This window comes from Psychrobacter sp. SCQQ22, from assembly GCF_015864605.1.
GTDB classification, from domain to species: domain Bacteria; phylum Pseudomonadota; class Gammaproteobacteria; order Pseudomonadales; family Moraxellaceae; genus Psychrobacter; species Psychrobacter fozii.
Genome location: NZ_JADYWZ010000001.1, coordinates 524,764 through 582,434, shown reverse-complemented (window position 1 = coordinate 582,434; position 57,671 = coordinate 524,764). Strand labels below are relative to the sequence as shown.

General features: G+C 43.8%; 46 protein-coding genes (1 of these 46 running past the window's edge). 13 read left to right on the top strand and 33 right to left on the bottom strand.

Annotated features, from left to right (window positions below):
* On the top strand, positions 1 to 166 hold the end of the coding sequence (gene smpB / locus I6E84_RS02420) for an SsrA-binding protein SmpB (protein WP_197099834.1). The gene continues 311 nt to the left of window position 1, outside the view; only the last 166 of its 477 coding nucleotides appear in the window; its start codon lies beyond the left edge, outside the window; the stop codon is at positions 164 to 166.
* Between the two features lie 228 nt (positions 167 to 394).
* Here smpB and I6E84_RS02415 read toward each other — a convergent pair whose 3' ends face one another.
* The gene (locus I6E84_RS02415) at positions 395 to 1,417 is read right to left on the bottom strand and encodes an EamA family transporter (RefSeq protein ID WP_197215873.1); all 1,023 of its coding nucleotides are present in this window, start codon (positions 1,415 to 1,417) and stop codon (positions 395 to 397) included.
* Between the two features lie 259 nt (positions 1,418 to 1,676).
* Between I6E84_RS02415 and I6E84_RS02410 the strand changes: the two genes are divergently transcribed.
* Positions 1,677 to 2,144 carry an Lrp/AsnC family transcriptional regulator gene (locus I6E84_RS02410; RefSeq protein WP_110921756.1) on the top strand — a complete coding sequence of 156 codons (468 nt, stop codon included), beginning with the start codon at positions 1,677 to 1,679 and terminating at the stop codon, positions 2,142 to 2,144.
* Between the two features lie 92 nt (positions 2,145 to 2,236).
* Here I6E84_RS02410 and I6E84_RS02405 read toward each other — a convergent pair whose 3' ends face one another.
* Both I6E84_RS02405 and I6E84_RS02400 read right to left on the bottom strand, forming a co-directional pair.
* Positions 2,237 to 2,860: a hypothetical protein gene (locus tag I6E84_RS02405; RefSeq protein WP_197215872.1), complete on the bottom strand. Its 624-nt coding sequence runs from the start codon at positions 2,858 to 2,860 to the stop codon at positions 2,237 to 2,239.
* A 10-nt stretch (positions 2,861 to 2,870) separates the two neighbouring features.
* The gene (locus tag I6E84_RS02400) at positions 2,871 to 4,178 is read right to left on the bottom strand and encodes an ammonium transporter (RefSeq protein ID WP_197215993.1); all 1,308 of its coding nucleotides are present in this window, start codon (positions 4,176 to 4,178) and stop codon (positions 2,871 to 2,873) included.
* Positions 4,179 to 4,794: 616 nt separating this feature from the next.
* Between I6E84_RS02400 and I6E84_RS02395 the strand changes: the two genes are divergently transcribed.
* The 6 genes from I6E84_RS02395 (at position 4,795) to dcm (ending at position 12,164) form a co-directional block, all read left to right on the top strand.
* Positions 4,795 to 5,469, top strand: coding sequence for a hypothetical protein (locus I6E84_RS02395; RefSeq protein WP_197215991.1), 675 nt, complete (start codon positions 4,795 to 4,797; stop codon positions 5,467 to 5,469).
* Positions 5,470 to 5,722: 253 nt separating this feature from the next.
* Complete coding sequence (locus tag I6E84_RS02390) at positions 5,723 to 8,206, top strand: YgiQ family radical SAM protein (protein WP_197215871.1); 2,484 nt, start codon at positions 5,723 to 5,725, stop codon at positions 8,204 to 8,206.
* Between the two features lie 314 nt (positions 8,207 to 8,520).
* On the top strand, positions 8,521 to 8,949 hold the full coding sequence (locus I6E84_RS02385; RefSeq protein WP_197215869.1) for a hypothetical protein: 429 nt from the start codon (positions 8,521 to 8,523) through the stop codon (positions 8,947 to 8,949).
* A 229-nt stretch (positions 8,950 to 9,178) separates the two neighbouring features.
* The gene (locus tag I6E84_RS02380; RefSeq protein ID WP_197215867.1) at positions 9,179 to 9,715 is read left to right on the top strand and encodes a hypothetical protein; all 537 of its coding nucleotides are present in this window, start codon (positions 9,179 to 9,181) and stop codon (positions 9,713 to 9,715) included.
* Between the two features lie 167 nt (positions 9,716 to 9,882).
* A complete protein-coding gene (locus tag I6E84_RS02375; protein WP_197215865.1) occupies positions 9,883 to 10,899 on the top strand; it encodes a hypothetical protein in 1,017 nt (338 codons plus the stop codon).
* Positions 10,899 to 12,164, top strand: coding sequence for a DNA (cytosine-5-)-methyltransferase (gene dcm / locus I6E84_RS02370; RefSeq protein ID WP_197215863.1), 1,266 nt, complete (start codon positions 10,899 to 10,901; stop codon positions 12,162 to 12,164). Before I6E84_RS02375 ends, dcm begins: the two co-directional genes overlap by 1 nt.
* Positions 12,165 to 12,223: 59 nt before the next feature.
* On the opposite strand, the gene ligA is transcribed toward dcm, so the two are convergent.
* The 6 genes from ligA to I6E84_RS02340 all read right to left on the bottom strand — a co-directional run bounded on the left by ligA (position 12,224) and on the right by I6E84_RS02340 (position 23,039).
* Positions 12,224 to 14,290 carry an NAD-dependent DNA ligase LigA gene (gene ligA / locus I6E84_RS02365; protein ID WP_197215861.1) on the bottom strand — a complete coding sequence of 689 codons (2,067 nt, stop codon included), beginning with the start codon at positions 14,288 to 14,290 and terminating at the stop codon, positions 12,224 to 12,226.
* Between the two features lie 306 nt (positions 14,291 to 14,596).
* Positions 14,597 to 15,628 carry a cell division protein ZipA C-terminal FtsZ-binding domain-containing protein gene (locus tag I6E84_RS02360; protein WP_197215859.1) on the bottom strand — a complete coding sequence of 344 codons (1,032 nt, stop codon included), beginning with the start codon at positions 15,626 to 15,628 and terminating at the stop codon, positions 14,597 to 14,599.
* Between the two features lie 296 nt (positions 15,629 to 15,924).
* Positions 15,925 to 19,914, bottom strand: coding sequence for an AAA family ATPase (locus I6E84_RS02355; RefSeq protein WP_197215857.1), 3,990 nt, complete (start codon positions 19,912 to 19,914; stop codon positions 15,925 to 15,927).
* 66 nt (positions 19,915 to 19,980) lie between these two features.
* The gene (locus I6E84_RS02350) at positions 19,981 to 20,922 is read right to left on the bottom strand and encodes a hypothetical protein (protein WP_197215855.1); all 942 of its coding nucleotides are present in this window, start codon (positions 20,920 to 20,922) and stop codon (positions 19,981 to 19,983) included.
* A 246-nt stretch (positions 20,923 to 21,168) separates the two neighbouring features.
* Entirely contained in the window at positions 21,169 to 22,137 is a 969-nt protein-coding gene (locus tag I6E84_RS02345) for a WG repeat-containing protein (RefSeq protein WP_197215854.1), read from the bottom strand.
* A 98-nt stretch (positions 22,138 to 22,235) separates the two neighbouring features.
* Complete coding sequence (locus I6E84_RS02340) at positions 22,236 to 23,039, bottom strand: sulfite exporter TauE/SafE family protein (RefSeq protein WP_197215990.1); 804 nt, start codon at positions 23,037 to 23,039, stop codon at positions 22,236 to 22,238.
* Positions 23,040 to 23,234: 195 nt separating this feature from the next.
* Here I6E84_RS02340 and I6E84_RS02335 point away from each other — a divergent pair, with 195 nt between their 5' ends.
* Positions 23,235 to 24,230, top strand: a complete 996-nt coding sequence (locus tag I6E84_RS02335; protein WP_197215853.1) for a biotin--[acetyl-CoA-carboxylase] ligase — start codon at positions 23,235 to 23,237, stop codon at positions 24,228 to 24,230.
* Between the two features lie 83 nt (positions 24,231 to 24,313).
* Positions 24,314 to 25,036: a pantothenate kinase gene (locus I6E84_RS02330; RefSeq protein WP_197215852.1), complete on the top strand. Its 723-nt coding sequence runs from the start codon at positions 24,314 to 24,316 to the stop codon at positions 25,034 to 25,036.
* Positions 25,037 to 25,138: 102 nt separating this feature from the next.
* Here the strand turns inward: I6E84_RS02330 and I6E84_RS02325 are convergent, their stop codons facing one another.
* The 14 genes from I6E84_RS02325 to I6E84_RS02260 form a co-directional block, all read right to left on the bottom strand.
* Complete coding sequence (locus tag I6E84_RS02325) at positions 25,139 to 25,654, bottom strand: energy transducer TonB (protein WP_197215851.1); 516 nt, start codon at positions 25,652 to 25,654, stop codon at positions 25,139 to 25,141.
* Between the two features lie 138 nt (positions 25,655 to 25,792).
* Positions 25,793 to 26,980, bottom strand: a complete 1,188-nt coding sequence (locus I6E84_RS02320) for an isovaleryl-CoA dehydrogenase (protein ID WP_197215849.1) — start codon at positions 26,978 to 26,980, stop codon at positions 25,793 to 25,795.
* Between the two features lie 43 nt (positions 26,981 to 27,023).
* Positions 27,024 to 27,959, bottom strand: a complete 936-nt coding sequence (locus tag I6E84_RS02315) for a hydroxymethylglutaryl-CoA lyase (protein WP_197215848.1) — start codon at positions 27,957 to 27,959, stop codon at positions 27,024 to 27,026.
* 59 nt (positions 27,960 to 28,018) lie between these two features.
* Entirely contained in the window at positions 28,019 to 30,148 is a 2,130-nt protein-coding gene (locus I6E84_RS02310; protein WP_197215846.1) for an acetyl/propionyl/methylcrotonyl-CoA carboxylase subunit alpha, read from the bottom strand.
* Between the two features lie 69 nt (positions 30,149 to 30,217).
* Entirely contained in the window at positions 30,218 to 31,027 is an 810-nt protein-coding gene (locus tag I6E84_RS02305) for an enoyl-CoA hydratase/isomerase family protein (protein ID WP_197215844.1), read from the bottom strand.
* A gap of 152 nt (positions 31,028 to 31,179) precedes the next feature.
* Positions 31,180 to 32,790: a carboxyl transferase domain-containing protein gene (locus I6E84_RS02300; RefSeq protein ID WP_197215842.1), complete on the bottom strand. Its 1,611-nt coding sequence runs from the start codon at positions 32,788 to 32,790 to the stop codon at positions 31,180 to 31,182.
* A gap of 275 nt (positions 32,791 to 33,065) precedes the next feature.
* Positions 33,066 to 34,841, bottom strand: a complete 1,776-nt coding sequence (locus I6E84_RS02295; protein ID WP_197215840.1) for an AMP-binding protein — start codon at positions 34,839 to 34,841, stop codon at positions 33,066 to 33,068.
* 402 nt (positions 34,842 to 35,243) lie between these two features.
* Positions 35,244 to 36,467 carry an FAD-dependent oxidoreductase gene (locus I6E84_RS02290; protein ID WP_197215838.1) on the bottom strand — a complete coding sequence of 408 codons (1,224 nt, stop codon included), beginning with the start codon at positions 36,465 to 36,467 and terminating at the stop codon, positions 35,244 to 35,246.
* A 103-nt stretch (positions 36,468 to 36,570) separates the two neighbouring features.
* Positions 36,571 to 37,170 carry a DJ-1/PfpI family protein gene (locus I6E84_RS02285; protein WP_197215836.1) on the bottom strand — a complete coding sequence of 200 codons (600 nt, stop codon included), beginning with the start codon at positions 37,168 to 37,170 and terminating at the stop codon, positions 36,571 to 36,573.
* Between the two features lie 78 nt (positions 37,171 to 37,248).
* Positions 37,249 to 37,875: an FMN-binding negative transcriptional regulator gene (locus I6E84_RS02280; protein ID WP_197215834.1), complete on the bottom strand. Its 627-nt coding sequence runs from the start codon at positions 37,873 to 37,875 to the stop codon at positions 37,249 to 37,251.
* A gap of 188 nt (positions 37,876 to 38,063) precedes the next feature.
* A complete protein-coding gene (locus I6E84_RS02275; RefSeq protein ID WP_197215988.1) occupies positions 38,064 to 38,795 on the bottom strand; it encodes an amino acid ABC transporter ATP-binding protein in 732 nt (243 codons plus the stop codon).
* A gap of 344 nt (positions 38,796 to 39,139) precedes the next feature.
* Positions 39,140 to 39,811 carry an ABC transporter permease subunit gene (locus I6E84_RS02270; protein ID WP_197129135.1) on the bottom strand — a complete coding sequence of 224 codons (672 nt, stop codon included), beginning with the start codon at positions 39,809 to 39,811 and terminating at the stop codon, positions 39,140 to 39,142.
* Positions 39,808 to 40,554 (bottom strand): amino acid ABC transporter permease, encoded by a 747-nt coding sequence (locus tag I6E84_RS02265; protein WP_189582821.1) that lies wholly within the window; start codon positions 40,552 to 40,554, stop codon positions 39,808 to 39,810. Before I6E84_RS02265 ends, I6E84_RS02270 begins: the two co-directional genes overlap by 4 nt.
* Positions 40,555 to 40,649: 95 nt before the next feature.
* Positions 40,650 to 41,621 carry a glutamate/aspartate ABC transporter substrate-binding protein gene (locus tag I6E84_RS02260; RefSeq protein ID WP_197215833.1) on the bottom strand — a complete coding sequence of 324 codons (972 nt, stop codon included), beginning with the start codon at positions 41,619 to 41,621 and terminating at the stop codon, positions 40,650 to 40,652.
* Between the two features lie 461 nt (positions 41,622 to 42,082).
* On the opposite strand from I6E84_RS02260, the gene I6E84_RS02255 reads away from it, so the two are divergent.
* Positions 42,083 to 43,063 (top strand): Hsp33 family molecular chaperone HslO, encoded by a 981-nt coding sequence (locus I6E84_RS02255; RefSeq protein WP_197215832.1) that lies wholly within the window; start codon positions 42,083 to 42,085, stop codon positions 43,061 to 43,063.
* Positions 43,064 to 43,166: 103 nt separating this feature from the next.
* Complete coding sequence (locus tag I6E84_RS02250; RefSeq protein WP_197215831.1) at positions 43,167 to 43,811, top strand: hypothetical protein; 645 nt, start codon at positions 43,167 to 43,169, stop codon at positions 43,809 to 43,811.
* A gap of 106 nt (positions 43,812 to 43,917) precedes the next feature.
* On the opposite strand, the gene I6E84_RS02245 is transcribed toward I6E84_RS02250, so the two are convergent.
* The 10 genes from I6E84_RS02245 to I6E84_RS02200 all read right to left on the bottom strand — a co-directional run bounded on the left by I6E84_RS02245 (position 43,918) and on the right by I6E84_RS02200 (position 55,801).
* Positions 43,918 to 45,438: a GPI inositol-deacylase gene (locus tag I6E84_RS02245; RefSeq protein WP_227681267.1), complete on the bottom strand. Its 1,521-nt coding sequence runs from the start codon at positions 45,436 to 45,438 to the stop codon at positions 43,918 to 43,920.
* Positions 45,439 to 45,817: 379 nt separating this feature from the next.
* Entirely contained in the window at positions 45,818 to 48,052 is a 2,235-nt protein-coding gene (locus I6E84_RS02240) for a PhoX family protein (RefSeq protein ID WP_197215830.1), read from the bottom strand.
* Positions 48,053 to 48,291: 239 nt separating this feature from the next.
* Positions 48,292 to 49,008, bottom strand: a complete 717-nt coding sequence (locus tag I6E84_RS02235) for a fumarylacetoacetate hydrolase family protein (RefSeq protein ID WP_197215829.1) — start codon at positions 49,006 to 49,008, stop codon at positions 48,292 to 48,294.
* A 123-nt stretch (positions 49,009 to 49,131) separates the two neighbouring features.
* Positions 49,132 to 49,857: an ABC transporter permease gene (locus tag I6E84_RS02230; RefSeq protein WP_110921786.1), complete on the bottom strand. Its 726-nt coding sequence runs from the start codon at positions 49,855 to 49,857 to the stop codon at positions 49,132 to 49,134.
* 13 nt (positions 49,858 to 49,870) lie between these two features.
* Positions 49,871 to 50,605 (bottom strand): ABC transporter permease, encoded by a 735-nt coding sequence (locus I6E84_RS02225; RefSeq protein WP_194195957.1) that lies wholly within the window; start codon positions 50,603 to 50,605, stop codon positions 49,871 to 49,873.
* A gap of 524 nt (positions 50,606 to 51,129) precedes the next feature.
* Positions 51,130 to 51,954: an ABC transporter substrate-binding protein gene (locus tag I6E84_RS02220; protein WP_413786930.1), complete on the bottom strand. Its 825-nt coding sequence runs from the start codon at positions 51,952 to 51,954 to the stop codon at positions 51,130 to 51,132.
* 235 nt (positions 51,955 to 52,189) lie between these two features.
* Entirely contained in the window at positions 52,190 to 53,086 is an 897-nt protein-coding gene (locus I6E84_RS02215) for a transporter substrate-binding domain-containing protein (protein ID WP_197215826.1), read from the bottom strand.
* Between the two features lie 74 nt (positions 53,087 to 53,160).
* Entirely contained in the window at positions 53,161 to 53,961 is an 801-nt protein-coding gene (locus tag I6E84_RS02210; protein WP_181416207.1) for a transporter substrate-binding domain-containing protein, read from the bottom strand.
* Positions 53,962 to 54,311: 350 nt separating this feature from the next.
* The gene (locus I6E84_RS02205; RefSeq protein ID WP_110921791.1) at positions 54,312 to 55,109 is read right to left on the bottom strand and encodes an ABC transporter ATP-binding protein; all 798 of its coding nucleotides are present in this window, start codon (positions 55,107 to 55,109) and stop codon (positions 54,312 to 54,314) included.
* Between the two features lie 374 nt (positions 55,110 to 55,483).
* Complete coding sequence (locus tag I6E84_RS02200) at positions 55,484 to 55,801, bottom strand: hypothetical protein (RefSeq protein ID WP_197215824.1); 318 nt, start codon at positions 55,799 to 55,801, stop codon at positions 55,484 to 55,486.
* 431 nt (positions 55,802 to 56,232) lie between these two features.
* Between I6E84_RS02200 and I6E84_RS02195 the strand changes: the two genes are divergently transcribed.
* Complete coding sequence (locus I6E84_RS02195) at positions 56,233 to 57,534, top strand: glutamate-5-semialdehyde dehydrogenase (protein ID WP_197215822.1); 1,302 nt, start codon at positions 56,233 to 56,235, stop codon at positions 57,532 to 57,534.
* Positions 57,535 to 57,671 lie beyond the last annotated feature (137 nt).

The window sequence follows — 57,671 nt, the reverse complement described above, 5'->3', positions numbered from 1 at the left end:
AAAAGGCTATGCGTGCGTGCCGTTGTCTTGCTACTGGAAAAACTCACTGGTGAAATGCCAGATTGGTCTTGCCATCGGTAAGAAGCAACATGACAAACGTAAAACGTTAAAAGATCGCGATTGGGAACGTGATAAGCAACGTGGCTTTAAACAACATTTAGATTAATACAGTCAAATCCACTATAGAGGTGTTACAGCGTTAACTTCGTTTGAAGTATTTAATATACATCTGTGCTCAGTTGCCTTGTACCACCTCTACATTGAATTGACAATAGCCTCTTAAACGAAGCCAGTTTAATCTAATACAAAAATGGACGATTCACACTATGCTGAATCGTCCATTTTTATTTATCTTTTATTTGTCCTTAATTTAGTTAGCAAGTGACTCGCTTGCTTACGTGATCATCTCTTTTGCCAAAGATTGCATATTTCTACGAGCTTGGCGTAATTGACGAATGCCATGAGCAATTAAGCAGGCAATACCGACCCAAATCAAACCATAGCTATAAATCATCGCTGATTCAAATGGGTTGCCCAGTACTGTCACCGCTAAGACAAACAACAGTGCAGGCTCCAGATAACTCATCATGCCATAAACATTGACAGGTAGCATTTGACTGGCGTCAACGTTGGTTTTCATGGCCCATACACTCAGTACACCTAGTCCAGCAATCATCATGATAAAGAAGGCAGAACCACTCACCAACCCCAAACTACTCGGTGCAAAAAGCAATAAGTAAGCCAACGCAAATGGCGCACAAATGCTTAAATCTACCAACAATCCAGTCACCGCACCGATACCTTGCAGACGACGTAAAATATAATAGACCGGATACGTGCCACAGACCCAAAGCGTCGCCCACGATATGCTTTGTGTACGTACAATCTCGCTACCGACTCCCAATGCAGCAAAGCCTACTGCTAACCACTGCAAACGACTTAACTTTTCGCCAAACAATAGGCAACCAAACAGCACCATGGTAAGCGGAAATAAGAAGTACCCCATGGCCGTTTGTACGCCTTGACCATTGACTGGTGCCCACATAAATAGCCAAAATTGACTGAGAAATATAGGCGTCGGTAATAACAGCCATGCCCACTGCTTTGCCGTACGTAATGCTCTTAACTTATCAATGTGCAACCCTAAACGACCACTGATAACTAAGTAACCAACCAGTGCTGCCCACATCGCGAGCATCCGCCAGATGAAAACTTGCGTCCCTGACAATGGCGCTAAAAAGCTACTATAGGCGTAAAGAATACCGAATAACACATTGGATAATACGGCCAACACCACACCCAATATTAACGTACGTTGCTGAGTGCTACCCGCTGTCCAAATCGCAGGTAAAGGTATGCGCGACACCTTGGTTGCCAATGTATTAGCGAACGCATTAGATAATATAGAAATAGACATGGGCAGCACCGTAAAATAGTAGTCGTTAAACAAATCAATGGTCAGCACAGTGATGTTCCGTGGCTAACTACTGGTTGATAAGTTCTATTTTACTTATACCTCACGAGATATTATTTCTATAAATATCTCTATATGAGTAAAATTATCTAAAAACCTATTAATAATTTAATTATTTATCGGTTTTTGAATTATAGTGATAATAGGTTTAATAACAGTTTTTTTAGCAACGTTCTTAGCAGCATTTTTGGAGGTAAATACCGTGAGCCACGTTTTGGATGATATTGATAAAGCCATTTTAAATTTGCTACAAGAGGATGCCACGCTACCTTTAAAAACAGTCTCAGAGCGTGTCCATGTGTCTATTGCTACGGCACAGCGCCGTATTCAAGCATTGACAAACAATGGCGTGATTACCAAGCAGGTCGCTATTGTCGATCCTAACAAGGTTGGCTACGGACTGACAGCAGTAGTAATGATAGAAATGGCGCGCTCAAACACGTCGATGCAGCATCGGTTTGAGCGCTTAATGCATTCGCAGCCACAGGTCATGAGCTGCTATGAAGTGTCAGGTGATGCGGATTTTATGTTGATGGTCAATGCCAAAAATATGAGCGAATATCATCGTTTCACTACAGGCTTGCTGACTTATGAAAATAACGTACGCCACTTTAAAAGTCAGTTTGTGATGAATTTCACCAAGAGTGGCACAAAGATTACGTTAGATTAATCTCAAGGCATGTCATGACTGATAAATAGATGTCATTATTGTAGATCACATCAAGTGACTAAAGACACGCCCCAGTCTCATATTGAAAAACATTAAAAAAGCTTTTCGACCACTGCCCTCGTATGACTCTGCTTGGCAGTCTCTGCGACCCGAAAAAATATCTCATCTGCTTCTACAGGGCCAGCAATATCGCACAAGCAAATATAAGCAAGCTGAATCAAATTATTCAAGAGATGCTCATTGTCAGGTACGATTGGCCGCGCACCTTCCAAGAACTGATTAATGTCGATAGAATGCCCTTTAAAGGTGCGTTCTTTCGCGACAGTTTGGTGCATGATATGAAAAAAACTGCGTTTGTCTGATTCTGTTAGCTGACTACCAATGGCTTCCATCACCGTATAAAAAGCTTGAAGCATTTCAGAAATAGATTTTTGTTCATCAATTTCTACACTACTACCGCTCTCTTCGACCACCTGCTGATGGTCTGTCTGCATCGTATTCCAAAAACCTTTACGAATATCAGACTTGTGTTCTTGTAGCTCAGGATAGCGTCGCGTCGCATCTAAAACGCACTGCTGCATCATTTTTACAGATACCGTCGAGTGCCGCTGCCAATGCGTGGTGAGCAGTCGCACCTCTTCAGGATTTAAGTATTTTGCCAGTACAACTGCCATCGCGGACACGGTTTGATTTACTGATTGAGTGTCGATATTCATCAGTTTTCTCCTATAAATGTCGCTCTGTTAAGTTTTTGGCATCGAACATTTGCTTTTGAAACTCTGGATAGCCAATCTCTGCATGCTCGGTATAATCTAGGCCGCGCTGCTCATGCAAGCGACTGGCTTTTAATCCAAAGCTGACATCAATCAACTTATACATGATGAGTCCCAAGCCTAATCCCCAGACTAACGCCACACCCACACCCAGCGCTTGTACACCCACACGTGATAAATTGAATAAGTCGTCTGAATAAAACAATCCAGCCGCAAGCGTGCCCCATGCACCGCCAAAACCGTGAACTGCAACGGCTGAGACCACATCATCGATTTTTAGTTTCAATAACGCTTGTGTCGATAAGATATAGATTACGGAAGCAGCTGCACCGATGATAACGGCGAAGATAGGCGTCGTTGTCGCACAGCCTGCGGTAATGGATACCAAACCAATCAAACTGGCGTTGACACTATCACTGAGCAAAATGGCTTTGTTCAATGCTTTTGAGATGAGCATATAACTCACTACCGCACTAATCGCTGCTACGAATGTATTGACGGCAATTAGGCCGATATTGCCAGTGATAGATAGTGTGGAACCAGCATTGAACCCAAACCAGCCAAACCACAAGATAAAACCACCAAGTGCAACCAATGTCATATTGTGACCTGCTATCAATCGCGGCGTACCATCAGGTGCGAAACGACCCAACCGTGGGCCAATGACCAATATGCCTGCCAATGCCAACCAGCCACCGATAGAATGAACAACCGTAGAGCCAGCAAAATCAATGAACCCAAGCTCAGCTAGCCAGCCCGTACCACCGAAATAACCACCCCAGACCCAGCTGGCGAATACAGGATAAATGAACAAGCAAATGAGACATGCCGCTACCGCGTAACCTACAAAGGATACACGCTCCGCCATTGCCCCACTCGCTACCGTAACGGCTGTGGCAGCAAACATCATTTGGAAAAACATCAATGCCCAGTCCATATTGGACAAATTCACTGGCATAAAGTGATCCGTACCGAAGAACCCTGAGTCATTGGTGCCCATCATCAACCCAAAACCAACCAAATAAAAGGCCAAACCACCGATACACATATCAGTATAGTTTTTCATCATGACATTGACTGTGTTCTTCGCACGTACCGATCCGCTCTCTAGCAATGCAAATCCTGCCTGCATAAAGAACACTAGCACTCCGCCCCAAATAATCCATGCAATATTCTGATACTCAAGTAGCTGTGCCACTGTTAGAGTCGCTTCTTCAGAAGCCGTTGCGCTAGACATAATCCCAAGCAGTACCGCGCTCATCAACAGTACTTTAGAGCAGAAGGAGGTACATAAAACAGATACCTTGCCCAAGCTAAAATAGGATACTTTCACTTTACTTCTCCAAACAATTATCGATTTTATGGTATTTATATATGTATTGTTTTTATGAGCCCATCTAAATCAATAGACTCTACGAAAGAGAAAGCAAAGCGCATGCCAAAACGTACTTTGGGCATTGGGAAAATAAAATAGCTACTCTAAAAAAAGAGCACCCTTTAATCGAAACAGACCTGTAATTGTTCATCTAGCATCAAATAAACGCCGAGATGTGGACTGATAAAAATAAGATGCCTAGTACGAAATTGATACTTAGTTTCTGTTCTACTTCATTAGCAGTAGCCAAAGTATTTTGTTCAATAGAATATGAATAATGAGTAGATAAGGCATGTCTAAACCATGTACCATATCAACGAAAGTTTGATAATAACCATCAAACAGAGAATCAATATCAATAGTCGATAGTCAATCATCATAGACAAGGAAATAAAGCATGACTCAGCACAAAGGCACACCTGCAGACAAACTAGAAAGCACCAGTAAAAGCGATAAGCATCACACTGCACTACCAGCCAAATTTAACTCAAAAGCAGTGATTATGGGTGCCTCATTGGTGGCGTTGCTAGCGACCTCAGGCTGTGCTACCAGCTCATTATTAGACAGTGACAGTCATACCAGCACCAGTACAACCAAGAATGTGTTGTCTGAAGATCAAATCATTGCTTTTGGTCGTCCCGCTCAAGCGTTGCCAAAAATGCCAAACGCGTCCATGGTTATCGTGGGTGAAAAAAACAGCTACGTGCTGACCCAAGGTGGGACAGAGATGATCAGCTTGCTGGGTAGCTTGACGCCAAAAAATATCCAAGTCGATAACGACATGAATTTTTATGTGCCAAATAATGATGGTTATTTTCAGGGAGAGATGAAGCTTTCTTATGCCAAGTTAAAAGACGAATTTAAGCGCTCTGACTATCAGTTCTTTTTGCAAAACAGTGGTAAAGAATGTACCTCAGCCAGTGATCAGCGCATCAATGCCCAGCGCTTTTGTTTCAGCGTTCCGGTCAAAGGCGCTATCTATCCGCAGGTCAGTAATCTAAGCATGATACAGTCAAATTACCGTCCTTTATCTAAGCCTTATATGGTGAGTTTTTATTCAAAAACCACGCAGAGCCACGTATCTAGTAGTGGTGCTAATACGGCGCAGAAGCTTGTATTGCTGCCCTTTGCCCTAGCATTCGACGTGGTTACCTTTCCGTTTCAACTATTAGAGTAGTCAGTTCTCTGTACTTATGACAGGGTAAATCAAGAATAAAGGGTTAAATCAAAAAGGTTTCTAACAATTTAGGAACCTTTTTACTTATAGATTATTCCACACTATCAATAACTTATCATTAATCGCCCATCGTAGAATAGGTCGCATAGTGAGTTGGATTCATGTTAAAATGAGCGCTTTTAAATGAGCCGTTAATATTTTTAATAAATAACGGCTTTTTTTAGTGCCATTTTTCTATTCAACAGGTCCGCCCATGTCTGCCGATACCATCGCCCGCACCGCCTTTAAACAAGGCACAAAACCTCTTTTCGATTACGACAAACACTGGGCGAGCTGCTACGAGCCTGCGCCCTATCTGCCTATGAGTCGCAAAGAGATGGATGATTTGGGCTGGGATGCCTGTGATGTCATCATCATTTCAGGTGACGCTTATGTCGATCACCCAAGCTTTGGTATGGCGATCATCGGTCGTCTATTAGAGTCGCAAGGGTTTCGTGTCGGTATCATTGCTCAGCCAGATTGGAAAAGCAAAGACGCCTTTATGGAACTGGGCAAACCTGTCTATGCTTACGGCGTGACCGCAGGCAACATGGATAGCATGATTAACCGCTATACCGCTGACCGCAAGATTCGTAGCGATGATGCTTACTCACCAGGCAACGTGGCCAATAAACGCCCTGACCGTGCCGCTATCGTTTACAGCCAGCGCTGCCGCGAAGCGTATCCTGACGTGCCAATTATCCTAGGCGGTATCGAAGGCAGTCTACGCCGTATCGCTCATTATGATTACTGGTCGGATAAAGTCCGTCGTAGTATCTTGATGGATGCCCGTGCCGATGTTTTATTGTACGGTAATGCTGAGCGCGCCATCGTCGATGTGGTACATGGTTTGTCAAAAGGCTATAGCTTTGAGCAAATGAGCAAGCTGCGTGGTACGTCATATCTATTGACACCAACACGCCGCCATTGGCAAGACGATATGACCGAAGTCGCCAGTAATGATGTCGATACTGTCGGTCGTGTTGATCCGATTATCAACCCTTATGTCATGACAGAAGACGTCGATCAATGCTCTATCGAGCAAGAAAAACCGAGCGACTCGCCTGTTGGCCAAGCCATGTCTTCAATGTCATCGCAGTATAAAGGGTTTGTGGCTGAGCCTGTCACCAATAAAATCATCAATGCTGACCAAGTGGATGAAGAGACGAAAGTGGTACAAATGCGTGGCTTTGATACTGCAGAGGGCAGAAACAATAAGCCGATGACGGCGCGCAAGCATAAGCTAAAAATGCCGCCACGTGAAAAAACTGTCATTCGTCTGCCTGATTATGAGCACGTCAAATCTGACCCAGTGCTTTATGCGCATGCTAGCCGTATCTTGCATCTTGAGACCAATCCGGGTAATGCCCGTGCGCTAGTACAGCGTCACAGCAGCGGTGCAGGTAATTCGCATACTTCTATCGACGTGTGGTTGAATCCGCCACCAGTGCCACTTTCAACTGAAGAGATGGATTACGTCTTTGACTTGCCGTATGCACGTCTGCCACACCCAAGCTATGGCGATGCGCGTATCCCTGCTTATGACATGATTAAGTTTTCGGTCAATATCATGCGCGGTTGTTTCGGTGGTTGTACGTTCTGCTCGATCACTGAGCACGAAGGCCGCATTATTCAAAGCCGCTCAGAAGATTCTATCTTGCGCGAAGTAGAAGCCATTCGTGATACGGCACCTAACTTTACGGGTGTGATATCGGATCTTGGTGGCCCAACGGCAAACATGTACCGCCTTAGCTGTAAAGACGAGACGATTGAGAAGAATTGCCGTAAGCCGTCTTGTGTATACCCTGACGTCTGCGAAAACCTAATCACCGATCACAGCAATCTGACCAAACTATACCGCAAAGCGCGTGACATTAAAGGTGTGAAAAAAATCCTGATCGCATCTGGTTTACGTTATGACTTGGCTGTTAAAGACCCTGAATACGTCAAAGAATTGGTCAGTCATCACGTCGGTGGTTATCTAAAAATTGCACCAGAGCATTCTGAAGAAGGCGTGCTATCAAAAATGATGAAACCGGGCATGGGCAGCTACGATAAATTCAAAGCCATGTTTGAACAGTACAGCCAAGAAGCAGGCAAAGAGCAATATCTGATTCCTTATTTCATCGCGGCGCATCCAGGCACCAAAGATGAAGACATGATGAATCTTGCTATTTGGCTCAAGAGTCATGGCTACCGCGCTGACCAAGTACAGGCGTTTTATCCTAGCCCGATGGCGACGGCGACCACCATGTATCACACGCATAAAGATCCGCTACATAAGGTCAGTCGTGATGAAGGTGACATGGATATCGTCAAATCTGGCAAGCAGCGTAAATTGCATAAAGCGTTCTTGCGCTATCATGATCCAAAAAACTGGGTAATGTTGCGTAAAGCATTACAAGACATGGGACGCAGTGACTTGATTGGTAAAAACCGTGGTTGCTTGATTCCACCATTTAATGCCAGTTTAGAAGGCCGCGATGCCGCGCAAGACAGCTATCAATCAGCGCGTAAAAAGAACAGTCGTGTTGGCAATGACTCGGTGAAGCGTAGCAGTAACTCATCAAATAGCAATGCCTCATCAGCTCAAGGCGCTGCGGGTAAAAACACAGCCAGCAAAAATACCAAAAAGCGTGTCAGCAAAGGCAACTTCCAAACCCAGCATACGGGTCTGCCACCGCGCAAAACCAAGTAGCGTTCATGATATAGAAATGCATGCTCAATTCAGAGCATGTTAAGTAAAACAAAAAAGCGTCTATCAACTACTTGTTGATAGACGCTTTTTTATGTGTGTGAGATCGGTTTTAGCCAGTATCCTCCACTGCTTTAGATACCTTCTAAAGCACTCACAATGAGACATTACATTAGTCAGCAATTGTGTGACAAAGCAAACATGTAACAAACAATTTCTAACATTTACCTGAGTTCGTTTTGGGTACTATATGGCTATAAGCTTAATGCATACTTAAATATAATTACATGATACCGTCTATATCTTTGGAGAAAACCATGAACACCCTTACCAAAATTGTCGCAGCCCTACCTGCCTTGGCCCTATTAAGCGCTTGTGCAACCACTGCTCCGACTACTCCAAATGCATCAGACGTGCCTGAGTCAGACACACCTACATCAGAGACTATGCCTAGTGCTGCGTACGATCGTATGGCACCAGCACCTTATACTTGTACTGATGACAGCATTATCACGGCAAAACAATCTATTAATAAGAAACAAGTCATGCTAAACGTGACATTGCCTAAAGTAAAATGGGCGTCACAGCCAGTTATCTTAAATGGTGATGCGCAAGATCATGTCGCAAGTTATGTCAATGATTCAAGCCCAGACGCGGTCTATGCATGGCACATGAAAGAAGACAAAGGTATCTTCGCTATCAAATGGGCAGATGGTACAGAGTATAACGTCAGCTGCCAAATCTAGTAAAATAGTCATAAGTAGAAAGCGATAGTACACATTAAACAGTCATCATAAGGTGGCTGTTTTTTTGTGCGCATCTTTATACAATCTGGCTATTTATATAACCTGCCTGTCTTATGGATGTTGGTATAACAATCGTTTGTTTACTGCATTTCTCTAGAGAACCATAACGAAAGCTGTCAAAATAGCGCATATATACAATACGATGATGATCAATCAAGAGGATACGTCGATGGTTAAGCGCTTAATGAGTACATTAATAATTACGATGGCCAGTGTGTGGGTGCTAACAGGTTGTGGCAACAATACTGAGACGACTAGCCAAACCTCTGAAGCTGCTGTCACGACCGCAGAAAGTTCAGAAGTAGCGGAGAATACTGTCGACTGGTCTCTAGTCGCGAGCGGTGAAGCACCTGCTGATATCAGCAATTATCAGTATCCGTTTGCGCTCGATAGTCAAAATGTGCAGGACTATGCGGATTACTTCAAAGTGGATAATACTACGGCGCAGCATAATCTGACGGTGAGCATGGCAAGTAATGAGGCGCTATCAAAAGCCTTGGATCAGTTGAGTGAGACCTATGTCTCGCATGAGCTAACTGATAGCAAAGACATGACCCTTATCATTCATACCACGCCCGACATCGCTGCCAGTAGCTACGATTATGTGTTTTCTGATGATTTTGCAAAAGGGCTGGTGCTACCTATCGTGATTGTGCCAGATGGTAAGAAAGGTGATGTGAAGGCGCATAGCGAGATGGTGGAGTAGAGTATTTGCTCTACGGCCTTTTCGGTGCAAGAGGTAGCAAACTTTATACTATTTATTAGAATTAGTCGGCTACTAACTATAATTCACGTTAGATATCTATGACTTGTACATACTTAGTAGATTTAATGCTAAAATTCATTTTTCTTAAATAGAGGCTATACTATTCTATGCAAACAGTTGACGATCTAGCCCAAAACGCATGCAATTACTGGCCATCAGAGTTAGTTAAAGAAGCGGCTGATAAAAGCACTTTAATCCCTCTTCTTGAGACACAAGATACCTTCTTAAATTTATTAAAAGTAGCTGATGCCAGTCCTTATGCATGGAAAGAGGCACTTATCCAAAATAAAGCATTATCAGCTAATCTTTTCTTAAAGCACCTTATGGTACTTACGGATATTGGTGGAGAACGCCTACAACGCTACTCAAAAGATTTTTTTCAACTATTCCCTGAACAAAAACTAGAATACAAATTTGATAATGTTATTCATACTCATGAATTTAGTAAAACTGATAAACGCGTTTGGAACAATAAAAAGTTAAGGATTGAAAAATCTCTACTGCTTGAGAACCGTCAGAACTTTAATGATGATATGCTTGATGTCTGTATGCTATTGATTTGGGGAGCAAACACTACAGACCCTTCTAAGTTACCAGATGAGATATTAGAAAAAGCTATCATCGGCAGCATGATAGGAAGCCCTGATAAATTAGAAAAATACGTCAAAGAACGCTACCTATTTGTTAGCCGCCAGATTGGTGGTTCTACAGCTAATGACTTGGGGTATATTTGCGAAGCCTATATTAAAAATAAACTACAAAAGATGCTACCTGGTTACTATAATTTCGATGGGCATACATTAGTAAATGTTACCTTGAATGATGCGGAGCTAACTAAATTCGATCTAGTTGTTTCTAATTCAAACACTAATCGTTCTATAGGTATAGAGGTGAGCTTCCAAGTTACTACTAACTCTGTAATTGAGAGAAAAGCACAGAATGCTAATAACAGACAGCAACTCGCACACCAACATGACCATAAAGTTGGTTATATTATAGATGGTTCAGGTAACTTTCAAAGAAAAAGTGCTGTACAAAATATATTAAACTATAGTGATTGTACTGTGAATTTTTCTGATACTGGGTTACTGCAAATGGTTAATTATATAAAAGACAATATTTAATGATTAGATTTATTGATTTATTCGCTGGAACAGGTGGCATTAGACTTGGTTTCGAACAAGCCTTGCATGAGCTGAATATAAACTCTGAATGCGTTCTCAGTGCAGAAATAGACAAAGAAGCATGTAAAACTTATGAAGAAAACTTTGGCGAAAACCCATATTGTGATATTACACAATTATCTAATGTGAAAGATTTCGATGTATTATTGGCAGGATTTCCTTGCCAAGCTTTTTCTTCGGCTGGTAAAAGATTAGGCTTTGAAGATACCAGAGGTACACTGTTTTTCGATGTAGCACGTTTAATAGAAAGCAATCAGCCGTCTTTATGCATCCTTGAAAACGTGCGAGGCTTAGTAAACCATAATAAAGGTAAAACATTTGCTACTATTAAAAATGTCTTGATTGATTTAGGTTATAAATTTGAATATAGATTACTTAATTCAAGCAACTACAGCGTAGCTCAAAATCGCGTAAGGATTTACATAGTAGCAGTCAAAGGTATTATTCCTAAAATAACATTACCAAGCGATGTTGGGGCTGTAGATTCACACGCGTTCAAAGAGAACTTAATAAATAATGATTTATTTCATGACAACAAATCAATATTAGTCAGAGATATTTTAGAACCTAATCCTAGTTCACATTATAACTGTTCTGAAGAGTTCACAGATCAATTAAAAAAAGTATTAAAAGGAGACTTAAGTAAGTTACATGGTATACGTCTAATTGATAGTCGAGGTGGAAATTCTATACATTCTTGGGATTTAGGATTAAGGGGTGAGTGTAATAATCATGAAATTGAATTTATGGATTTGTTAATTGCCAATCGTCGGAAAAATATTTTTGGTACACATCAAGATGGGAAAGCCTTAAGTAAAGAACAAATTAGCACTTTCTATCTACATGATGATATTGATTCGATTATTAACTCGTTACTACTAAAGCGCTATATTAAAGAGAAAGATGGTCTATACAACTTAGTAGCAGGAAACATGTCATTTGAAGTATTTAAATTTCTTGACCCTGATAGTATCTCAATAACTTTAACTGCCTCTGATTCTAATAGGTTAGGAATATATCATAATGAACGTGTACGTCGTTTAACCCCTAGAGAATGTGCAAGATTACAGGGTTTTCCCGACTCATATAAATTACATCCTAAAGATAACTTTGCTTATAAACAATTGGGTAACGCAGTCAGCGTACCAGTAATCAAAGCACTCGTTAAAGATGTTTTAATTAATAACCCTAATCTTTTGAAATAAATTTTAGGGTTATTTAAGAACTCAATTCATACTTTATAAAATCCTACTTTGACCTCACCCTACACCCCAACCAACACCAAAAACTCTTCTTCACCCACAATTTTGACGCCCAGCTTTTCTGCTTTGGTGAGCTTAGAGCCAGCCTTATCTCCTGCTAGTAGCGCAGTCGTTTTGGCTGAGATGCTTCCTGATACTTTTGCGCCAAGTGCTTGCAGTCTAGCCTTGGCTTCATCACGTGCCATTTTCTCCAGCGCACCCGTAATGACCCACGTCTGCCCATCAAGTGGCAAGTCTCCAGCAGATTTTTGCTCGACCTTATCCCAATAGACACCCGCTTCAAGCAATGAATTAATCACTTCGATATTATGCGGTGCACGGAAAAACTCGTAAGCCAACTCAGCAGTGATAGTACCAACGTCAGGGGTTTTAATCAGAGTCTCAATACTGGCTGCCATCAGGCTGTCGAGGTCACCAAATTGCTGAGCAAAGTTTTGTGCCGTACCCTCGCCCACACCGCGTATGCCAAGCGCATAAATAAAACGTGCGAGCGTAGTATGCTTACTGGCTTCAATGGCATTGATGATGTTTTGTACTGACTTTTCGCCCAGTTTTTCTAGCGTGACCATCTCATCTGCATGATTGTGCAGTTGATAGATATCAGCGACGGTCTTAACCAGACCATGCTCAAAAAAGCTAAGGAGCCACCTCGCGCCAAGTCCATCGATATCCATGGCACGACGTGAGACAAAGTGAATCAATGCTTCTTGCTGCTGCGCAGGGCAAAATAGGCCACCAGTACAGCGTGCCAATGCTTCATCTTCTGGTAGCACCACAGGCGAGTCGCATACCGGACAAGTAGCAGGTAGCGTGACTGGCATGCTATCGGCTGGGCGTTGGTCGTGCCAAACGCGGCTGACTTTCGGTATCACATCACCAGCACGGTGTACGCTGATCAGATCGCCTGCACGCACGTCCAAACGCTGAATCTCACCAAAGTTATGCAAGGTGACATTACTGACGGTGACGCCGCCGACTTTGACAGGTTCGAGCTTACCAACTGGGGTGATTTGACCGGTACGCCCGACTTGCCACTCAATATCATTTAGACGCGTCATCACCGTTTCGGCAGGGAATTTATAGGCAGTCGCCCAGCGTGGCTCACGTGACAGAAACCCAAGCTGCTGCTGCAATGACATGTTATTTACCTTAATCACCACGCCGTCGATTTCAAACGGTAAACTGGCACGGCTCTCAATTACTGATTCATAATAGGTTTGTGCCGCACGTGGGTTTGCGACCACTTCTACCGCACTGACAGTAAAGCCAATGGTTTTTAGCCAAGCCAAGCCTGCTGATTGGGTTTCGATGGTTTCAGGCAATCCTTGATTGATAGAATAAGCATAGAACGCTAGTGGGCGACTGGCTGCCACACTGGGATCAAGCTGACGTAAGCTCCCAGCGGCGGCATTACGTGGATTGGCAAAGGTTTTATTTTCGCTCTCTTCTGCTAGGCGGTTGAGACGATCAAAACCTGCCTTGGGCATCAGCACTTCACCGCGGACTTCTAACAACTCGATGTCAGCGGCATCCGCGAGCCAAAGTGGCAAGTTGCGAATAGTCTTGGTATTTTGGGTAATATCCTCGCCCGTTTGCCCATCACCGCGTGTGACGGCTTGTACAAACTTGCCATGCTCATATTTTAGCGACACGGCCAATCCATCGAGCTTTAGCTCCATTTCATACTCAGGATTTTTTTGTGCATCATTTAGACGGTCGTTGACGCGGCGCATAAACGTATGTAATTCGTCATAGTCAAAGACGTTGCCCAGTGACAGCATGGGGATGTCATGGGTCACTTGGGTAAAGGCAGATAGCGGCATATCACCGACTTGATTGATAGGACTGTCCGGCTGTATCAGCTCTGGATGTGACTCTTCTAACGCGACCAAGGAGCGACGCAATTGATCGTATTCGCTGTCTTCTAAGATAGGATTGTCGAGTACATAATAAGCATAATTGTGTGTTTTGATGGCGTCGATAAGTGTGCGCATTTGGGCAACGATTTGCGCAGTAGCATTTTGCGTGGTTTCAGTTCGAGCAGCGGTCGGTACGATAGAGTCAGTCATAGTCAGCGTCTTTTCTTTGCAATTCAAGATGCCAATATGATAACAAGTTTGTGAAAGACTCGGTATAGTCAATCCCATATAAATCAGATACTGTGTCAGGCTCGCTCAGTCTACTATGTGTAGTACTTTCACTCACCTTCCTTGTATCTAAATTATCTTGAACCGACTCTAGAATTTTGCAGAAATGAAAGCGCATTAAAAAAGGCAAATAACGTCAATCGCTATTTGCCTTTTCTATTACTTCTAATATTAACCAGCTCTTACTTTCCGTAACCTTTAGCCTTCAAGCTTTTAATCTTCAAGCTTCTAACCTTCATAATCGCGTACTTGGTTGCGTAGCTGCTGTTTGTATTCAGAAGTGATTGGTTCGTTCTCTTCATCCAGCATAATCGCGTCCAAATCACTGGCCATCATATAAGCAATGCTCATCATGCTATCGAAGCTACGCAGCGCTTGCGGATGCGGTAAAGATAAGAATACCACCACGCCATGATACGTATTGGTCGCCACGCTATGCGGATCAAAAGGCGCGATACCACTATCGGTGATACCCATCATGCTAAACCACAGCATACCTGTGCCGTCTTTTTTCTCATAACGATGGAACATATTCATCGCGCCATAGCGTAGACCGTATTTATCGATCAATTTCAATAAATCACGACCACGGATAATCGCGGTTGGACGATCACGATATTGGTGCGGCAAGATGGTGATGTTGATGTTGTCTTTAGCATTAATCAATGGACCGTTTTGCGCTTCGTCAACAGGCTCTGATAAATGCTGATCGAGAATCGGACTATTATTATCAAAACTCGGCTCTTCTACCGTATCAATTGATGGCATCAGACTGTCTGTCGCCGACATCAAGCTAGAAAATGCATCAGGCTCTTGCTCGGCATTTATCTGCTCAGATGCTGCTGCAAACTCAGTATTCTGCTGCTCATCCTGCCAGCGTTCATAACTGTCATCTTCAACCATGTCTCTATGATCGTCATCTAACTCACTGATGATATCGTTATGTCCAGCCGTCTGCTGTGCATCGACATTCACATCGAAATGGGCATGCGGTTGAGTCAACGTCTCTTCTTCGACGACTGCATTGAGATAGCTGCGATCAGGCGCAATACTGGTCTCGCCTGCAACGGTGTCATCAAAATCTGGCTGATCCACGAGATTACGCTCATGTCGCGGTATAATGGGAATACCGTTTTTATCATAGTTGACCGCCATCGCTTCAGCGCTGTTGCGGCGCTTAAAACTACGAATGACCATAAACAGCCCTGCAAGCATGATAAATGCGGCAATGGCGATCAATATAAACTGAATAGCGGTCATGAGAAATACATCCTAATATATGACAAAAGGGAATACACAAGAGGCGACAAATGGCAATAGTCTAGCATGGCTAATTAAGCTCGTCACCATATAGTCATCGTTTACCGTCAGCCCGACATACTTGCGTAACGTTACCACCTCAACTTCAACTATACCACTAGCAGTGGCCTGCCAGTTATAGTTGAATTTAAATAATTTCGATACAAGGAAACCGAGTGCAAGTTATACATTAGTATGCTTAGCGAGGACAACGATGTAGCGGATTTATATAGATTTGACTATATCAGTTATTTGAGCTACTCGGTAATATAGCGTTCGGCTTCATCTAACGAGACACTGACTAACGTAGAAACACCTGCGCTTGGCATGGTAATGCCTTTTAGCTCATCAGCAATCTGCATCGTCAGTTTGTTATGACTGATAAAAATAAACTGCAAATCATCTGCCAGCTCATGAATCAAACTGGTAAAGCGTTCGACGTTGGCATCATCAAGCGGTGCATCGACTTCATCGAGCACACAGAACGGTGCGGGATGCTGCTTAAATATTGCAAAAATCAAGCTCAACGCGGTGAGCGTTTTTTCACCACCCGACAGCACAGCTAGGCGACTATTACGCTTGCCTTTTGGCTGTGCCATCAAGGTCAGCCCTGCTCGCCACTGCTCTGATTTTGGCGCATTAACAGGCATATCGTCAGTATTGAGCGTTAAACTGGCTTGACCACCCCCGAAGACTTTGGCAAATAAATTGGCAAGCTCGGTATTGACCGCATCTAGCGTCTGCATAAACAGTGTCTTAGTCGTCTCATCAATAGACTCAATCGCTGCCGTCAATGTCTGCATACTGGCCGCAATATCTGCTGTCTGCTGCGCCAATGGCTCTAAGCGCTCATTGATCTCAGCCAACTCTGCCACTGCGGCGAGATTGACGGGGCCGATTTTGCTGAGCTGCTGCTCAAGCGTGGCGCATTCAGCCTCCAACTCTGCGATTTTATCTGGACGCACACGGCGATCATGCGCAATAAAATCCGCGAGCAAGTTTGAGACGCTCATCACTTGTTGCTGCTGGGCGAGCGCTGATACCGCTTTATATTTATGGCTCACCTTATAGTACGCTTCTAAAGCGTTATGAGTATGAGTGCTCGCATCGTCCAAACGTGCCATGCTTAATGCCAACTCAGTAGCATGATTTGCAAGCTTACCCTGCTGAACTTGTAGCGTATTTTGCACGCTATCCAACGCTGTCTGCTGCTGAGCATACTCTTGCTTTAGCGCAGCCAATGCCGTATCACGCTCGGTCAATAGCACCTGCTGCTTATCTCGTGCTGTCTGCGCCATTTGTAATGCTGCTTGCAAGCTTGGTAGCTTATCCTGCTGCTTCTGATGACTCGCTTTTAGCTGCTGCTCGCTCTGTAGCGATTGGTCATATTGCGCAGTTGCCCGTGCAAGGCTACTGACACTATGTTCTAAGCGCATCTCGCTCTGCTGGATACGCAGCTGCAATGCTTGCCATGCATCATCATCGGCTTGGCGTGTGCGATTTAGCTCACTGCGCTCAGCCTGTAACTGCTGACTGGTCGCACGAGCATCAGATATTTGCGGCGTTAGCGCTACTATCTGGCTTTGAATATCTTGCTGCTCATGAGTGAGCGCTTGTCCCTCTTGTTCTAACTCTTGTTGCTCTTGCTCAAGGGCAGATTTGTCCGCCATAAGACGCTGGCTGTCTGCTTGCAGGCGCTCGGCATTGGCACGCTGAGTCGTTAGCTGCTGCTGATATTTATGTTTATCACGGGTGAGCTGATCTGCTTGTGCACGGGTTTCTTCTAGATTGACCGTTAACGCATCGTAGTCGCGTTGATTCTTTGCAATGGTCTTTTGCGTCTCTTGTATTTTGGTTTCAAACTCATCTAGCAAGTCTTCTAGGGCTTGCAAACGGCTGCGCTGCTGCAAACGCTGCGTTAAAAACTGGCTATTGCTCTCACCTTGACTATCTTGCTCACCTGTAAACTTACTCAGATTAATCGTACCCTGACGGCTGATGAGCCAACCGTCTGCGGTTAACAAAATAGCTGACGATGGCAACGCTTTTAAGATATTGGCAACGTCTTCAAGAGTCTGCTGATTGGTCGCTTCTGATTGCGTAATATACAAGTAGCACTGCTGCCAAAGCGCCAATGCAGGCTGCTTAATCAGCTGCGATAATGGCATTACTTTATCAATTAAGCTGTCTGGCAAATGGTTGATAAATGGCGCTGTAGCTGCCTCATTTTTAGCAGGTAACCACAAGCTATGACCACTCTCTATTGAAGGCTGAGCTTCTGTATTAGCCTGCTCATTCTGCGCTGTCTGATAAGTAACGATATCCGTTAGATCATGCTCAAGCACATGCCATAAGCTGTTCGCTTTCTCAATATCACCGCTCGTATTATCAACGTTTAATTGATTAGATTGGTTAGAGATTAGTACATGACTATCTAGCCATAACGCCAAGACACTATCGAGTAGCATGGCGTGCTGCTGCCCTTTTTCACTCAGCTCAATCTGCTGGCGCAAGGTGGTAATGGCCAACTCGTTATAGCGACTGACGACATTGCTTTCCGAACTAGCTTCTAGATTACCCACTGTAGAGACAGAGGCTTGCTGTTGATTTTGCGGCGTAGGTTTTGGATGCAATATCTGATGCAGGGTATCATATTCACTGGCCAATACCGCGTGACGCTTCTCGTTCTCACTCAACTCACGTTGCTGCGCGTTCAAACGCTGCTGTAAATCATGCGCTTGTGGTTGTAATTCAGACAGACGCTCATCGACACTGTCCTGTTGACGCGTAATCTGCTGCAACTGTGTATTTAATTCTGCAACTTGCGTCTCTAACGTCTGCTGTAGGTTTTGTGCATCCGTTGGCGCTTGTCCATCAGAGCGCTTATCAATTCTCTTATTAGAGTCTTTATCAAAGTCCTTATTACTGCCAGACGCTGATAGTGACTGCTGTAATTGCTGCCACAGATTTTGCCAGTTTTGCTGGCGACGTTGCCATTTATCATGGTTTTGCTGATGACGTTTTTGCGCTTGGCTATTAATCGCTTGCTGCTGCTCAAGCGTGCGCGCATTGTCTTGTAGCCGTGATAGCTGGTTTTGCGCGTCATGCCATGCCCGCTGCAGCGGTTGCTCATTGCGTTTGTGCATGTCACGTTTACCGGTCAGCTCAACGAGCTGTGGTCGCAAATCTGCCAAGATAGCCTGCTGTTCGGCTTGCTCGGCTTTCAATCGATCAATCTCACCCACTGCTTGCGCGCGCTGCTGATCCAAGCTTGCGAGTTGCTGCTCTATCACAGTCAATTGTGACTTGGCATCGCTCAGCGCGTGCTCAGCTTGTTGATAGCCGAGCTGCTGCTGATAATGAGCGCTTTGAGCATCATCCTTGAGCCATTGCTCTTGATTGATATGGGTGGCGAGCTTATCTTGTTGGGCTTTTAGCGTCTCATAGTCAGCTTGCAATGTAGCGACTTCGGCAGTGCTACGCTCATGGGCGATTTTCTGCTGTTGCTGAGTATGCTTGGCTTGATACAACTGCTGAATGGCCAGTTGCTGCTTGATATCAGCAAGGGTCAACGCCAGTTCTTCGTAGCGCTGTGCACTGGCGGCTTGCTTCGACAAGCGCTTTTGTTGGCTGACCAGCTCGCTTTGCATGTCATGCAGACGTGCTAGGTTTTCTTGTGTTTTCTCTAGTTTCTTTTGCGTTTCTTCGCGGCGCGCTTGATAACGAGACACCCCCGCAGCCTCTTCAATAAACTCACGCAGCTGCATGGGGCTAGATTCGACAATACGCCCAATCATACCCTGCTCAATCACCGCATAACTACGCGCACCCAGTCCTGTGCCCAAAAACACATCGACCACATCACGGCGGCGACAACGTGTACCATTGATGAAGTAATCCGAGCGCCCATCCTTATTTACCTGACGGCGAACAGACAGCTCTTGGTACAGGTTAAACTCATGACGAATGCCCGTATGCTCATCTTGCGTATGCTCAAATGTCAGCTCGACACTAGCAACACTTTTGGCCGCTTTGTCCTGCGTACCAGCAAAAATGACATCGCTCATCGCGCCGCCACGCAACTGCTTGGCAGAGGTCTCACCCAGCACCCAGCGAATGGCATCAATCACATTGGATTTGCCACAGCCGTTCGGCCCGACAATGGCAGTGATACCATGACGGAAGGTAAAAGTCGTTGGATTGGCAAAGGATTTGAAGCCTGCCAGCTTTAGGGATTTTAGACGCATGAAGAATCAGTAAACTTAGCAAAAACAGGCGGCTATTCTACCTGAAATTGTGGTGGGTTTTTAGGGTTAAACGGCTAACTGCATAAACGATTTTGATTCAAGGCTCTGGTGAAACCCCTGCAGCAGTTTTTGCTCCACTTGGCAGGTGTCATTTTCTGCTAAATATCGATTGTTAAACTTAATAAGAGCGGACCAAGAGATACTTGCCACTTCTAAATGCTCGACTATTTCTAACAGCTCTGTTCTTAGTAGATGCTGATACTTCCTCGGTCTTTTATGACATAACGCCAGCTCTCGGTCTACGAGCGTTTGCTTGTTTTGCTTTAGCGCGTCACCACCGATAAATAACAGTAGAAACTTTGTACCCTGCTCAATAAAGCCTTTTTCTAATAAATGCTCATACATTAGGCAGTACTTTAGGATTTGGTCTGGGTTTTTCCGACCAGCGAGCTTTAACTCATTTGCTACCAGCACGTTCGCTTGATGGTTATAGGCTAAGTTATCCATATACATCGCTTTTAGCTCTGTACTGTTTTCAAACATGCCGCTGTTACCATGTGTCGACCATGATCTATTTGGCTCAAAGCTAATAAACTGCTGATAAAATAAATCTAAGTAGACATCACTACACAAGCTCAAAAATATATCGAATTCTTTATTGAGATAGTCTTCAGAAAAGAATTTTACGCGGCGAACGGCTTCTCTTGCATTACAGATGCCCATCGTTTGCGTTGAATAGGTCTCTAGCTGCTCAGATTCACTCATTTTTGTATTGAGCTTTTTGATGATTGATTGCTCAATCTCTTCTATGCTTTTATCCTTTAACTCTGGATGGGTTGCCCATTCAATGATTTGGCGAACATATTGCTTTTTACTAACCCCAAGAATACGCTGTGGCTCCCACGCCAAAAACTCTACAATATTAGAGAGGCCATTCGTCCATGATATCTGGTCTTTTAGATGACTCATTGAGCCGAAAACACGGCGGTATTTTTCTGCAGCTTTCATACTAATCATGTCTCATGGTTTACACACTAGCTTTATAAAGGTTTGTCATTGCTACCACACGTCAAATTTATCTAAAGCTCGCCAGCTTTAGGGGTTTTAGGCGCATAAAGGGTCAATAAACGTAGCAAAAATAGGCGGCTATTCTACCTGAAGTTGTGGTGAGTTTTTAGGGTTTGTGAATATCAAGCAGTAGCCAAAAGTAGCGCTTATAAATTTCATTACTAACTTTCATTCAATTGTCATTGATCAGCTCTCAGATAATAAGATTTCATCTATGGTTTTTTGGTTAGGGTTTTCGACCTGAATGCCTTGTTTATCTAGCCAAATCTCTTCATCTTTATAAATCACAGAAACAACTCTATTACTGAAAACCCCAACGAAATCATAATTTAAAGGGATAACAACATTACCTGACTTGTCTATAAAACCACGCTTATCTTTTTGCAATACCCCTGCTAAGCCATTATTGAATTCATCAGCATAATCGTAAATTAAAGGAATGACGATATTGCCTAATATGTCAACATAGCCATACTTACCATTGCTTTCTACAGCGGCCAAACCTTCTTTAAATATATTTGTCCAATCAAACTCATTGGATACGATAAATTTCTCATTTTTATCAATATACCCCCACATATCATTTTGCTTCACTGCTGCCAACCCTGAGTTGAAGCTATTAGCTTCTTGATACTTAGGCTCGATTATCATCTGTCCTTGTTTATCAATGAAGCCCCATTTGCCCTCTAATTGCACAGCGGCTAACTCTTCCTCAAAGCTCATGGCATCTTCATAATCAAAGGCTATGATTGTTTTACCTAGTTGGTTAATAAACCCCCATTTACCATTTTTTTTGACAACTGCTAAACCACCAGAGAAGTCATCACCGCCACTGTAAACCATAGGAATAACCAGTTTACCGAATTCATTAACAAACCCGTATCTGTCTTCATCATCGCCCCCACTCTCTAAATCTATGATATAGACCAATGCTAAACCATCTTGTAGGTTCATCACTTGATCATATGGCAGTGCAACAACGATTTTATCATTTTTATTGATAAGCACAGTGTTTCCCTGATAATTCATAATCCTGAGCGCGTCACTAAAAGATCTAATAGAAGGTATTGGTCTTTTGGCTTCTTCAATTCTAGCATGATCGGAATGTGAAAATAGCCAAGGAAAAACTGAATACAAGGTGTTTTTAAGGTTCATAATTAAGTCTTCCTTAGATATCTTAAGGTATCTTGTAATGATTTGATAAAGATTTTAGACAATGAGATGACGTTAGTGTGAGCACTGTTGATATTGAACTAAATCACCCCAATCCCACTCAACAACAACTGCCCGCCAGCAAACACTAACAACACGCCAAACGCACGTTTAAGCATCAGCGCAGGCAATACATGAGCGAGCTTGGCACCGACTTTTGCCATCGCAAAGCTGACCACTGAAATGCATAAAAAACCCGTGATATGCACAAAGCCCATCGTACCCTCAGGTAGATTGACTACGTCTTGACCGAACCATGCAAATCCTGCCGCGCCAGCCAATGCAATCGGTAGACCGCAAGCCGCTGAGGTGCCGACCGATTGTTTCATCGGTAATCCCGCCCAGTTCAAAAACGGCACCGTCAAACTACCACCGCCAATACCGAAGATAGACGACGCCATACCGATGCCTGTACCGGCACCAAATTGTATGCCAGCAGAGGGTAATGGCTTGCCTAACTGTTCTTTGTTAGAGAAAAATAGCATTTTTATCGCTACTAAGAGCGCGCCGACACCGATAATGGCTTGTAGTACCTTGCCGTCAATCATGTCCGCAACACCCGCGCCCACCAGACTACCGACGACCAAACCTAATGCCATTTTTCGCCATACTTCCCAGCGTACACCGCCGCGCTTATTATGAGCAGTAAGTGAGCTAATCGAGGTCACAACGATGGTCGCAAGTGAGGTGCCAATGGCCAAATGAGTCACTACTTCTGGCGAAAAATCATAAGCGGTAAAAATCCAGACCAGTGCGGGCACGATAATCATGCCGCCGCCAACGCCAAACAAGCCAGCGCTGACGCCAGCAAACGCCCCTGCAATCACAAACCACACATATAGCATCATCGAATTAGCCTTTTATCTTGCTTATATTTTGAACGGTATTTTTATCTTACTGATTTGCCTGTTTATGCACTTAGTAGCATCTTTTTAATTGCATTTGCCAAATCACACCCCAATCTTTATGCTGTCTGTTCGCGAAAACCGTCCAGTATATCAAAGATTATCCCAGCGACATTACTCAAGTAGAATAAACTTATGCCGATACTTAATCAATCATCTCACTCTGCGCCTGAGTCATTAACACTTGAGCATTTACCTGAGCTGAATCATCGCCATCGTGCCAGTAGCGCGTCTACGAATAGCGAGCTAATAGCGGATGTACAGAATGGCACATTGAATGCGACCGAGATGCACCTGCTAACGGCTGAAACCCAAAGCGCTGGTCGAGGTCAACACGGGCGCTCATGGCAATCACCGCGTGGCAATGTCTATCTGTCGCTATACCATCCAGTGCATATGCCGATTAGTGGCTTACTCTCATTAATCATCGGTGTAGAGCTGGCAAAAATGCCTGTCATCCAAAGGCTAAATGAGCAATTGCACACGGAAGGACTGACGCCAATCGGCGTGAAATGGGCAAATGATTTGGGCTTTTACCAAAGTCAAAATCAATCTCAAGTCCAGACTGCCTTAGATAACGTTGATGCGCATAATACGGAATTAGACGATCAGACGCTGCCATTTAATAAACTTGCTGGGATTCTGATTGAACCCGTATCGCAAGCCGGCAAACTGGTTGGCGTGGTCATAGGTGTCGGCCTCAATGTCCAAGCCACTCCCACGCTAACTGCGCAAACCTCTGAAGGCATGAGTTATCAAGCGATTAGCTTACAAGATATTGCTGAGACACTACAGCCAAAAGCGCAGGCTGCCAGTCTACCGAGCTTACGTGTGCTTTATCAGCAAATGAGTAAAGCATTGATGGCGGCGATGACGCGCTTTGAGCACTTAAGTATAGAAAAACCAACGGGACATCGTTATTATCTGGACAGCTTTTTAAAGCAGTTTGACTCGATGGATGCACTGAGCGAACTGCGATTACGTGTGACCCAAGAGCATAACGGTCAAACCAATATACTCACAGGCCACGCTTGTGGTATCGATACACATGGATGTTTGCAATTGCGCCAAGATAACGGTAAGATTTCTGCACTTTTCACCGGACGCATTGACGTTATTCAAACGACTTAATCGTTTAATCAACGAGCACTAAAGTGCAGTAGCTATCAGGATAGGATGTTGATAATTGCTTCACTGTATATAAAGGGAATTTTATGCTCTGGCTTGATCTTGGAAATACCCGCCTGAAATACTGGCTCACCGATGATATCGGTCAGATAGTCACACATGATGCCAAACAGCATTTGCAGGCACCAGCCGAATTACTGATGGGTCTGACGGATCGCTTTGAGCGTTTTGCTCCTGACTTTATTGGTATCTCATCTGTACTAGGTAATGAGCTGAATGCTAAGGTATCAGAAACTTTGAGCCGTCTTAATATTCCGTTTGAATTTGTCCACGTCGATGCCGCTCACCCGCTAATGAAGAGTCAATATAATGATGAGCAGCTCGGCTGTGATCGTTGGCTACAAATGCTGGGCGCGGTCGATAAGAAAAAGCGTCAATGTGTGATTGGTTGCGGTACAGCAGTGACCATTGATTTGATCGATCATGCTGAGCATTTGGGCGGTTATATCTTTCCCAGTATCTACCTGCAACGTGAGTCATTGTTTTCTGGTACCAAGCAAATAACCATCTCTAACGGGACTTTCGATAGTGTCGGTCAAGGTGTGACCACACAAGATGCGGTACATCGCGGCATCCTATTATCAATCGTCGGTGCGATTAATGAGATTAGCCATCGTCACCCCAACTTTGAAGTCATCATGACGGGTGGTGATGCAGCCATTATTTCGCAGCACGTCAACCGTCCGGTACGTCTGCGTGATGATCTATTATTAAATGGTCTAGCACGATATTTTGATCATAGTAAATAACTAACGTGCGTTGTCATATTTTATAAAGTTAGAATAGAAAAAGCAGTACGTCTTAGGCGTACTGCTTTTTTTGATTTAACACACCTAATTTCTTGTTATCACCTATTCTGCTATAAAAACAATAGGTACATCAACTTTTCCACGAATTGCTTTTCCTTCAAACACAAATGGCCTCATCTGACCACTTCTTATCTGACGAGCAGCGCTTCGATCAAAACATCTATTACCACTGCTTTCTTTAACACTTATTCTGCTAATCTTACCTTGTCTATCGACTAATAATTCCAACAAAATCTTAAGCTTTTGTCCACGGACCACTTTAATAGGTTCACCCGTCTCTTTATCTGTACAGCGAAGAGACTGTCTAGCAAAATTAAAACTGGGCGGCTTCAACCAACTTGCATCACGACTAGCAAACTTAATAACAGGTTCAGGATTCGACAAATCAACCAGCTCTGCTTGTGCAGGCGTCATACTCGCTGTTATCGTAAACAATGCAAACAAAGTGGTTAACAGACTATAAGTACTGATAGATTTTATATTGCTGAGAAAATGAGAAGCTGTCTTGTTGGAAGCTATGTGATTAAAGGCTAGCTTGGTATGTGATTTATGGGTCATTGTAAAATTCTTTTATTCCAGTCATTAAAAAGTGCCACGCTATGAGACATATAACGTAGCACATTTTTAGATTTTAAAATAAAATTATTCGATAAAAGTTAACTTTTAAGTCGTGGTTACATTTTATTTAGTCTCGCTTTATTTGGTCTCGTTAAACAACTCACGACCGACTAGCATACGGCGAATTTCGCTGGTACCTGCGCCAATTTCATATAATTTGGCATCACGCCAGTAGCGCCCAAGTGGATACTCATTGGTGTAGCCATTACCGCCAAATATCTGAATACCCTCGCCTGCCATCCACGTGGCTTTTTCGGCACACCATAGAATCACACTGGCGCAGTCTTTACGTACTTCTCGACTATGACCAGCACCGCGCGCGTCCAGCATATCGAGATTTTTCCCGACAGTATATAGGAAGCTACGACCAGCTTGCAGTATCGTATACATGTCCGCGACTTTACCTTGGATAAGCTGGAACTCACCGATCGCTTGACCGAACTGCTTACGGTCATGGATATAAGGCACGACATTGTCCATCACGGCTTGCATGATACCGATAGGACCCGCAGCCAATACGGCACGCTCATAATCTAGGCCGCTCATCAATACCTTAACGCCTTCATTGAGACCGCCTAAGATATTTTCACTCGGCACGGTCACATTGTTAAAGGTCATCTCACCCGTATGGCTACCACGCATGCCGAGCTTATCGAGCTTTTGCGCTGTGCCGAAACCTTCCATGCCTTTTTCAACGATAAAGGCTGTCATGCCTTTGCCGCCTAGCTCAGGATTGGTCTTGGCATAAACCACCATCACATCCGCATCAGGACCATTGGTGATCCACATTTTGCTACCGTTCAAAATATAGCTACCGTCTTTTTCTTCGGCTTTGAGCTTCATACTGACCACATCTGAGCCAGCACCAGTCTCACTCATTGCCAGTGCACCGATGAACTCACCGCTGACCAGCTTTGGCAAATACTTTTGTTTTTGCGCTTCACTACCATTACGTTTGATTTGGTTGATACATAGGTTTGAGTGCGCACCATAGCTCAGCGCCACCGATGCCGAAGCACGGCTAATCTCTTCCATCGCAACCATATGTGCGACGTAGCCCATGTTAGAGCCGCCGTACTCTTCAGGAACGGTAATACCATGTAGACCAATATCACCCATTTTTTGCCACAGATCCATAGGGAACTCATCGCTGCTATCAATCTCGGCAGCACGTGGGGCGATTTCATTGGCTGCAAACTGCTGTACCATATCGCGTAGGGCATCAATATCTTCGCCAAGCTGAAAATTCAATCCAGGTAAACTCATAACTATTCCTCGTATTTTAGTATTTAATTTTTACAATAATTTTTTAAGACTGACGTTTGTTAATTAAAGCTCGTGCCACGTTTGAACCATTCGGACGCTTTAAAAACTCACTGATACGCTCGCCTGCCACGACCAATTTATCCAAATCAATACCAGTACTGATACCCATACCATGCAGCATATACACCACATCTTCGGTTGCCACATTGCCTGTTGCGCCTTTGGCATAAGGACAGCCGCCAAGCCCAGCCACTGAGGTATCAAATTCGCTAACACCCATTTGTAGTGCGGCTAGCGTATTGCTCAATGCTTGACCATAAGTATCATGAAAATGACCTGATAGCATAGAAATATCAGCATATTCTAATGCAGCTTGTAATGCTCGTTGCACTTTAAGCGGCGTACCAACACCAATGGTATCAGCAATACCAATTTGCTCTGCACCAATCTCTATCAGACGCTTGGTCACATAGGCTACTTGGCTTGGATCAATGTCACCTTCATAAGGACAGCCGACTGTACATGAAATCACACCTCGTACTTTGATACCCTGCGCTTTTGCCGCAGCAGCCACTGGCGCAAAACGCTCGATACTCTCATCAATACTACAATTGATGTTTTTTCGACTAAAGGTTTCGCTGGCTGAGCCGAAAATAACGATTTCATCAGGACGGTGAATAATGGCATTTTCAAAACCGCGCATATTGGGCACCAGTACCGAGTAGCAAATGTCCGTTTGTCGCGTAGATGCTAGGGCATCAAGCAGCGCGCTATTATCACCCATTTGTGGCACCCACTTTGGCGAGACAAAACTGGTCGCTTCCAGCTTTTTGACACCGGCTGCAATCAAATCATTGATAAGTGTTTGCTTAACCTCAGTCGGTACCGTCGTTGACTCGTTTTGCAAGCCATCGCGTGGACTGACATCAACGATGGTGACATGGCTTGGATATGAATGGTTTGGATACGAGTGGCTCATACTTATCATCCTTTTTATTATTCGTCTTTCTATGAGGCTTTTTTATTAGGCTTCGTCAGCTATGCGCTCTCAGTATTTTCACCAGTATCAATGCGTAATAACTCGTCACCATCAGCGACCAAATCCCCTGCTGCAAATAGCAATTCTGCCACCACGCCATCCGTCGGCGCAGTAATAGTATGCTCTATCTTCATCGCCTCGATGACTGCTAACGGCTCGCCTTTTTTCACAGTATCGCCAACCGCTACTTTAAAGGCAACAACCTGCCCTGGCATCGGTGACTTTAAACTACCGACCGCTGCGGACTCTTCGCCTACGTGCGCCATGATATCAACAAGCGTAATTTCGTCACGGCCACTGTCTGTGAACACATAAACGGTCTCATTAAGTACCCAACTTTGCGCGCTAGTACCTGCACCATCTAACCATAACGTATGATTATTTTCGTCACTACTGGTATAGCTCACCTGACCTTCATAGACTGTTTCGGTCTGAGCAGCTACGTTAATATTGTTATTATCCTGCGTGTTAGCGATTTCTTTTTCAATAACGAGCGTAAAGCTGCTGAGGTTATCGCTGCCCTTTTTGCTATCAGAACAATTCGCATTATGCCAATTGCTCAGGCGGGCAGTATAAGCACTCTCATCATAAACCAAGCTGAATGAGCGAGTGTAATCGTTATAAGCACGGAAGCCAGTAGGTTTGCTAAATGGATCGATATCTGACTCTTGCGTCGCCATCTCACTCGCAAGCTGACGAGTAATGGCGGTCACAACCAGCGTCGATAATGCCAAAGGCTGCTGATTAAAAATCGCATCACGCTCGTGCTCAATCAATGCCGTATCGAGATTGGCTTTGCTAAAAGACGCCGTATTCAAAATATAGCGCAAAAATGCCGCGTTATTCGGCAAACCCACGATACGCGTTTGGGCAAGTGCTCGATCGAGCTTGGCTAATGCTTGCTCTCGCGTTGGCGCATGCACGATGAGCTTGGCAATCATAGAGTCATAGAACGGGCTAATCACATCACCTTCGCGCACGCCATCATCGATACGCACGCCAGTACCATTTTTATCAATCATAAAGGTGCTGTGTTCAGGTTTTTGATACGTAAACAATGTACCTGTCGCTGGCAAGAAGCTATTGTCAGGATTTTCGGCACAGATGCGTGCCTCAATTGCATGACCGTTGATAGTCAGATCGTCTTGAGTTTTTGGCAATGGGTGACCTGCCGCTACCAAGAGCTGCCATTCGACCAAATCAACACCCGTAATCGCTTCACTGACTGGATGCTCAACCTGCAACCGCGTATTCATTTCCATAAAATAAAAATTCATAGCGTCTTCGCGCTGCTCAACGATAAACTCGACCGTGCCTGCGCCGACATAATCGACCGCACGAGCCGCTTCGATGGCAGCGGTGCCCATCGCCTCACGCATCGCAATATCAACACCCGGTGCAGGCGCTTCTTCTAATACTTTTTGGTGACGGCGCTGTACGGAACAATCACGCTCAAACAAATGCACATAGTTGCCATGCGTATCACCAAATACTTGGATTTCGATATGGCGTGGTTTTAATGCGTACTTTTCAACCAACACTTTATCGTCACCGAAGCTCGTAATGGCTTCACGGCGACATGAGTCTAATAAATCCACAAAGTCGCTGCTTTTTTCGACGATACGCATACCTTTACCGCCACCACCAGCGCTGGCTTTAATCAGTACTGGATAGCCAATAGCGTCGGCTTGCTGCTGCAAGAATTGCGCATCTTGATTGTCACCATGATAGCCGGGTATCAGTGGCACGCCAGCTGTTTCCATCAACCGCTTGGATTCAGACTTGCCGCCCATAGCTCGGATAGCATCAGCCGATGGACCGATAAAGACCAGTCCTGCATCCTGACAAGCTTGCGCAAAGTCAGCGTTTTCGCTTAAAAACCCATAACCCGGATGAATCGCTTGTGCGCCAGTCTCAAGCGCTATCGCGATAATCGCATCACCTTTGAGATAGCTGTCTTTTGGTGCCGAACCGCCCAAATAGATCGCCTCATTACAGACAGCCACATGCTTGGCTTCACGATCCGCATCAGAATAAACAGCGACGGTGCTAACACCCAGACGCTTGGCAGTCGCGGCTACTCGGCAGGCAATTTCACCACGGTTGGCAATTAGAATTTTAGAAAACATAACTATCCCTGTGTGTTATCGTTTTTATTTGAGGTCTTATCTATTTACTCATTTATCTCTCGTGCAGTATTAATCTGCCGTCAACCAATTGGGCTTACGTTTTTGCAAAAAGGCTTGCACGCCCTCTTTACCTTGCTCTGATGAGCGAATATCAGCGATGCCTTTTACTGTATCGGCAATCAGCTCATCAGTGATGGGTGCACCAGCGACATCGTGTAATAGCTGCTTGCAGGTTTTGACTGCGTCAGGGCTATTTTTGACGACTTTACTACAAAATATAGCGACCTCATCAGCCAGCCATTCTTCGCTAACACGCTCATGGATAAAGCCAAGCTGACGTGCCTTTTTGGCATCAAACACTTCAGCACTTAAGAAGTAACGCTGCGATGCTCTAGCACCCAGTGATCTGATGACATAAGGGCTGATCGTTGCAGGTGCTAAGCCCAAACGCACTTCGCTTAGGCAGAAGTTTGCAATTTTGACAGCGATGGCCACATCACAAACAGCGACTAAGCCCATGCCACCTGCATAGACATCACCTTGGATTGCCGCAACTGTTGGCTTCGGGCATTCGTAAATAGTTTTGAGCATTTGCGCCAATTTATCAGCATCCGCTAAATTTTCTTCATAGCTATAATCTGCCATGGCACGCATCCAATTCAAATCGGCACCTGCGCAGAATGCCTTGCCAGCAGCCGCTAGTACAATGACACGTACCTCATCATCAGCACCAAGCATATTAAATGCATCAGTTAGCTCAGCAATCATTTCATCATTGAAAGCATTACGTATCTCAGGACGATTTAACGTCACAGTCGCCACGTGCTGTTCTACTTTAACCAGTAGGCTTTTATAGTTTTTATCACTGTTTTTTTGCATTATTTTCTCTATATTTTTTATGTAAATACTTAAACATACTCTTGGTCAATCCATAATAATGTTAATACAAGGAAACCGAATGTAGATGTACAAATCGTACTTCAAATGAGGTTGACGCAGTAGTAGATTATTATGGGAAGGTCTGAAAATGATTACATTCTAAAAATACCAAACGTCGTCTCTTCAATCGGTGCGTTATAGGCGGCGCTTAATCCTAAGGCCAATACATGACGGGTATCAGCAGGGTCAATCACGCCATCATCCCATAGACGTGCGGTGGCATAATATGGGTGGCCTTGCTTTTCATACATATCGAGAATCGGTGCTTTAAATGCCGCTTCATCCTCATCACTCCACGCCTCGCCTTTACGATCAAAATTGTCACGCTTGACCGTTGCCAGTACCGATGCTGCTTGCTCGCCGCCCATCACCGAGATGCGCGCGTTTGGCCACATCCATAAGAAGCGCGGGCTATAAGCGCGACCACACATGCCGTAGTTACCGGCACCGAATGAACCACCGACAATGACCGTGAATTTTGGCACTTTTGCATTGGCGACTGCCATCACCATCTTGGCACCATGGCGCGCAATGCCTTCGTTTTCATATTTGCGACCGACCATAAAGCCAGTGATATTCTGGAGGAATACCAATGGAATTTTGCGCTTGCAACATAGCTCAATAAAGTGCGTGCCTTTCTGTGCTGACTCACTGAACAGAATACCGTTATTGGCGATGATACCGACTGGCATCCCTTCGATATGAGCGAATCCACAGACTAGCGTTGTGCCAAAGCGTGCTTTGAACTCATCAAAAGCACTGTCATCGACGATACGAGCAATGATTTCTTTGATATCAAATGGCTTGCGCTTATCCGTTGGAATGACGCCGTACAACTCTTTGGCGTCATAGCGTGGTGGACGCGGCTTGATTTGATTAGGTACTTGCTTCGCAGGACGATTTAGATGGCTAACGATGTTGCGTGCAATCGATAAAGCATGGGTATCGCTTTGCGCTAAGTGATCGACGACCCCTGACAGACGGGTATGCACATCGCCGCCGCCCAAATCTTCGGCTGTGACCTCTTCACCTGTCGCCGCTTTGACCAATGGCGGACCACCCAAAAAGATGGTGCCTTGGTCTTTGACGATAATAGACTCATCGCTCATCGCTGGTACGTATGCCCCGCCAGCCGTACAGCTGCCCATGACTACGGCAATCTGTGGAATACCTGCGGCACTCATATTGGCCTGATTAAAAAAGATGCGACCAAAGTGTTCTTTATCGGGAAATACGTCATCTTGATTGGGTAAGTTAGCGCCGCCTGAATCCACCAAATAGACACAAGGCAAATTGTTTTCTTGCGCGATTTCTTGCGCACGCAGATGTTTTTTGACCGTCATTGGGTAGTAAGTGCCGCCCTTTACCGTGGCATCATTACAGACAATCATACACTCAATACCATTGATACGACCGATACCCGCAATCACGCCAGCCGCTGGAATCTCTTCGCCATACATATCATGCGCTGCCATCGGTGCCACTTCTAAAAATGGCGTACCCACATCAAGCAAGCGCTCAACACGCTCACGAGGCAATAGTTTGCCACGGGCTAAATGCTTGGCACGGGCACGCTCTGAACCGCCTTGCACGACTTTACGTAAGTGATCATATAAGTCATCGACCACCGCTTGCATGGCGGCACTGTTTTGCTGAAAGTCGCTTGAGTTTGGACTCAGTTTACTGGTTATGATAGCGCTCATGACATCCCTTTTCTTTAATGCGTAAATGCGAGTAGCTTCTTATGCGAATTATTCTAGCTACTGATTATTTTGGTCTTTATTCGTATCTTTATCCGTATAGCCAGCTCGATTTATAATCGATACAGCGAGATTTGGGTGAATTTTTTATAGCCTCTGTCGGCGTAGGCACAGCAAGCTAGAAAAATTAATACAAGTCTCGCGTTATACCATAACGTATTTATGTCATTTGGTATCGACTATAACCTTTAATAAATTAGACACAATAGTTAGATTAACTATAAGCCCAGCTCTTCTTTCATTTGTTCAATAATTTTATATTTCTGAATTTTTCCAGTGATGGTCATTGGATATTCAGTCACGAAACGATAGTAGGCTGGCACTTTATAATGAGCAATATGCTCGCTACAGAACTGGCGAACTTCCTCTTCCGTTAAGCTGTCTGCTTCTTTAGGAATAATCCATGCCGCGAGTACTTCGCCATATTTTTTATCAGGAATACCAACGATTTGTACATCACGAATCTTAGGATGACGATACAGATAGTTTTCGATTTCGACCGGATAGATATTCTCGCCGCCGCGAATGACCATGTCTTTACTACGGCCAACGATTTTGACATAGCCATCTTCGTCCATCGTAGCCAAATCGCCCGTATGCATCCAACCATCTTGGATGGCTGCGCGGGTTTTAAAGCGACTCCCCCAATAGCCTTTCATCACTGAATAACCGCGTGTCAGTAACTCACCCGTTTCGCCCAATGCGACAGTCTCACCCGTTTCAGTATTGACGACTTTGACTTCAAGTGCTGGCTGTACCAGTCCTACTGTCGATACTTGCTTATCAAGCGGCGTATGTTCATTGGTTTGGCAAGATACTGGACTGGTCTCTGTCATGCCATACGCAATGGTGACCTCACTCATGTGCATCTCGTCGATGACGCGGCGCATGACTTCAATCGGACAACTAGAGCCTGCCATGATGCCAGTACGTAAAGTCGATAAATCAAAGTTTTTAAACTCCGGATGGTCAAGCTCAGCGATAAACATCGTTGGCACACCGTGCAGACCCGTACATTTTTCTTCTTCGACCGCTTGTAATACAGTTAGCGGCTCAAACCCATCGTTCGGATAAACGATACAGCCACCATGCGTAAGAATCGCTAGGTTACCAAGCACCATACCAAAGCAATGATACAAGGGCACTGGAATGCACAGCTTATCTTCTTCGGTAAGGTTCATAGCCTCGCCGATGAAGTAACCGTTGTTAAGAATATTGCGATGGCTTAAGGTTGCACCTTTTGGCGTACCAGTCGTGCCACTGGTGAACTGGACATTGATGGCATCCGTGTTTTTGAGCTGGGCTTGACGCTCTGCAACCCGTGGATCATTGGCATCGCCTTCCGCCATCCATGCAGAGAATTTCTGCATAAAGTCAAAGGTTTCCTCAGATGCTGGCTCATCAATCCAGATGATACGCTCAATCGTTGGAATCTCGACCAAATCAAGCTGGGTATAGTCTTTATGATAAATCTCAGGACACAGTTCACTGATGAGACTGGCGTAATCACTGGTTTTGAAATGACGCATGAGCACAAGCGCTGAGCAGCCCAACTTATTCAAGGCATATTGCAGCTCAAAGGTACGATAGGCAGGGTTAATATTGACGAGGATAACACCGACTTTTGCCGTCGCTAATTGCATGAGCAACCATTCAGCATTGTTGTGTGACCAGATGCCGATACGATCACCGATTTCTAGCCCCATCTCAATCATGCTACTGGCTAGCTGATTGACTTGCTGTTGTAGCTCACGGTAAGTCCAGCGGATATTTTGATGGCGAGAAACCAAAGCTTCACGCTCTGGATACTTGGATACGATAGCATCAAAAAAGTCACCGATAGTCGCTTCAATGAGCGGCACATCAGGGCCTTTGTCATAGCTTTGGGTAAGCGGTGCATTTGCTGAGCGTGCGCCCATATTAATACTAGGAATGCTATTTAGAATAGTATCAAAATCAATTTTAGTCGCATCAAAATCAGAAGTTTGCGTCATAACGAGTCCTTTCGTTTTACTTTTTATCGTATTGGTCATTTATAGATAGTACGTATTGATAGCCTGTAGACCCGTTATTCTTCCTTGAATAGGTCTTATATAGATTGTCACTACTATACCGTTGTAAACAAACAGCTGTCAATCATAGTAATACAATGCGTATCATTTAATTAAATATTTATCTTATGAAAGATAGATACTTCACTAAAACTATCACAAAAATATGGCAAATTGTTGACACAAAAAAGCCAATCATACTATGGCTAGTATGATTGGCATTAGTATCAAAATTGCTATTAACATTACTATCAACAGTGCTGTTAACATTGTTATTAATATTTGATTTAAAAACTGAGTTTTTAGAACAAACCCAATTTTACGACCATTTAGTTTTAACAGTCATTAAGCTTTAACGATTGGCGGCAACTTGATGGTCAACGTAGCGCTCACGTCATCACTATCATTAAGCAAGTCCATGACTAACGCTTCATCACTTTCCGTCTTGACCTGCCAGTTGCCAGTCGCTTGCGGCACACCTGTTACCATGACAGAGATTGCTTTGTTTTTCAGGCGAATCATGGGCGGTTTATGCTCATAGCCACTGTGTTCATGACCTAAGATATCATCAGCGATGGTAGCAGCCTGAGCGCGTAATGGGGCCACATAACGACACGGCACGCCATCGATAGACATGCAGTCACCAATCGCATAAATATTGGCTGTACTGGTACGCAAGGTTGGCGCATCCACCACGATACCAGTGCGACGATTGAACTCGACACCAGCAGCTACAGGCAGTTTATCATCGACCGTCAGACCTGTACTGGCAATCACATGATCGACCATAAGTGGTTCGAGTGGCTCAGCAGTACTGCTTTCTGTCGCTGATGACAGCGCATCATAACTAACTTCTAGTTTTTCATCACTGAGACGAGTAATACCAGATACTTGATAACCCCCTAAAAAGTTAATCCCTTGCGACTTGACCGCTTGAGCGATACGAGCCGTCGCTTTTGGTGGTAGCATTTGTGATAGCGGCGCATCGTTCAAATCAATGAGTGTCACCTGATGACCAGCTTTGAGTAAGTCTTCTGCAATCTCCGTCCCAACCATACCTGCACCGACGATAGCAACGTGCTGGCTACCTGTTGCTAGCTTTTCTTGCAACTGTCCAAAACGCTCAATATGATTGACGTGCCATACCAAATCCTCTGGCAAGCTTTTTGGGAAGATAGGATGCGCACCCATGGCAAGCACCAGCTTATCATAGCCGATCGTGGCGTAATTGGTATAAACAGGATCTGAGCGCAGTGCAGAGACTAACTGTAATTCTTGAGTTGTCGTATCAACATCCGTTACTTGCGTGTTAGCAAGTAGCTTAACATTTGCAGCCTCTGCCGCATCAATACCAGTCGCTCTTACCAAGTCTGCCGCACTTTTCTTTTGGCTAATGGCCATGGTCAGCATTGGTTTATGATAACGATCGCCACTATCAGCTGTCACCAACGCAATCGGAATATCTTTGTCTTTCGCACGAATGGCATCAACCACATGCCAGCCCGCCAAACCTGCACCAATGATGACGATACCTTTAGATGATGCTACTGATGGATTTTCTACACTCATATGAACTCCAATACGGTTTATGAATTATTTTAATTATCAAAAACATTGACCGCTATTGTATCAGTAAACAGCCATTCACTCATCTATCCAATAACTCACTTAATTAGTTAATATCGAACTCCATGCGATGTGCTGTTGCACGCATGGTTTCACTATCTATTAGTTTTTCGATACAGTATAGACTTGCATGGATGCCTGCACTTATTCCCGCTGATGTGACAATATTACATGTATCATCACTGGCATCTACAAAGCGAGTATCAGAGATAACGTTGATACTAGGATACGATGCCAGATTATCCAAATCCATCCAATGCGTGGTGGCTGACCTACCAGCTAGCAAACCTGCTTCTGCCAATAGTAACGCTCCTGTACACACTGAAAGTGTAAGCTCTGCCAAATTTTCTTGAGTCTTGATCCAGTCAATCACTACTTTATTATGTATTTCTATTTTTTCAGCACCATAACCACCAGGGATTATTAGTACATCAATGTCTGGATGGTTGGTAAAATTATAATCAGGAATAACTTGCAGACCATTCCTAGCAGATATTGGCGCTTGGTTCTCAGCTATAGTGATAACGTCAAAATACTTATTGTTATCAGCATTTTCAGCTAATGAAAACACCTCAAAAGGTCCTGCAAAGTCCAACACCTCTACTTCATTAAACAGTAGTATGCCAACAGTTCGCTTTAGCGTCATAATCAATCCTAATTAAGTTGATATCATTAAGTAAAATTAAATCCGTCAGTATCATAAACACTATATTTTCAAGCTTGTCTACTCAATTAGCTTAGCCATTTCATCTGCCTTTTCCGTTTGCAGTCGCCCTAGTCCTGCGATTATGCCTGCTCTATTTTCAGCAGTCTTATTTTGACTAAGTTTAAACTGTGCTTGAACATCCGTGATATTGATGCGAATACCAACAATCGCTCGACAAAGTGCTTGAATGTAGTTCACTGGCGCATCACTGAGTGACCATGGAATAGGTTGGTTGGCTTCAAAATCTGTGGTTAGCTTCGTTAAGATTTCAATCAGCATTCCAGGCTCAGTTATCAGGCGAACTAATCCTGTGATATGCACGCTACGATAGTTCCACGTGGGTACTTCTTTATGAGTTATTGCTTTACTTGGGTACCAATTGGGGCTGATGTAATGACCGGTATCTTGAAATATAACTAGCCATGGTGCATCAATATTATCACCATTGTTCAAAGTATTTATTTTGGCAATATGCCCATATAGACAACCGTATTGACTGCCATCATCCTGCCAGTACATCGGAATATGACAAGCCTCTAATCCTGTATTTGTTTGTACAATGATAGTAGCCTGAGGCTGCTCTTTGATAAAGGCTTTTATAGTCTCAAAGTCTTCCTCTTTAAATGCTTTGGGGGTGAACATCATAGGCTCCAAGTCGTTTTTCAAATAGCTATATAAAAGAAACTGAATACAAAGCGCCCTATTAAAGATAGCGTTTAACCGTCTTTAATAGGGCGCTTTGTATAACCAGTAGCAGTGGAAAGAAAAATAAGTGTTAGAACGTGTCTTTATGTTAGAAACAGCGCTATAAATAATCGTAAATCAAAATCTATTTAATGATTCAAAATCTTCGATAAGAATTGCTGTGCACGCTCACTTTTCGCGCCTTCAAAGAACTCATCCTTACTACAGTTCTCAACGATATGACCTTCATCCATAAAGATAATACGATTGGCCACCTGACTGGCAAAGCCCATTTCGTGCGTCACACACATCATCGTCATACCATCACGAGTCAGCTCCACCATCACATCGAGCACTTCTTGAATCATTTCAGGATCGAGTGCTGAGGTTGGCTCATCGAACAACATTGCTATGGGATCCATCGCGAGCGCACGAGCAATAGCGACTCGCTGCTGTTGACCACCTGATAGCTCAGCAGGATATTTATTGGCTTGAACGGTCAACCCTACTCGATCTAAATAAGCCATTGCTTTTTGCTTGGCTTCCGCTTCTTTACGACCCAATACTTTAATTTGCGCAACCATTAAATTATCGATGATGGTCAAGTGAGGGAATAGCTCAAAATGCTGAAACACCATGCCGACGCGGCTACGTAGCTTAGGTAAGTTAGTTTTTGGATCACCGACAGAGATACCGTTGACCATGATATTGCCTTTTTGAAAGGGCTCTAGCCCATTCACGGTCTTGATCAAGGTAGATTTACCACTACCCGATGGACCACAGACTACGACGACATCACCTTTGTGGACATGAGCGGTACAGTCAGTCAGTACCTGAAAGTCACCATACCACTTGCTAACGCTATCTATCTCAACGACCATCTCACTGCTAGCATGACCACTGTCTGTGACCAGTCCACCAAAGTCATTTATAAACGTTTTAGCATTATTCATCGTTGGCTCCTAGCCTTGTTCTTAATCTTGCCCAATTGCATTCAGTCAAAATATAGTCAATCCTCTATAAAAGAGTTACCGCGTTAACCTCGCTTGAAGTATTACATATACATCTGCACTCGGTTGCCTTGTCTCTCTTTTAAACTGAATCAACGTTACATTAATGACAAATGCAGTTAAATTTTGAAAGCATTAGAGCCAATCAAATGAGATCAGATAACCATGTTCAGATAATCATGCATTGATCGACTCTAACGCTTAACAGTCCTTTATTAAAACCTTAACCTTTTCTGTACGCGTTGTACACCGACTGAAGCTGCCAAGCTTAGGACGAAATACACAGCGCCTGCGCCTAAGATGTAAGGCGTCAATAGACCCATTAGTTCACCACGTACGTATGCTGCTCGGAAGAAGTCAGTCAGACCAATAGCGAACACTAAGGTCGTATCTTGGAATAAAATAATACATTGCTGCAAAATCAATGGCAGCATCTTGCGAAAGGCCTGTGGCAAAATGACCAAACGCATCGTCTGCCCATAAGTCATGCCCAATGCTTTAGCCGCATTAACCTGACCACTACCGATAGACTGAATACCCGCACGGACGACTTCTGAGAAATAAGCCGCTTCGAACATCATAAACGCGACAACACAAGAGGCAAAGGCTGCATCTAGTTGTAAATACTTACCCGCTGCCCAAAAATAAATCATCGGTACTGCAAAGTAGAACCACAGTAGCACCAACAGTAACGGTACAGATCTAAAATAATTAACATACAGCTTAGCGGGAATCTCTAATGCTTTGATACCTGACAAGCGCATGAGCGCCAATACCGTACCTAAGCTGATACCACCGATAATAGCCAAAAATAGGACTTTTAGCGTGGTAATCATGCCACCCATTAAGCCTGGATACGCGGTCGCAAGTTCGGTCATCATATTCATTTCTGACTCCCTGCGATAAGCCCTGGTACTCTTAATTTACGCTCGATCAAACCCATAATAGCGATGAGTGAGAGATTAAAGACGAGGTAGATAATCGTCGCATAAGTATAAATCTCAAGGCTATTCTGTGTGTATTCGCTGATGGTTTTGGTTTGACTGATGAGCTCCATGACACCGACCAATGAGGCGACAGAGGCATTCTTAAAACAGTTGGTAAGCTCAGAGCTAAGCGGCGGTAAGATAATACGGAATGCTTGTGGTAGCAGGACTTGCTTATAAGCTTGCGGAATAGTGAAGCCTAGTGCATACGCTGCGTTTATCTGTCCTTTTGGTAGCGACTCGATACCCGTACGTACTTGCTCGACAATACGAGCTGCTGTAAACAATCCTAAACCAATACTGGCTGAGAGCATCGCGGATGTATTCGGCGATAAATCTCTAAACCACCACTCTTGTAACGCTGGTGTCAACCAACCAGGTGCCACATAAAACCAAAAAAATAGCTGCACAAGCAGCGGAATATTACGAAAAAAGGTCACATAAGCGGTGCCAATGCGACGAGCTGTTTTGTTAGGTAAAGTACGCATAATACCGAAGACAGTACCGACGACCATCGCAATGGTCCAAGCAATACTACCAATCAGTAATAACCAGCCAAGACCAGTAATCATCCAGTGGATATACAGCTCGTTGCCAATACCCGTATGCTCAAAGAGCACACCCCAGTTCCAGCTATAATTCATGATTGTCTCTCCGAACAGCGATTGAAAAACTTACGTGTCAGATGAGCGATAAGTTCGATCTGAACACGTAAGCAAGCTAGATTGAAGGACAAATACTACTGTGCTGCTGCTACTTTTGGCTGATCGCTATCATGCGGATTGGCGATAAGTGCTTTTAGGTTGTCTGACATCTCAAAGTTCAAGTTGACGTTCTTTGGTGGAATTGGGTTTAGGAACCACTTGTCATAGATACTATTGATTTCGCCTGAGCTAAAGGTTTTGTTCAGCGCGTCGTTTACAACTGTTTTGAATTCAGCATCGTCTTTACGCATCATACAACCATAAATCTCAAACGATTGCGGCGTACCAACGATAACCCATTCATCAGGATTTTTAGCTTTGGCTTTTTCGCCTGCTAGCAATACATCATCCATCATAAACGCATCAGCACGGCCGCTTTCTAACATCAAGAAACCTTCGCCATGATCTTTAGCAGAGATGATATCGGTATCCATCTTTTTCTCGTCATTATACTGACGAATATAACGCTCTGAAGTCGTACCAGCGGTAGTCACTAGTCGCTTACCTTTTAGGTCTTCAAAGTCATTGATACCAGAATCTGCCTTGGTCAATAGACGTGTGCCAATCTCAAAGAAACCATTAGAGAAAGCTACTTGCTCTTGACGCTCGACATTATTGGTTGTTGAACCACACTCAAAATCGACCGTGCCGTTTTGAACCAAAGGAATACGAGTTTGTGAGGTGATGAGGTTATAACGAACTTCTAGATCTGGCATGTTGAGTTTTTCTTTAATACCCTCAATCACTTTCATCTCTAGATCATGTGCGTAGCCCATAGGCTGATTAGGATCATCGGCAACATATGAAAAAGGAATAGAAGAATCACGATAGCCGACAACGATAGTGCCAGAGTCTTTAATTTTTTGTAGCGTACCATTCATGGTTTCTGTCGCTGCTGCATCATCTGCTGGCGCGTCAGTGCTAGTGTCGCTGCTGTTATTACAGCCTGTTAGGCCTAATGCCACTAGAGCAGCTAAAGTCAACGGTTTAGAAAAGAAGTAAGTCATGAAAAACATCCTTTATCACATTATTACGAGATTTAATGAGTGTTGGACAACATAGTGCTTATTGCCTAACCTAGTTACCATGTATCCATACGGTTGTTGCTGTTGTTTATCACAATGCAACTGAATGTTACTGTACAACAAATTTAATGCTGGTAGTAAACTTTTTTAGTAAAGGATTCATCTTTCCACATATGTATGTTTCAGCAGGTGCAGCCACCTCATCGCTGTCATATATCTATAGGTATGTCGGTCAAGACAATTAATTTTTCACAGATTCATCCTAGCGTTATGCCATACAGATACGACCTATGAGTGGATTTCTTATACCAAAACTAGGTAGATTTGGTGATATTTAGACTGACGATAAACCATAAATATATGCAAACTGTACGAGAGAGATGATTGATAAATCACGATGAATCCCCATAAAGCAAACAACTTCTTAATACTACACATGACCTATGACACAAGACACTCAAGCCCCAAATACGGATAGCCAAGCCGCTAGCAACTACCATGACAACGACGTGCGCCAACGCTTCTTTATCGAAGACTCTCCTGTACGTGGTGACGTGGTGCGCCTATCACGCAGCTACGCGAGCACGATTGCACAAAAGCCTTATCCCGAAGCCATCAAACGCTTATTGGGTGAAATGCTGACCTCTGCCAGTTTGCTCATCAGCACCGTTAAAATAAATGGCCGTTTGTCCATTCAGCTACAGTCATCAGATAGCGACAGCTTGCTCAACTGGGCAATGGCAGAGTGCGATCAAAACGGTGTCATCCGCGCGCTTGCCAGCTGGAAAGCGGAAACGGATGAGCAAGTACAAGCGTGGGATAATATGATCCATGCCAAAGAAGCCTTTGCTGAGCTAGGCGAACCTGGACAAGGTGTATTGTTTATCAATATTCAGCCTGAAGGTGGCGAGCCATATCAAGGTATCGTTGAGCGTAGCCATGACAATTTGGCTGACTGCTTGGCGCATTATCAAAAGCAATCTGCACAGATTCCAACGTTGATTAACCTAGCATCTGACGGCTTGCAAGCGGGCGGTATCTTGGTACAAATGCTACCGCGCACTGCCGAAGAAACGTATGAAGTTGAGCAAAACGAAGATGCTGGTATCGATGATGATTTGTGGATACGTCTGTCTGTATTGACGCGTACGGTCAAGGCAGAAGAGCTAACGACCCTCGATGCCAACGAGATTCTATATCGCTTGTATCATGAAGAAAACATCGTCGCACCTGAACCTGCGCCTTTATCATTTGGTTGTACTTGCTCACGCGAAAAATGTGAGATGGCCATTGAGCAAGTCGGTGAAGCAGAAGCGTTAGATATCGTGGAAGAGCAAGGCGGCACGTTTGAGATGGATTGCGGATTCTGCGGTGAAGTCTATAAGTTTAATAAAGATGATGTAGCAGCGATATTCGCTGAGTAAATCGTCTTTATCAGTATAAGTTCGTGTTTATAAAAAAACCCTCAAGCGTGATGCTTGAGGGTTTTTTGTTTTATACTAATTCTTTAAAGAATAGGTATTTATCATGAATGATTTTTGGCAAGAATTAATCATAAGTTGGGGTGGTAATGCTGTTTTAGTTGGCTTAATCACTTATATAGGTAAAATATATCTAGAGAGAACTGGTCGCGAAGAGCAAGCAGTTATTGATGAGCGTCTAAAACGACTTGAGCAAGATCATGAAAAGCTTTTAACTGAAGGAGAACGTTTTCATCAAATATCACAGCAAACTTATCAGAAACTGTTTGATGAGAAAATAAATGCTGCTAAAGAGCTGTCGATTTTAGTAGCAAACTTTGAGGAACATATACTTCTAGACGAAGCATTACCAGGAAGCTTCAATAGTACATTTTTTTCACGTTATCTTAAAATTTGTAAGTACATATGTCAAAACAATCTCTTTTTTTCCTCTGCTCTAGTTCGTACCAATCTTAAGTTATATATAGACATGAAAGAAGAGCTGCAGCAGTACTACATTGATAAAAACTATGCGCATACTGATGAATGCAATGGGTATCTATTTGATATGGAGATTAGAGAAGTACAAAAATTCGACGAGCTTTATGATAAACATGAAAACGATATTACCCAACTTGTTGAAATAGCTAACGGTGAACTTGAACAGATTGCTAGCGTTATAGATATTAGTTTAAATACTCATACTCCATAAATATTTATACTATATCAACAAGCAATTATTTTTTAATTAAAATCGATAAATGCAATTATTTGAAATAATGGGTAGTGCTAAGAACAGTCAGAAAACTCAAAATCGTTTACACCGCCACATCCCAACTTCTAGGATAAGAATATATCCGATCTTCACCGGTATAGTCACGCTGACCATTATCCAATAACCATGCGACCACTTGCTCACGCACTCTTCTACTATTGATTAAATTCATATGGCTCACACCATAGAACACCGCTTTGTGACCATCTGGCACAAACAGCGCATGCTCAGTATCATCTTCACCTAGCGCAGAGGCTACCGATACCAGTCCATCACCTAACAAGTCCGTCATCTTAGAGTCATAATGCGTCTCGACTAAGGCACTAGCGACAAAGTAGGTTTTGATACCACTTGGCAAACCCGTAGGATGACGAAAGTCTTGTGGCAGCACACTACGTCCCTCTAGAGATTTCCAATCAACATCACGGATACTACCATGACGCAGATCAATAATGCCCGCGCTACGCATGTTACCCAGCTTTGCAAGCGAGCCAGCAAATGGCAGCTTGGCTATAATTTCTTGCACGTAATTGCCAATACGTTCGAGCACGGCACCGTGATGTGGCGAGCCTAAGGTGATGAGATTACCCACCCGTTTCACCCAGTTTAGATGATCTTGCTCACCATAAAACAGCGCGCTACGAGAGACTAAACCACCCATACTATGACCGACCAAATCTAGCTGACTGATGTTAGGGTTATCATCGACCAAATCTTGCAATATTCGGCAAAACTTACGACCGCTGCGTGAGATGCGTCGACCCGTATTATAATCAAGATATAGCACCGTGGTATCAGGCTGGCTAAGACTAATCGCACTACCAAGACCATTACCCTCTTGTGACTGCCAACTCAAATGGCTCATGCATAGACCATGACATAGGATGACCACGCGCCCTGACAGTTTTTCACGTTCTGGCAGTTTTCCATGTTCTGACAGTACTTCACATTGTGGGTTGCCGTCTTTATCGTATAGCACCATCGGAATGGCGAGCGGGTTTTGGCTATTGACCAAATGATCTCCCATGACGCCATTTAATACATTGACCAGTTTTTTTAAGGACTCAGGCAATGGCTGAGACGTCTTTTGCATAATAATGTTTTTATATACTCTGAGCACCGATGCCAGATTATTACCCACCATCAGCATGACATGACGTATCGTGCCATAAATGCGGCCAGTGATACCGCGCTGCCACTTGTTTAGATGGTTTTCGTTGAAACGACCTAAAGGACGCAAAATCACTTCGCGGTGAATCGCTTCTACGATATCAGTCACCTCTACCACACCAACTGTCGCAAGCTGCGCTAAGCCTTCAAAAAAATCCGTCAAAGACACGGGTTTCGTTACCGTTTCTTGACTGCCATCGGCTAATAGTTTGACCAACTCATCCACGTCAATGGCTTCGAGTTGATCTATCTGCTCGTACAAATCACTGTGCAGTGGCTCGCTGTTGTCTGGTATAAAATGTGCTTCAAGTTCGTGTCGAATAGTATCGCTGTCGTCACGACCAATGCTATCGCTTACACTGTCTTTATAACGCAAATTTGGAGGGTTCATCATGTTGCTCATAGCGTTCATTGTGTTGGCACATTTAGCGAAAAGGATAGTTTTCTATACTAGTCTTTAAATAGCGTAAATAGAAGAAATCATTGGATTTTGAAGTGTATTAATTGTTAGGAAATATTGTTGGAAAGGATTGATAGGCAGTTGATGTTGCTTGTTTTTTTAATATAGCCAGCGAACTGCTAAACCGCTACAGTGTTACCCTCCTTAGATGTACTACTTATAAAATCTGCAGCCGGCTGCCTTGTACTCATTTTAGAATTCTTTGACTATGCTGTGCCCAAACACAAAAATCCCAAGCCATTGCTTGAGATTTTTTATCGATAAATAGGTTAAATATATATCACTATCTATCGTTCTATATAGCGTAAACAATTTACGAGAACGATTCTGCCAATATCACATCACCATCATTTTTAGTAATCATGACCGTAGCAGATCTTGGCGTACTACCGCCTTTGACCGCGCCCCAAGCATTACCCGGATGCTGAATGTTGATAAACAAGGTTTTGAAATCTGGGGTCATGGTAATGCCTGTCACCTCACAGCCTTCAGGACCGACAAAGAAACGCTTAAGATTGTCATCAGTCGCTGCCAAGCCTATGCGAGTCTCTTGCCCTGTCGAGGCTGTTTTAACTGACCCATCATTCACTTTACCTGGCAATGCTGCCAATAGCATACAGTTGGTCGTGTCTGTATATGCACCATCATCTGTTTGAATCCACAATACACCGCGCGGGTCAAAAAACAAACCGTCTGGAGAAGACAAATCGTTATTAGCATTCAATCCCGATAGGTTTTCTGCAGACTTATCACTAGGTGAAGCAAATAGGTAAATGTCCCACTCAAAACTGGTGGCTGCATGATCACCATTTGTTTCGGCCCAACGGATAATATGACCATTATCGTTACCAGCAGCTTTACCGTTCACATCGTAACTGCGAGGATTACTGGCTGAAACAGGCTGATCGTCATCGACGCCGCGGTTTTTATTATTGGTCAAGGTTACATACACTTCACCAGTAACAGGGCTGACAGATACCCATTCAGGGCGATCCATCTTCGTAGCACCCAACACATCAGCAGCTGCACGTGCAAAGACTAATACGTCATCTTGACCATTAAACGGCAGTACACTGTTGGTGCTATCTAACCCGTTTTGACCATAAACCAACGGCTGCCATGTACCACTGCCATCTTCATTAAAGATTGCCGTGTACAGCGTGCCTTCGTTCATGTATTTGTCACCTGCTTTTAGGCCACCACCGATATCACTTTTAGACCACATTGCCTTGGACACGAATTTATAAATATACTCACCGCGTGAGTCATCACCCATATAAAACACAACAGGGCGACCTTGCTTAACAGGTGCAAACGCACAATTTTCATGAGCGAAACGACCCAAAGCTGTACGTTTTCGCGGCATAGCGTTTTTGTCAAACGGGTCAATTTCAGTGATATAGCCAAAGGTATTAAATGCATTACGATAATCATCAATGGCTGTTTTACCTGCAACGGTCATGTTCCAGCGCGCAAATTCATCTGCCATGGTAGCGTCTGCTGCTTTTGGTGTATGCCACAAGTAACCCCAAGTAGCATGGTCTTCTTTTGCGCCATAACGCTCACGGCCATAATTTTGGGCCGCACTTAATTGGCTGGCATCTTTACCTCGAGCGAATACCCCTAAGAAATTCTCTTCAGTGGTCAGATAAGTACCCCAAGGCGACAACCCTGCCCCGCAGTTATTATTAATACCACGCGTCTTCAGGCCAGTAGGGTCAAATTTAGTCTTGACCAAATCAGATCCTGCAACAGGGCCAGTGAGCTGTGATGGAGTACTACTAGTGATGCGGCGGTTGTATTTAGAGTCGCGAACCATCTCGTAACCTTTGCCACTAGCACGGCGCTTCATCTCAACCACCGCCACCCCATGACAATTCACCTCACGGCGCACATCCGTGGCTCGGCGAACTTCTTGAAAAATAGGTTCAGCACTGCTGTCTTTTTTCACATCATAGCCAAACGGGCTTAATTCAGCGCTGTTCACGTATTCATGATTCATGACTAGCAAGCCGCTTTCAGAGGCTTTGACATCATAATTGTTACCTGTTTTGCCAAAAAACCACATACCATCGTGGTTGTCACCCATGCGCCAATCAAATGATTCGGCAGATTGCTCACGGTTGTCTTTCCAGTCCTCGATTCCCGACATTAGCGGTGTGCCCAGTGGCAATATCATTTCTGCCTTGTAGCCGTCAGCCACGCTCATTTCTGCTGCGGTCGAATGCGCCACGGCAGTGAACTTTAATGTTTCTGGGCGGCTTCGATTACCATGTGCTGGAACAGCGGCATCATCGCCACTACGAACTGTCATGGTGCTATTAGCGCCTTTGGTATGACCAACCAATGGTAATGCACCAAAAAAGGCAGCAGCGGTTAATCCTGTACCACCTTTTAATAAACTGCGGCGGTTCAATCGACGACTGATAATGGTTTGAAAATCCATATTATTAGTAGGATTAGAATCTTCAACGACTTCATGAGCGAGGTTTTGATTGTTGTTTACTTGCTGATCGTTATTTACTGGCTTATTGCTTAATAGGGTCATTATCAGTCACCTTGCTATTCGGCTGGATTGTCATAAAAAACATTATGGCACTGCTATTAACAGCACCAAAAAAATATGAAGTAGCCGCTATCCTACTCAGCATTCATGACAGTATGTTGAACGTTAGATGACAATCTGATGACAAGAAGTTTTGGTGATGATAGAAAACAAAAAAAATCCCAAGCGCTAACTTGGGATTTTTTGATATTTATTTGATACTAACCGTGGGCTGAGCAAGTTTACTGTACTTGTGATACCCACTCATGTGCGCCTAACTTAAGTTTTACTTGATCACCGGCTTGCAATATACCAACACCACTTGGGGTGCCAGTCATAATCACATCGCCTGCTTGTAAGCTAAACGCGTGGCTAATTTCTGCAAGTAACTCGTAAACTGAAAACAGCATTAAGGCGCTATCACCATCTTGCTTAAGCTCATCATTGATGATGAGTTGATAGTTTACTTGGCTAAAATCCCCAAAGGCTTGTGGATCGACCCAATCAGCTAGGACACAAGAGCCATCAAAGCACTTGGCACGCTCCCATGGATGACCTTTTTCTTTTAGCTTACTTTGCAAGTCACGTAACGTTAAGTCCAATCCCAACGTCACACCACCAATCGCTTGCTTGGCTTGCTCAGCAGTTGCCGTAGATAGATCGGCTGATAGCTGAATACAAAGCTCCGCTTCGTAATGCGTATCGCCATATACTGCTGAATCAGGACGAACAATGGCATTGCGTGTACTGACCACTGATGATGCCGGCTTCATAAATAAGATGGGTGATTTTGGTATCTCATTTCCCAGCTCGCGGGCATGTTCGGCATAATTACGACCAACACAGACCACCTTTCCGATGGGGGCACGCAATCTGTTGTTAACATTGGCGACACTGGTATCATCATGGACGCTAGTAGAAATCGCATCGGCTAAAGACATATGTGGTGACTGGCTCATAATAGGCGCTCACAGCAAATTATTGATATTTTCGTAAATGTACATACCGCACTATTTAGTCTAGGGCGTGTCGTATCGTGTCCTAGCATTATGCTTATGATAAATAATTTTTGCCACAACTTCTTAAGGAATCGTACTAGTAATCACATCTGGTGGTACATAACTTGTGTGGCGATTCATTCTCTTTTCAAACAATCTAAAGCTAAACAAAATCACCCATGACAATAGCAAATACACGATACCAGCAGCGAAGAACAACTCCATCAAGGTGTAAGTACGCGCACTAATCGTACGGGCGACACCTGTGATATCCATCAACGCAATCGTAGATGCCAATGCACTGCCCTTGAGCATAAAGATGACTTCATTACTGTAGGCTGGAATCACGATACCAAAGGCACGAGGCAACGTAATACGCGTCAGTTTCTGCCATTTTGACATGCCAATAGCATCAGCCGCTTCCAACTCACCAACAGGAATGGTCTGAATCGCACCGCGAATGATTTCTGCCAAATAAGCACTGGTATTTAACGTGAAAGCAATAATGGCACACCAATAGGCTTGGCTAAGTACGGGCTCCCACAAAAACGATTCACGTACTGCCTCGAACTGACCCAGACCATAATAAATCAAAAATATCTGTACCAATAGCGGCGTGCCACGGAAAAAGAAGATATAAGAGAATGGCAATATTTGCACCAGCCAGCTCTTTGACAAGCGTAACTGCGCTAAAACCAAACCAAAAAATAGGCCGATAATACCGGAGACAACGACCAGCTGTGCGGTCAACACAGCGCCCTCTAATAACTCAGGAATATTATCAAAAATGACCTGCCAATTCCAATCCATAGTATCTCTCCCCTTATCCTATGGTCGATTGACGATGAGTGGACTGACGGCTCAGCTTTTTAGCATAGCGTGCTGCTGGATTGGCGCGCCATTCAAGCCACATCATAAAGCCAGTAATCAACATGGTCAGACCCAAATAAATAATCGCTGCGGCCATATAAAAAGTAAAGGGCTGCTGCGTTGATTGAGCGGCACGTGATGATTGATACATAATGTCTTTGAGACCCACAACCGATACCAATGCAGTATCTTTGAGTAAGACCAAAAACAAATTGCCCAATCCTGGCAACGCAATTTGCCACACTTGTGGCAAAGTGATGCGATAAAACGTCTGAAAAGGACGCATACCAATCGCTTGCGCCGCTTCACGTTGCCCAATGGGAATCTCTTGAATTGACATGCGAAAGATTTCAGTCGCATAAGCGCCAAAAGCAATCGATAGCGCCATGACGCCACCCCAAAAGGCACTAATCTCAACATATTCGTTATAGCCGAATTTTTTGAGAATCGTCATCAGCAGTATCGAGCCGCCATAATAGATGAACAGCACCAATAGCAACTCAGGGATACCACGCATGGTTGCCGTATATACCGTCGCAAGCTTACGTAGCAGCCAGACATTAGACAGCTTAGCGGTCGCACCAAGCAAGCCCAAAGCCATACCAATAATTAAACTGGTAACGGCAAGCTTGATGGTGACGGTAGCGCCGCTCAGTAATAGCGCGCCAAATCCTTGTAAATCAAACACAATTATCCACTCTGTCTCTTTATATTAGCAATTTGCAAAATATGAGTTAAAAGAATCAGCATCAATAGCTGAGCGCTACTAATAATCGTATTTTATACCAAATTAGGTATGGGTATTTTGCGTCATATATTAACGTCAAAATGATACGAAAATTACTGCGAAAATTGACGCGGTAGAAATGAGGGCTGATTTTATCATATTCACCGCAAGCTATGTTAATACTCACATGTAAAAGCAGTGCCTAAATAGGCACTTATCTTCTTAAAAACGAGTCAAATCAGGACTGCTTTTATAAACCAAGCAGTCAATATAGCGAATATCCAACTATTTTTTAGGAAAAAAGAAGGGTACTACCATTAAGGTAATACCCTTCTTACTGATTAAATCAAACACTAGCTGATGAGACATAGCTGTTTAAACGGTTGTTAATTCAGATTATGGCTACTCGCTCAATAAAGTATTTAGCGAGTTAAAGTATTTAGCGAGTTAAAGTATTTAGCGAGTTATTGAACAAGTTACTTAGCTTACTCGGCAGGTTCCGCTACTCTATCAGTCTCAGTTGCTGTTGTGGTACTGGTTTCTGGCACCGCAAAATATTTGTTATTGATATCATCATAAGTGCCATTTGCTTTAATATTGGCCAACGCCTGATTAATCTTTGCTTGTAGCTCGTCACCTGGACGAACCGCGATGGCAAAGTTGTCATTGATATCAATCTCTTCACCTTTGAGCCCATACTGACTGCCTGATGTTGAACCAAGCCACTCTAGTGCTGGCAATTTATCAGATACCATTGCATCAACACGGTTTGAGCCCAAATCCAAAAACGCATTACTGAGCGTATCATACAGCTTCATATCAGCGTCTGGATACGCCTTCTCAAACCACTGCGAAGAGATGGTCGAGCGCTGAGCGGCGATAGAGTTTGCATTGATATCACTGCTATTGCTGGGATCAAAACTGCTGTCTTTTTTGGCTAAAAAAACCAACGTATTGCTAAAGTATGGCTCGGTAAAGCTGACTTGTTGCTCACGCTCAGGGGTGACTGACATAGCCGCCACAATCGCATCATATTTACCCGCCTTTAGACCAGGAATAATACCGTCCCAGTCTTGTGCCGTAATTTCACAAGTCATCTTCATATCGGCACAGAGAGCATTGGCAATATCTACATCAAAACCGCCAAGAGTGCCATCCGCATTGGTATAGTTAAAAGGCGCATAAGCACCCTCAGTACCAATACGTAGCACTTCACCCGTCGTTTCTGCCTCAGCAGTCACTTGAGTGGCATCATCACTCGCATCATCTTGACCATTACTACAGCCTGCCAAAGTTAAAAGCGCAGCCATCGTCACTAAAGGCACTGAAAATCGTCGTGCCTTTATACCATTGATAACTGATGCGTTCGTAACTGCATTGTGTTGGTCAAAATGGTTTTTCATGATCATCCTTGGAGTTCGTTAATAGAAATATTGCTCATCGCTATCTGTTCACGATACTGTAACCTCACCCTTATATCAGCTAAAGATAGTGATAAATGGTGAGATACATCAGTAGTCGCTTGCGGCTGTTTTTCTTCAGTAATTATTTTTCTTCAGCAGCCATCGCATCAGCTGGCGCTTCTTCGACACTGTCAATTGTTGCTACTGCTTTTTGTGCGGCAGCCGTTGAGCTAGTACCAAAATAGCTACCTGTGATCTGATCATAGGTACCGTTGTCTTTTAGCTCAGCCAAAGCAGTATTGAATTTAGCCACTAACGGATCACCTTTACGGAATGCAATACCCATGGCATCTTCTTCAGTGCTGATTTCTTGACCTTTTACTTCATAGTCTTTGCCAGCGTCAGTTTTTAGCCAATCGTTACCAGTGACTTTGTCAGACATCATCGCGCGCACACGACCTGAAGTCAGATCCAAATACGCATTGTCTTGAGTGTCATAGAGCTTGATGTCAGCTTCGGTGTGCTCGTCTTGCAAGTACTGTGAAGAAACGGTAGAACGCTGCGCAGCAATAGGCTGATTATTTAAATCAGCAACGCTGATATCATCGCCTTTTTTACCAATCAAGATAATACCAGTGTGAAAATACGGCTCACTGAAATCCACGACTTCTTTACGCTCAGAGGTGATCGACATACCAGCAATGATTGCATCAAATTTTTGTGCATTTAGGCCAGGGATTAGACCATCCCAATCTTGAGAAATAACTTCACACTCAGCTTTCATTTGCGCGCATAACGCATCGACCAGCTCAATCTCATAGCCAATCAGTTTGCCATCAGCATCGGTATAGCTAAATGGCTTATAGCTTGATTCCGTCGCAATTTTAATGTTCAAAGGTGCATCGCTAGCCGTATCAGCTTCAGCGCTTTCTGCTGGTGCAGAGCTATTGTTACAACCTGCCAGCAGAAGCATTGCAGCGCTTAGTGGAGCAAGCCATAGTGCTTTTTTACCCATTGATGATGTCATTGAATTTGTCATTCTTGTTGTTCCTTAATATAGTTACTAGCCGATAGTCACTCATGACTGATGTATAAAAGCTCATTTATTACAGCTTATTGACCAAAGTTTGCTTGCTCAAGACGAGCCAGCTCACCGTTGCTACGGATTTCACTTAAGGCTTTGTCAAAGTCAGCTTTGAGTGCATCACCTTTACGGACAGCAATAGCAATATTGTCATTGTTATCAATTTCATCGCCAACGATACCGAAGCCTTCAGTATTGTCCGCTAACCATGATTTGGCAGAAACTTTTTCAGCCAATACGGCATCACTACGACCAGATTTTAGATCCAAGTAAGCATTGTCATAGTTGTCATACAACTGCACGGTATTACCGTCTTTGCCTTCATAGTTATCTTGTAGATAAGCGCCAGGCGTGGTCGAACGTTGGCCACCAAGGGTCAAGTCTTTGATTGACATAGGGTCAAAACCACCAGTACTATCCGTCAACCATACCATTGTGTTGGCAAAGTAAGGCTCGCTGAAGTCTACTTTCTCTTGACGTTCAGGCGTAATCGACATACCTGCGATAACGGCATCGTATTTCTGCGCCAATAGACCTGGAATAATACCGTCCCAATCTTGAGCAACGATTTCACATTTAACTTGCATCTGATCACATAAGGCATTGGCGACGTCAATATCGTAGCCTGCCAAAGTGCCGTCAGCATTGGTATAGTTAAACGGAGGATAAGCACCTTCGGTAGCGATACGAATAGTTTTGCCAGCCGTTTCTGCTGCAGGGGCATCAGCATTGCTATCGGCGGCTTCATTAGAAGATTGACCACAAGCGCTCAACATCAATGCTGCAGTAACGGTCATCGACGACCACAATAGGCGAGAATTCGACATCATACATTCCTTAAATTCTGATGGGTTTTTAATGTAGGGTTCTGATATTTTGTTCTCTGACGTCCCTGTCAGACAAGCAATATAGACAGCAAAATAAACAAGTAGCCGTCATAGATGGCCACCCGTAAGCCTTTTGATAATACCTGAGTAAAATATCAAAAACAAACGTTTTGCATACCGACTGTCATTAACGAGTAATAAACAGTCAACGATACTTACTAATCCGTAATTTTCTATTTAAAACGACAATAGGATGGTAAGAGCCTTACCATCCTATTATTTTGAGTAGAGAATCAGAGCTTGCGAGAGCTGTTTGAGACAATGACTATTAAATACTTAGCTTTGATAAATACTTAGTTCTGACGATGTGACGCCATAAAGTCTTTAACACGCTCAGAGGTTGGGTTGTCAAAGACCTGCTCAGGGGTGCCAATCTCTTCAATCACACCTTGATGTAAGAATACTACTTTGCTTGATACTTCACGGGCAAAGCGCATCTCATGCGTGACGATAAGCATCGTGCGGCCTTCTTCTGCCAACTCACGCATCACAGCGAGTACTTCATTAACCAATTCAGGGTCTAGAGCAGAGGTTGGCTCATCGAACAGGAGCACTTGCGGCTGCATAGCCAGTGCGCGTGCGATAGCCACACGCTGACGCTGACCACCAGACAAGTTCGCTGGATACGCATCTTTCTTATCAAGTAGACCCACTTTATCTAACAGCTTTTCAGCATCGCTAATGGCTTGGTCTTTTTTGATTTTTAAAACCTGCGTTGGCCCTTCGATAATGTTTTGCAAAATCGTTTTGTGTGGCCACAAGTTAAAGTTCTGAAAGACAAAACCCACACGCGCACGCAAGCGTTCTAATTGCTTGATTTCTGCTGCTTGCAACTCACCTGATTTGGCAGGCTTTAGCATGAGTTCATCGTTACCAATGATGATACGACCTTGATTGGGCTTTTCGAGCAAGTTAATGCAGCGCAATAAGGTGGATTTACCTGAGCCAGATGAGCCCAAAATTGAGATAACATCACCATCATATGCGGTAAGGGATACCCCTTTTAGCACTGCCAATGAGCCATAGCTTTTATGGATGTCTTGTAAATCTAAGGCGATAGGCCGAGTCGGATTTTTTTCAATATCAAGCATGGTTCAGCAGACTTCCAATAAATATGAATGAAAATACGTAAAAAATCGTGGTATGGAGTATAAACATCAACCCTAATAAGGTCGTGATACGCTTATAACTCGTCATACAAAGAGAAAAAGTGACACATTGTCTCTTATTACACAGTAAAAAGGCAAATCCTGCGTTTAAGCAATCTGCCACTCAGCATTTATAAACCACTGAATAGCTGACATAAAAAAGCTCAGACTACATTTGCAGTGCTGAGCCTTATTTTATCACTTTCACGTACTAGGCGTTGTTTTATCTGTTTACCCACTTTCAATATCTAATGTGGATAAGTGGTAGCTGCTTAGTATGTCGAGACTTAGCATATCAAAACTTAACACGTTAAAAATCAATACGTCGAAACATGCTCTTCACTTTCAGTACCATCCAACATCTCTGTATCATCGGCAGTCGCTACCGCTACATCGTCATTATCGCCCACTGCCATGCCATCATCGGCACTAGCAACGGCAATATCATCGCCGTTACCTGCACTAGCCGCATCTTCCTCTACTGCTGTCTGTGCATCAGCCGCTGGCTCAGTTTCCATAGGAGCCTCATCTTTTTTACCACAAGCACTCAACGTCAGTGCAGCTGCCACCAACCCTATTGTTAGCCAGCTTTTAGACATTCCATTTTTTTCGATAGTATCATTTGTAGTAGCCATAATAATGCTCCGCTCGTTATAGTTAATGCTTAACTATCAATAAAAATCATCTGATTGATAACATTGTATTGATATTCTTAAAATACCAGTCTTAGCACTTACTATACTGACGATCGATCGTCGCTACCTTAGTACTTACAACGCAGTTCTGTTAAAACCATGTAACGATGTATTTGATTTTTAACCAACCTTTAACAGTAGCCATATTAGAAACGCATGTGAATAAAACAAGAAGAGCATCAAAACAGTGCTTATAAACGCTTTATAAAACGGGCGCTGTTCACAAAATCAACTTTACTATCGCCCTCATCTGCTCTATGTTAAATAGCATAATGCTGGATAAGCATTCAAATGTCATTTTTTGCCAAACTTTCGCCTTTTTGGGCGCTTTTATCTGTTTAAAACATTTATAGTTATAAGGAAAATAATTTATGAGTCAATCGAATACCACAGACATTACCGCATATATGCAATCTGTCGGCAAGCAAGCACGAGCCGCATCACGCGCCCTCGCTGCTGCCAATACTGGTGACAAGAACGCTGCCCTCATGGCCATTCATGATGTATTAAAAGCCGCCAAGCCAGATATTTTAGCAGCCAATAAAATCGATATGGACAATGGTCGAAACAACGATTTGGATGCCGCATTGCTTGATCGTCTGGAGCTAAATGATGCGCGCTTTGATGGTATGCTACAAGGTCTCAAGGACGTAGCATCGTTGCCAGATCCTATCGGTGAAGTCACTGACATGACCTATCAGCCATCAGGCATTCACTTGGGTAAAATGCGTGTACCACTTGGTGTGGTCGGTATGATTTATGAGTCTCGTCCTAACGTAACATTAGAAGCGGCTTCACTGGCATTAAAATCAGGAAATGCCATTATTCTACGTGGTGGCTCTGAAGCTTTTGAATCCAACCAAGCCATTGCCAAATGTATCTTGGAAGGTCTAGAAAAGGTAAATCTATCTGGGCATAGCGTGCAGGTATTACAAACCACTGATCGCGCCGCTGTCGGTGAGCTCATCACTATGACTGACTATGTCGACGTCATCGTACCACGTGGCGGCAAAGGACTGATTGAACGTATCAGCCGTGATGCCCGTGTGCCTGTGATTAAGCATTTAGACGGTAACTGTCACACCTTTATTGACAGTGATGCAGATGCCGACATCGCTATCAAAGTCAGCGTCAATGCAAAAACGCATCGCTACGGTACGTGTAATACCATGGAGACACTACTGGTCGATGAGTCAGTCGCCGATGAGCTATTACCAAAAATTGCTGAAGCTATCATCGCTGCTGACGATGCCATGCAATTGCGTCTCGATGACAAGTCACAAGCCATCTTAAACGACAATGCTACGCTCAAAGGCCATCTATCAGCTGCCACTGCTGAAGATTGGGATACCGAATATCTTGCTCCTATCCTAGCGGTAAAAGTCGTGTCTGGCATTGATGAAGCGATTGAGCATATCAATACCCATGGCAGTCATCATACTGATGTCATCATTACGGATAACTATACCAAGTCGCAACGCTTCATCCGTGAAGTAGATTCTGCCAGCGTCATGATTAATGCCTCCAGCCGTTTTGCTGATGGTTTTGAATATGGATTGGGTGCCGAGATTGGTATCTCAACAGATAAGATTCATGCTCGTGGTCCTGTGGGATTAGAAGGTCTGACCTCACAAAAATGGATCGTGTATGGCCACGGTGAGACGCGCACTTAACGGATAGCGTCTCAACCTAGCACTTATCTACTCACTTAAAGTATAATCCACAAAAAACGTCAGCTCCATTGCTGGCGTTTTTTTATTAGGGACGAATAGGTTATACAGGCGGCGCAATCGTAATTTTGCACCATAAC

Coding starts and splice junctions, on each gene's coding strand:
- I6E84_RS02415 (WP_197215873.1), bottom strand. CDS start 1,417: ATGTCTATTTCTATATTATCTAATGCGTTCGCTAATACATTGGCAACC.
- I6E84_RS02405 (WP_197215872.1), bottom strand. CDS start 2,860: ATGAATATCGACACTCAATCAGTAAATCAAACCGTGTCCGCGATGGCA.
- I6E84_RS02400 (WP_197215993.1), bottom strand. CDS start 4,178: ATGAGCGCGGTACTGCTTGGGATTATGTCTAGCGCAACGGCTTCTGAA.
- I6E84_RS02395 (WP_197215991.1), top strand. CDS start 4,795: ATGGGTGCCTCATTGGTGGCGTTGCTAGCGACCTCAGGCTGTGCTACC.
- I6E84_RS02390 (WP_197215871.1), top strand. CDS start 5,723: ATGTCTGCCGATACCATCGCCCGCACCGCCTTTAAACAAGGCACAAAA.
- I6E84_RS02385 (WP_197215869.1), top strand. CDS start 8,521: ATGAACACCCTTACCAAAATTGTCGCAGCCCTACCTGCCTTGGCCCTA.
- I6E84_RS02380 (WP_197215867.1), top strand. CDS start 9,179: ATGGTTAAGCGCTTAATGAGTACATTAATAATTACGATGGCCAGTGTG.
- I6E84_RS02375 (WP_197215865.1), top strand. CDS start 9,883: ATGCAAACAGTTGACGATCTAGCCCAAAACGCATGCAATTACTGGCCA.
- dcm (WP_197215863.1), top strand. CDS start 10,899: ATGATTAGATTTATTGATTTATTCGCTGGAACAGGTGGCATTAGACTT.
- ligA (WP_197215861.1), bottom strand. CDS start 14,290: ATGACTGACTCTATCGTACCGACCGCTGCTCGAACTGAAACCACGCAA.
- I6E84_RS02360 (WP_197215859.1), bottom strand. CDS start 15,628: ATGACCGCTATTCAGTTTATATTGATCGCCATTGCCGCATTTATCATG.
- I6E84_RS02355 (WP_197215857.1), bottom strand. CDS start 19,914: ATGCGTCTAAAATCCCTAAAGCTGGCAGGCTTCAAATCCTTTGCCAAT.
- I6E84_RS02350 (WP_197215855.1), bottom strand. CDS start 20,922: ATGAAAGCTGCAGAAAAATACCGCCGTGTTTTCGGCTCAATGAGTCAT.
- I6E84_RS02345 (WP_197215854.1), bottom strand. CDS start 22,137: ATGAACCTTAAAAACACCTTGTATTCAGTTTTTCCTTGGCTATTTTCA.
- I6E84_RS02340 (WP_197215990.1), bottom strand. CDS start 23,039: ATGCTATATGTGTGGTTTGTGATTGCAGGGGCGTTTGCTGGCGTCAGC.
- I6E84_RS02335 (WP_197215853.1), top strand. CDS start 23,235: ATGCCGATACTTAATCAATCATCTCACTCTGCGCCTGAGTCATTAACA.
- I6E84_RS02330 (WP_197215852.1), top strand. CDS start 24,314: ATGCTCTGGCTTGATCTTGGAAATACCCGCCTGAAATACTGGCTCACC.
- I6E84_RS02325 (WP_197215851.1), bottom strand. CDS start 25,654: ATGACCCATAAATCACATACCAAGCTAGCCTTTAATCACATAGCTTCC.
- I6E84_RS02320 (WP_197215849.1), bottom strand. CDS start 26,980: ATGAGTTTACCTGGATTGAATTTTCAGCTTGGCGAAGATATTGATGCC.
- I6E84_RS02315 (WP_197215848.1), bottom strand. CDS start 27,959: ATGAGCCACTCGTATCCAAACCATTCATATCCAAGCCATGTCACCATC.
- I6E84_RS02310 (WP_197215846.1), bottom strand. CDS start 30,148: ATGTTTTCTAAAATTCTAATTGCCAACCGTGGTGAAATTGCCTGCCGA.
- I6E84_RS02305 (WP_197215844.1), bottom strand. CDS start 31,027: ATGCAAAAAAACAGTGATAAAAACTATAAAAGCCTACTGGTTAAAGTA.
- I6E84_RS02300 (WP_197215842.1), bottom strand. CDS start 32,790: ATGAGCGCTATCATAACCAGTAAACTGAGTCCAAACTCAAGCGACTTT.
- I6E84_RS02295 (WP_197215840.1), bottom strand. CDS start 34,841: ATGACGCAAACTTCTGATTTTGATGCGACTAAAATTGATTTTGATACT.
- I6E84_RS02290 (WP_197215838.1), bottom strand. CDS start 36,467: ATGAGTGTAGAAAATCCATCAGTAGCATCATCTAAAGGTATCGTCATC.
- I6E84_RS02285 (WP_197215836.1), bottom strand. CDS start 37,170: ATGACGCTAAAGCGAACTGTTGGCATACTACTGTTTAATGAAGTAGAG.
- I6E84_RS02280 (WP_197215834.1), bottom strand. CDS start 37,875: ATGATGTTCACCCCCAAAGCATTTAAAGAGGAAGACTTTGAGACTATA.
- I6E84_RS02275 (WP_197215988.1), bottom strand. CDS start 38,795: ATGGTCGTTGAGATAGATAGCGTTAGCAAGTGGTATGGTGACTTTCAG.
- I6E84_RS02270 (WP_197129135.1), bottom strand. CDS start 39,811: ATGAATATGATGACCGAACTTGCGACCGCGTATCCAGGCTTAATGGGT.
- I6E84_RS02265 (WP_189582821.1), bottom strand. CDS start 40,554: ATGAATTATAGCTGGAACTGGGGTGTGCTCTTTGAGCATACGGGTATT.
- I6E84_RS02260 (WP_197215833.1), bottom strand. CDS start 41,621: ATGACTTACTTCTTTTCTAAACCGTTGACTTTAGCTGCTCTAGTGGCA.
- I6E84_RS02255 (WP_197215832.1), top strand. CDS start 42,083: ATGACACAAGACACTCAAGCCCCAAATACGGATAGCCAAGCCGCTAGC.
- I6E84_RS02250 (WP_197215831.1), top strand. CDS start 43,167: ATGAATGATTTTTGGCAAGAATTAATCATAAGTTGGGGTGGTAATGCT.
- I6E84_RS02245 (WP_227681267.1), bottom strand. CDS start 45,438: ATGATGAACCCTCCAAATTTGCGTTATAAAGACAGTGTAAGCGATAGC.
- I6E84_RS02240 (WP_197215830.1), bottom strand. CDS start 48,052: ATGACCCTATTAAGCAATAAGCCAGTAAATAACGATCAGCAAGTAAAC.
- I6E84_RS02235 (WP_197215829.1), bottom strand. CDS start 49,008: ATGAGCCAGTCACCACATATGTCTTTAGCCGATGCGATTTCTACTAGC.
- I6E84_RS02230 (WP_110921786.1), bottom strand. CDS start 49,857: ATGGATTGGAATTGGCAGGTCATTTTTGATAATATTCCTGAGTTATTA.
- I6E84_RS02220 (WP_413786930.1), bottom strand. CDS start 51,954: ATGGCTGCGCTTTTAACTTTGGCAGGCTGTAGTAATGGTCAAGATGAT.
- I6E84_RS02215 (WP_197215826.1), bottom strand. CDS start 53,086: ATGACAAATTCAATGACATCATCAATGGGTAAAAAAGCACTATGGCTT.
- I6E84_RS02210 (WP_181416207.1), bottom strand. CDS start 53,961: ATGATGTCGAATTCTCGCCTATTGTGGTCGTCGATGACCGTTACTGCA.
- I6E84_RS02205 (WP_110921791.1), bottom strand. CDS start 55,109: ATGCTTGATATTGAAAAAAATCCGACTCGGCCTATCGCCTTAGATTTA.
- I6E84_RS02200 (WP_197215824.1), bottom strand. CDS start 55,801: ATGGCTACTACAAATGATACTATCGAAAAAAATGGAATGTCTAAAAGC.
- I6E84_RS02195 (WP_197215822.1), top strand. CDS start 56,233: ATGAGTCAATCGAATACCACAGACATTACCGCATATATGCAATCTGTC.